A 41,898-nucleotide genomic window follows, 5' to 3' on the forward strand; every position below is an offset into this window, starting at 1 on the left:
ATTACAGTTAAGCGCTATCTGTTGCCCAAGGCAGTAAGAGCAGCGAATAACTAATGCGATACTAGCTCAGTTGGTAGAGCGCAACCTTGCCAAGGTTGAGGTCATCGGTTCGAACCCGATGTATCGCTCCAAATTCTCTCTTTTTAGAGAACAGAGTCATTAACTTAAATAATGCATTCGGACGCGGGATGGAGCAGTTTGGTAGCTCGTCGGGCTCATAACCCGAAGGTCGTCGGTTCAAATCCGGCTCCCGCAACCACATTACAGTTAAGCGCTATCTGTTGCCCAAGGCAGTATGAGCAGCGAATAACTAATGCGATACTAGCTCAGTTGGTAGAGCGCAACCTTGCCAAGGTTGAGGTCATCGGTTCGAACCCGATGTATCGCTCCACTTTCTTTTCGAAGAGAGAGGGAAGAATCATCAACTTAATTGATGCATCCGGACGCGGGATGGAGCAGTTTGGTAGCTCGTCGGGCTCATAACCCGAAGGTCGTCGGTTCAAATCCGGCTCCCGCAACCACATTACAGTTAAGCGCTATCTATTGCCCAAGGCAGTAAGAGCAGCGACTAACTAATGCGATACTAGCTCAGTTGGTAGAGCGCAACCTTGCCAAGGTTGAGGTCATCGGTTCGAACCCGATGTATCGCTCCAAATTCTCTCTCACGCTTTATGCTGAAGATGAAAATGGTTTAGTCTCATTGTCTTAAACAATGCATCCGGACGCGGGATGGAGCAGTTTGGTAGCTCGTCGGGCTCATAACCCGAAGGTCGTCGGTTCAAATCCGGCTCCCGCAACCACATTACAGTTAGGCGCTATCTGTTGCCCAAGGCAGTAAGAGCAGCGATTAACTAATGCGATACTAGCTCAGTTGGTAGAGCGCAACCTTGCCAAGGTTGAGGTCATCGGTTCGAACCCGATGTATCGCTCCAAATTCTCTCTCACGCTTTATGCTGAAGATGAAAATGGTTTAGTCTCATTGTCTTAAACAATGCATTCGGACGCGGGATGGAGCAGTTTGGTAGCTCGTCGGGCTCATAACCCGAAGGTCGTCGGTTCAAATCCGGCTCCCGCAACCACATTACAGTTAAACGCGATAGCGGTTAACTAATGCGATACTAGCTCAGTTGGTAGAGCGCAACCTTGCCAAGGTTGAGGTCATCGGTTCGAACCCGATGTATCGCTCCAGCTTTCTTCTAAAAAAGCTATTAAGACTCTTTAAACCACCGTGTTTTTCTTTAGATCACAGAGTTTAAAGGCGACCACAAAGGTCACGCTCTTTCTTTAATGCTGCGAAGCATAATCCCCCAAAAAAGCAAATAATCCTCCATCATGGTGGATATTTTTTTGTCTTAAATTTTTCTTAGCAACTGAAATGCTAGTAAATATCAGGTCTCTGAAGCAGACACTTGAGGTTTTTCACATCTATAAACAGACTTATCCACAAAATGTTAGGTGTGGATAACTTGGTTGATAAAGTTGTTTCAGGCTTAATTCTTTACCTATCCCTAAAAGATCTTTCTTGTTTTCAATATATTAGATGAATTGCAGCGATCGTAACTTGTTGTTTTTTATCAAGTTGGATGCCTATCTTGGATTTAATAAAAGATCGTTAACTTGTTGTTTTTTGATCTTAATCATTTATCGGTACTGTGTTTAACTTTGCTCGGGTGTCGGAAGTTTACGAGAGTTCTGAATTTTTTCCACATTGTTAGAATTGAGAACAAGGTCAAACATTGTTCTAAAATTATGTGCAACGAGTTGTCTTAAATATTGGACTATCGATGTGGGTGTCGCTGTCAATCGTTGATACCAAAAGGGCTAGGCGTCTCTTGGTAGTCCTTTCTCTACTATACGTATCAGTCTGTGCTTTTTGGTGGAGATTTTGCTGTTACTTTTTTGCACACAGCTATTTTTCTGCGTAGAGCTATCTTCTTGCACACTGCTAGCGTTGGGTAACTGCTGTAGTTGTTTATTCAAAGCCCACTCAATATGCACATCAAGCATTTCGTTTTTGCCTTGATGAGACTCCAGGGTTTCAATAATGCGTTGTTGAAATGGTGCATTGCCCATCGCAACAAAGATATTGCGTAACCACTGGGTGTGGCCGATACGTCTGATTGCTGAGCCTTCCATTTTCTTTAGGAAGGTTGCTTCTTCCCAACTTGAAAGTGAAACCAGATCGGCTTCTTGGAAATCTTCTCTGCGGTGAAAGTCTGTTTGCTCTGTGAGTTCGGCATGACGATTCCACGGGCAAACTAACTGACAATCATCGCAACCGTAGATACGGTTACCAATGGCATCTCTATACTCTTCAGGGATCACACCATCATATTCAATGGTTAAGTACGAAATACATTTGCGCGCATCAACCACGCCATCAGCAATAATGGCACCCGTTGGGCAAGAAGTGATACATGCGGTGCATTTGCCGCACTCATCAACACTGGGTTCATCCGTGGGAAGAGGGATGTTAACTAACAGCTCCCCTAGAAAGAACCAAGAGCCAGCGTCTTTATCAAGAATTAATGAGTGTTTACCTGTCCAGCCCAACCCTGCTTTTTGAGCGAGTGGTCTTTCCAAAATGGGCGCTGAATCGACGAAAGGGCGTGAGTCTAAACCCTCGACCTCTTTTTCAATTCTTTGTCCTAGCTTTTTCAACTGGTTACGGAACAATTTGTGATAGTCGCGGCCTAAAGAATAGCGGCTGATGTAGCCTTGAGTGGTATCGCTTAGGTTAGAGGCGAACTGAGCTTCTGGTGGTAGGTAGTTCATTCGAGCGCTGATCACTCGAATTGTGCCTGGGTGAAGTTCATCAGGACGTGCACGCATCATCCCATGTCGAGCCATCCAATCCATTTCGCCGTGGTTGCCAGCATCTAGCCATGCTTGAAGAGGGGCTTCGTGTTCACTTAAATCAACATCGCAGATGCCAACTTTTTGAAAGCCCAGCTCTTTTCCCCAGATTTTAATTTTTTCAGCAAGATGGTCTAGATTCATGGCTTATTTCTTATTTTCTCTGTTTTACAATTAGAGATAAGGCTAATTAAAATTAGGTTCGGCAAAAATGGGGGCGGATCTTAACGGATCTTAGTGGTGTTGACCAGAACAGACGCGTTTTGATCAGTATTTTTCATAGAACTTACACTTGAGTGCTTGTCTCCCAAAAGCATCACGGTTTACTATTCTTGTTCTTTTGATTTTTATATAGTCAACGATCGATTTTTAGAGAACGTATTCATGAGCACGAAACAATTTACTTTGAAAGATGAACAAGCAACGATTCAATTAGGAACGGAGCTTTCTAATCTTTGCTCACAGCAGACGACTATTTATCTGCATGGTGATCTTGGCGCAGGTAAAACGACTTTCAGTCGTGGCTTTGTAAAAGCACTTGGCCATCAAGGAAATGTAAAAAGCCCAACGTATACTCTAGTTGAACCTTATCAACTTGCAGATTGGCAGGTGTACCACTTTGACCTTTATCGCCTAGCAGATCCTGAAGAGTTAGAGTTTATGGGAATTCGTGACTATTTTACGCCGGATGCTATCTGTTTGGTTGAGTGGCCTGAGAAAGGTTATGGGATGCTACCAGAAGCCGATTTGGATATTGATATTCGTTACCAAGACGATCACCGTGTTGTTTCTTTAACCGCTAATAGTGAATACGGACAGCGCTTACTTAGTCAGTTGGAGTTATGTTGATTTCTAAACGCCTTATTTCAACAGTGGCCATGATGGCTGCTGTTTTTTCTATACTGTTTTCTTCACTTGTTTCTGCAAACTCACTGAAAAGTTTAAGGGTTTGGCCTTCTCCAGAAGAAACTCGTGTGGTTATCGACTTAAAATCAGAAGCGGACTTTAGCTATTTCACCCTGAGTAGCCCGAGTCGCTTAGTGGTTGATTTAAAAAATACCAGTCTTGCGACTAAGTTACCGGTCGAGGTGAAAGACAGCCCTGTTCTATCTAAGATTCGTAAGAGCTCACCGCCAGACAAAAACACCTATCGCTTGGTTTTTGAGTTAAAGAAGTCGTCTAAAGCAGAATTATTCAAACTGAGCCCGACCCCAGGTGGTCAGTATGGACACCGTTTGGTGATCGACTTACCTCATGGTGCGGCAAGTAAAGCGACATCGACACCGAGTAAGCCAACGGTAAGTAAGAACATTAATCAGGTTAAGCGCCAGAAAGATATTCTAATTGTGATTGATCCTGGCCACGGTGGTGAAGACCCAGGTTCGATTGGTCCTACGCGTAAATACGAAAAAAACGCGACTCTGAGTATTTCTAAGAAGTTAGCAGCTCAACTGAATGCGGTCCCGGGGATCAAAACTCGTATGACTCGTAATGCTGATTACTTTGTGAACCTGAATCGACGTGTTGCGATTGCTCGAGAGAATGAAGCTCACCTGTTGATCTCTATTCACGCCGACGCCTTTACGACGCCTCAACCAAGAGGTGGTTCAGTGTTTGTATTGAACACTCGACGTGCAAATACAGAGATCTCTCGTTGGATTGAGAATAAAGAGAAACAGTCTGAATTGCTTGGTGGTAGCGGTGCAGCGTTCACAAGCAATATTGATGATAAGAACGTAAACCAAACCCTGCTTGATTTGCAGTTTAGCCACTCTCAAAAAGAGGGCTACAAACTGGCAACGGCAATTCTGTCTGAAATGGGTAAGGTTGCGAAACTGCACAATAGCAAGCCGATTAACACCAGCTTAGCAGTATTACGTTCACCACAGATCCCATCAGTACTGGTAGAGACAGGTTTTATTTCGAATCCGACGGAAGAGAAGCTTCTTTTCCAACGTTCGCACCAAGATAAATTGGCACGAGCAGTGACTAAAGCGGTGGTTAAGTATTTGAAGGCTAACCCGCCTGAAGGGATTATCTTGTCTAACGCAACGTCATCAACGGGCAGCGTGAGCCAACATAAAGTCTCTCGTGGTGAGTCTTTGTCTGTGATTGCGAGCAAGTATGGTACGTCGACACAGACGTTGATGAAGTTCAACAATCTGAAATCGAGCAGCCTAGCAATTGGTCAAGTACTTAAGATTCCAGGCAGTGCTTCAACTTCATCATCAAGCAGTGCGGTTCAAACTAAGACCATCACTCACACGGTTAAGTCTGGAGAGTACCTAGGTAAGATCGCCAGCCGCTATAAAGTGTCGGTGGCTGATATTAAACGTGAGAACCGTTTGAAATCAGAGACGGTGAGAGTAGGCCAAAAGTTACGTATTACGGTTGAAGTTAAAGATGTTCCTCTGCGCAAACACAAAGTTGCAAGAGGTGATTACCTTGGCAAGATAGCTTCGAAATACGGCGTGAGCGTCAACAGCATTCGCCAAGCGAATAAGCTAAGATCTGACAGTCTAGCTATCGGCCAAGTGTTGATTATTCCTCACAAGTAGTCTTGGGAATGCTAAACAGCTTCAGGTATATCAATGATAAAAAATAAGAACTAGTGCAAACGTAGCAGCGTTTCCATCAATGGCAGTAAGGTAGCTATAAATATGACGATCAAAATACTGCCAGCTCGGTTAGCTAACCAAATAGCAGCGGGTGAGGTGGTAGAAAGACCCGCTTCTGTTGTAAAAGAGTTGGTTGAGAACAGTTTGGATTCTGGTGCGACACGTATCGATATTGATATCGAGAAAGGTGGCGCCAAGATGATCCGCGTTCGTGACAATGGTAAAGGCATCGTAAAAGATGAGCTTGCCTTGGCACTGAGTCGTCATGCTACCTCCAAAATCCACACTCTTGATGACCTAGAGGCGATCGTCAGCCTCGGTTTCCGTGGTGAAGCGCTGGCGAGTATTAGCTCGGTTGCGCGCTTGACCATGACTTCACGCCCTGCCACTCAAGATCAAGCTTGGGCAGCACACAGTGAAGGTCGTGATATGCAGGTAAAACTGCAGCCAGCAGCACACCCAATTGGTACTTCGGTTGAGGTGTTGGATCTGTTCTTCAATACACCAGCGCGCCGCAAATTCTTACGCACCGAGAAGACTGAATTCACCCATATTGATGAGTTGCTCAAGCGTATTGCATTAAGTCGCTTTGATGTGACGATCAACCTTCGTCATAACGGCAAGATGATTCGTCAGTACCGCGCTGCCAAGACAGAAGTTCAAGCAGAAAAGCGCATCGCTGCGGTATGTGGCAATCCTTTTGTTCGCCATATGCTTAAGATCGAACTTGAGCACCAAGGCTTAAAACTTCATGGCTGGATCACCACACCTGAAGGGGCCAGACAGCAAAGCGACCTGCAATACTGCTATGTGAATGGTCGTATGATGCGTGACAAGCTGATCAACCATGCGATTCGTCAAAGCTACGAAACCAGCCTGCGTCCAGACCAATTCGCGACGTATGTGTTGTTCATTGAACTCGACCCACATCAGGTGGACGTGAATGTCCACCCTGCAAAACATGAAGTGCGTTTTCATCAAGCGCGCCTTGTGCATGACTTTATTTACCAAGCATTGAGTGATGGTTTAGCACAGAGCAAGCAGATCGATGCTGCACCAATCAATCAGTCGGCTTTTCATCAGTCAGAAGTGATTCATCATCAGCAAGATAGTACGAGCTCTGCAGTTGATGGTGTTGCAAGTTTCGCTGAGCCAGAAAGCGTAATGCCTAGCAGTTCGGATCAAACCCAAGTTTCGGATAGGGTGCGACACGCTATTGAGCAAACGCCTGCCTACCCGAGAAAAGCAGAATCAGAGCACGCTTTTGATAAGCCTCAACACAGCGTTAATGATGGTGGGCGACATTATGTTTCATCAATTAGCCCAAGCTCATCAACCAGTCCAAGTTCATTAGCTGGCCGAAGCTCGGCTACTAGTGACAGCAGTTTTACCGGTTCCTCTCGCCAAGAGTGGATAGAGTCTCGACCTGTTCCGAGAAAAGAGAAAGAGCCACACCAACATCATGGTGAACCCGCGCCATCTAAGCGAGAAGTGAAAGCCTATAAAGAGCTTCTGAAAACGCCAGATTTTGATGAGCAAGTTGTACAGCCTTCACTTTCTCAAGAGCATGTGGCACCAGTAGAAACCAGAGACAACTTAGAAAATAAAGAAAATAAAGAAAATAAAGAAGCTAAGCCTGCTCAACAGAATCCTGTTCATTCAAAGCCAAGAGTACCTGTGACGGACTTAGGCAAAGCGGTCTCGGTTGTTGAACGTCAATATCTCGTGATGGGCAACAAGAATGGCTGTGTTTTGGTTTCCTTAGCTAAGGCTGAGTTATTGCGTGTTGTTGGTCAGCTTGATACTCGAGGTGGTGCGTTAAAAAGCCAACCACTATTGGTGCCTTTATCGATTAAGCTGGGTAGTGAACTTGTCGAAGTTGCTAAGGCGCTGAGTCCAACATTGGCATTACTGGGGATTGAGCTTAAGGCGCGAAACAGCGAGGCGGTAATGGTGATGGGCGTGCCTTCTCCTTTAAGGCAGCAAAACTTACAAATTTTGATCCCAGATCTGTTATCTTACGCGGCTTCAATAAATGCCCAGGGTGCAGTGAAGCAACCTAATGACATGTTGTCAGCTTTGGTTAACTGGATCGGGATTCAAACCGCACAAGTAAAAAGCGACTACACTTTATCTGAAGCGGTTCAACTAGTTGGGGAACTAGAACAACTTTGGCATGGTCTACTTCCATTAGATGATCCAGAGTTTGTTAATCCTATCGACTTTTCAGCGACTATAGCCGCGTTTACGGTTTAATTTTTTCGCGACGACCTTTGTCTTTTTAGCTGAATACGTCGCGACACAAAGCCCTTTGCTAAAAAGCGCTAAAACAGAGAAGCAAATACAAAATATCATGACTGAAAAATTACCTTTAGCGTTGTTTTTAATGGGCCCAACGGCGTCAGGAAAAACAGATTTAGCTATCCGCTTACGTCAGAAATACCCTGTAGAGATCATCAGCGTCGATTCGGCATTGATCTACAAAGACATGGATATTGGTACCGCTAAACCGGATGCGGAAGAGCTTGAGCTCGCGCCTCATCGCTTGATTGATATTTTGGATCCAAGCGAAGCGTATTCTGCGGCAGATTTTCGTCGTGATGCGATCAATGAAATGAATAAGATTGTAGCGGAAGGCAAAATCCCGTTACTTGTTGGTGGCACAATGCTGTACTACAAAGCATTGTTGGAAGGTTTATCGCCATTACCAGCCGCGGATCAAGAGATTCGTAAGCAGATTGAAGCGGAATCTATCGAACAAGGTTGGCAGGCATTGCACGATCAATTAAGAGAGATAGATCCCGTATCCGCTGAAAGAATACACCCAAATGATCCACAAAGGCTTTCAAGGGCATTGGAAGTTTACCGAATTTCGGGTAAAACATTAACAGAGCTAACTCAAACGAAAGGCGATAGCCTGCCATTTCGTGTAAAACAATTTGCAATAGCTCCCAAGGAAAGGACTGAACTCCATCGCCGCATTGAGCTGCGTTTCGAGAAGATGATAGAAGCTGGGTTTGAAGATGAAATGAAGGCGTTGTACGCCAGAGAAGATCTTCACCCTGAACTGCCATCGATCCGATGCGTTGGTTATAGGCAGATGTGGGATTATTTAGACGGTAATTGTGATTTAGACGAAGCGGTTTTCCGTGGTGTCTGTGCAACCCGTCAGTTGGCCAAGCGACAAATCACCTGGTTGCGCAGTTGGGATGATTTAACTTGGTTAGATAGCGAAAACATTGATCAAGCGTTAGAAACTCTTTCAGATGCAATAGCATCTGATTAGTATTGCTGTGTATAATGTGATCGCTTTTGCGTGAATATACTCTGGAAAGGATCCGTTATTGAGGCTTTTAAAAATCACAGTCTTTCAATAACAACGGAGTTTTTTTATTCATTTAGCTCAGATGCAAAGGCCGCACCTTTTTGTGCACCACTAGCTAAATAATTACAACAAAATACAAATAAGGAAAATAAAATGGCTAAGGGGCAATCGCTACAAGACCCATTCCTAAATGCACTCCGTCGTGAGCGCATTCCAGTCTCTATCTATCTTGTTAACGGCATTAAGCTGCAAGGTCAGATCGAGTCTTTCGATCAATTCGTGATCTTATTGAAGAACACAGTAAACCAAATGGTTTACAAGCATGCGATTTCTACTGTGGTACCTGCTCGCGCAGTTAGTCACCACAGCGGCGAGCAACGCACGCCATCTGATCGTCCAGAGAAGACTGAAGATTAATCGTTCAATTTGTACAGCTTGCGCTGTAATAAGGAGTTGGTTGCTTGTTTGACCGTTATGAATCCGGCGAGCGAGCCGTACTTGTTCATATCAACTTCACGCAAGAGGGAGAATGGGAAGATCTAAGCGAATGTGAAATGCTGGTCTCCTCAGCGGGGGTAGAAACGCTACAAGTGATTACTGGTAGCCGACAATCCCCACTCCCTAAATACTACGTTGGAGAAGGTAAAGCCCTAGAAATCGCACAAGCTGTTCAGCTGACCGGTGCTGAAATTGTGATTTTTAACCACTCCCTCTCTCCTGCCCAAGAGCGCAACCTCGAGCAATTGTGTAAATGTCGTGTGATTGATCGCACGGGTTTGATCTTAGATATTTTTGCACAACGTGCGCGAACTCATGAAGGTAAGCTACAAGTTGAGCTCGCTCAGCTTCGTCATATCTCTACCCGATTGATTCGTGGTTGGACTCACCTTGAAAGGCAGAAAGGTGGTATTGGTCTTCGTGGTCCAGGTGAAACTCAACTGGAAACCGATCGACGTTTGTTGCGTGACCGTATAAAGGCAATACTACGTCGTTTAGCGAAAGTTGCTAAACAGCGTGAACAAGGACGACGTGCTCGTAATCGAGCTGAAATCCCAACAATTTCTTTGGTTGGTTATACCAACGCAGGGAAATCAACACTTTTCAATCGCATCACAAGTGCTGGTGTTTATGCGGCAGACCAACTGTTTGCAACCCTAGACCCAACACTACGTAAGATTGATTTGGCAGATGTCGGGCCTGCAATTCTCGCAGATACCGTAGGTTTTATCCGTCATCTACCACACGACTTGGTCGCTGCGTTCAAGGCAACATTACAAGAGACGCAGGAAGCTGACATTTTGTTACATGTTGTTGATGCCAGTGATGACCGTTTTCGTGAGAACATTCAGGCTGTTCATGAAGTATTAGAAGAAATCGATGCTCATGAAGTGCCAACCCTTGTAGTCATGAACAAAATTGACTGCATGGAAGACCAAAAACCTCGAATTGAAAGAGATGAAGAGGGCGCACCTCGCGCTGTTTGGGTTTCTGCAATGGAAGGAGAAGGTATTGAGCTACTGTTTGAAGCTTTAACTGAGCGTTTAGCTAGCCAGATGGTTCAATTCCGGTTGTGTATTCCACATCAACATCAGGGTCGCATTCGCAGCTTATTCTTCGAGATGAAATGTATTCAACAGGAAGAGTATGATGAAAATGGTAACTTGTTGATAGATATCCGAATGCAACAAATAGATTGGTCTAAACTTGAAAAAAGAGAAGGGGCGCTCTTAGGTGACTTTATCGTTACCAAAGAGACTGCTACAGTATAACGTCATATCAAATGATGGAGCTTTCTAATGGCGTGGAATGAGCCTGGAAATAACAACAACGGCGATAATAACGGCCGCGATAATGACCCTTGGGGTAATAAAAATAATCGCGGCGGCCGAGATCAAGGACCGCCAGATCTAGACGAAGTGTTTAGTAAACTAAGTCAAAAGTTAGGTGGCAAGTTTGGTAAAAAAGGTGGCAACGGCAACGGACCATCTATTGGTGGTGGCGGTGCAATTGGCTTTGGTGTCATTGCCGTTATTGCTATTGCTATCTGGTTCTTCGCTGGTTTCTACACTGTTGGCGAAGCAGAAAGAGCAGTAGTACTTCGACTGGGTCAGTTCGACCGTATCGAAGAACCTGGTCTTAACTGGCACCCACGCTTCATCGATGAAATCAGTGATGAGCAACTAGTAAACGTTCAAGCGATTCGTTCTCTACGTGCTGCTGGCACGATGCTAACGAAAGATGAAAACGTTGTGACCGTTGAAATGGGTGTTCAATACCGTGTTTCTGACCCATACAAGTACTTGTATCGTGTAACGAATGCAGACGACAGTTTACGCCAAGCAACCGATTCTGCGCTTCGTGCGGTAATTGGTGACTCACTAATGGATAGTATCCTGACAAGTGGTCGTCAGCAGATTCGTCAAAGCACTCAAGAAACGTTGAACCGTATTATTGATAGCTACGACATGGGTATTCTGATTGTTGACGTGAACTTCCAGTCAGCACGTCCACCTGAGCAAGTGAAAGATGCATTTGATGATGCTATCGCGGCTCGTGAGGATGAAGAGCGTTTTGAACGTGAAGCTGAAGCTTACCGAAATGACATTCTTCCAAAAGCAACAGGTCGTGCTGAGCGTTTGAAGAAAGAAGCGGTGGGTTACTCAGAGCGCACAGTTAATGGTGCTCTAGGTCAAGTTGCTCAATTCGAGAAACTGCTACCTGAATACCAAGCTGCTCCTGAAGTAACACGTAACCGTATGTACCTAGATACAATGGAAAAAGTGTACTCAAGCACATCGAAAGTCCTGATTGATTCTGAATCAAGCGGTAACTTGCTATACCTACCAATTGATAAGCTAGGCGCACAAGGTGGTTCTCAGTCGGGCTCTCGCCCTGCAAAAGCATCATCAACTTACGATCAAATTGAGTTAGAAACTCAAGCGGATCCAAAGCCTAGCACTCAAACTCGTTCAGACAGTTCACGCCAAGGGAGATACTAATAATGCGTAAATTAATGATCCCTGTATTAGTTGTGACGATTGCCCTTCTATTGATGTCAGTGTTTGTGATTCAAGAAGGTGAGCGTGGCATGGTAATTCGTTTTGGTCGAGTTCTCGATGACAACGGCGTATCACGAATCTATGAACCAGGTCTGCACTTTAAACTACCGATGTTTGATCGCGTAAAAGTACTTGATGCTCGTATTCAAACGATGGATGGCCGTTCTGACCGTTTCGTAACATCAGAGAAAAAAGACGTTCTAATTGATACTTACGCAAAATGGCGTATTGCTGATTTTGGACGTTTCTATCTGAGTACCGGTGGCGGTAATATCATGACGGCAGAAGCACTTCTTGAGCGTAAAGTGACAGATGTTCTTCGTTCTGAAATTGGTTCTCGTGAAATTAAGCAGATCGTGTCAGGCCCTCGCAACAAGGACATCCTGCCAGACTCTGCTGATAGCGAAGTCGTCACAACGGTAGCGGCTGCAGAAGCACTAGAAGTTGATGGCGAACGCGATAAGATCATGGAAAACGTTTTGTCTGGAACGGCAGAAAGTGCGATGGCTGATTTAGGTGTTGAAGTTGTTGATTTTCGTATGAAGAAGATTAACCTTCCTGACGAAATCAGTGAATCTATCTACCGCCGTATGCGTGCAGAACGTGAATCGGTTGCTCGTAGACACCGTTCTCAAGGTCGTGAGAAAGCGGAAGTTATCCGTGCTCAAGCTGAGCTAGAAGTGGCAACAGTTCTTGCTGAAGCTGACCGTACAGCTCGAATCACTCGTGGTGATGCGGATGCAGAAGCAGCGAAGATCTACTCTGATGCGTTCAGCAAAGATCCTGAGTTCTACGGCTTCATGCGTTCATTGCAAGCTTATGAGACATCATTTAGCGATAAGAGCGACATTCTAGTACTGGATCCGAAGACTGACTTCTTCCAATACATGAATCAAGCAAGCGGCGCTCCAGCAAAATAAGCTGATGCGTTAGCGAATGCTTAGCTTAATAAGCAAAATACGTTAAAACTTAAAAGGCTCCCATTGTGGGAGCCTTTTTGTTTTCTATGACTTCTTTCAGGAGGAGACATGCTTGTGGATTCACTATTGGGGCGCGAGGGAAGGCGCTTAACAGAGTGGTACTTATAAACAGATTAGTACTTATAGAAACCTAGCGGTAGGTCATGAAAGCGATAACCGCTCCAGCCACCACAAGACAGCCTCCAATGCGGCGCAGTTGCGTGTCTGGTTGCTCGCTCAGTTGCGCGACCATGTTTCTCCAGCCATTGGGTGCAATCAAGGGGCCGAGCCCTTCCACAATAAGTACGAGCCCAATAGCGAGCCAAATTGATTGAGACATGGTTCTGCCTTTTGTCTGTAAAAAAGCAATGATATCAGTATCTTTACACATCTGCCCCCAGTTATGGCTGGTTTATTTTTGTACAGCGTTAACGTTTATGAACAAAAAGTGACTGCAAGAAGTGTGATTCAGTGCTAGAATCCATTTTTAATTAGCAACAGAAATTGGAAAGATGGGAAATAACGTAGTCGTTCTAGGCACCCAATGGGGTGATGAAGGTAAAGGTAAAATCGTTGACCTTTTAACTGAAGATGCAAAATACGTGGTTCGCTACCAAGGCGGTCACAATGCAGGTCACACACTTGTAATTGACGGTGAAAAAACCGTTCTTCACTTAATTCCATCAGGCATCCTACGTAATAACGTTAAATGTGTTATTGGTAACGGTGTAGTATTATCGCCTGACGCACTTCTAAAAGAAATGAAGCCTCTTGAAGATCGCGGTATTCCAGTACGTGAACGTCTTTTCATCTCTGAAGCTTGTCCTCTAATTCTTCCGTACCACATTGCAATCGACAACGCGCGTGAAATCGCTCGTGGCGCTAAAGCTATCGGTACAACGGGTCGTGGTATCGGTCCTGCTTACGAAGATAAAGTTGCTCGTCGCGGTCTACGCGTTGGCGACCTTTTCGATAAAGAAGCATTTGCTGAGAAGCTAAAAGAAGTGATGGAATTCCACAACTTCCAACTAGAGCACTTCTACAAAGCTGAAACAGTAAGCTACGAAGAAGTTCTTGAGCAAGCGATGAGCTACGCAGACATGTTAACTGCGATGGTTATCGACGTAACTGACGAACTAGACGCAGCACGTAAGCGCGGCGACAAGATCATGTTCGAAGGTGCTCAAGGTACGCTACTAGATATCGACCACGGTACTTACCCATACGTAACGTCTTCTAACACGACTGCTGGTGGTGTTGCTGCAGGTTCTGGTTTCGGTCCTCGTCACATCGGTTACATCCTTGGTATTACTAAGGCTTACTGTACTCGTGTTGGTTCAGGTCCATTCCCTACTGAGCTATACGATGGCCTTGAGAAGCAAGACCCAGTTGGTAAACACCTCGGCGATGTTGGTCACGAGTTTGGCGCAACAACTGGTCGTCTACGTCGTACTGGTTGGTTCGATGCTGTTGCTATGCGTCGTGCAATCCAAATCAACTCTCTATCTGGTATGTGTCTAACTAAACTAGACGTTCTAGATGGCCTAGAAGAACTAAAAATCTGTACTGGTTACAAGATGAAAGATGGTTCTATCCTAGAAGTTTCTCCAATGGCTGCTGAGTCATTCGAAGAAGCGACGCCAATCTACGAAACAATGCCTGGTTGGTCTGAAAACACATTTGGCGCTAAATCTATCGACGCGCTTCCACAAGCTGCTCTAGATTACATCAAGCGTATCGAAGACCTAACTGGCGTTCCAATTGATATCGTATCAACTGGCCCAGATCGTAACGAAACTATCATCAAGGTTCACCCATACGGCGCATAATGCCTGCTGAGTGATTACCAGGCACGAACAGTGCTTTGATAATAAAATAGTTTTCTAAAAGCCGACTTTATTAAGTCGGCTTTTTAATACCTGCAATTTAGCCGTTCACTCTTTGATTGTGATCTTTTAAGCGTCATCAGGCAAAATATTGCCCATTAGCGGCAAGTTTTGTCTAAAGCCGTCGGGGTTATTGCCGATACAGATATCATGGAAAGTGAAGTTCACCCTGTTTTGTGCGTGTAGAAATCCTCTGCATTCCTCAATAGATAACTTTAGCGACAGATAATAGAGTGCAGGTATGAAGCTACGAATTGTGGCAGCTTCATTAATAATGGCGCTGAGCTCACCCTTGAGTCATGCTAATTTGGCTGATGTGGGAGAGCCCGTTCCAATATATACAGAAGCTGAACTGATTAATTTAATCGAAAATAATCAACATCTAGAGCGAGTGAAAGCTGATAAGTGCCAGTTAGTTGAAGATATCGTTGCTCGTGCAACGCGTATTAGCTTGCCTTCTTATGAGTTTTTATACGGTGATATGTTGGCTTGGGGTGTGTGTGTTCCACAAGATGTCGAGCTTGGCCTTTACTATATGGAGAACGCGGCACATCAAGGTTTACCCGCTGCATTAGAGCAGTTAGGTCGTTATTACTCTCGTGGTACTTTGGTACAACAAGATCAAGAGCGTGCGATTCCGTATCTACGTGAAGCAGCCTCGATGGGTAACTTAAGTGCGAGCATTCACTTAGCGGAACTCTTGTTACGTGACTACGGTAGCCCATTGGATTATGAAGATGCTTACCGTTGGTTGTATAATTCGGTAACCGCAGACCAAAGACAACACAGACGTATCACTGTGCTTCGTAGCGGCCTGGAACAGAGAATGCCAGACAATATTATTGCTCGAGCAAAGCGTCGAGACGTGTTCTGGTAAGACAGATTATTGAATGAGCAATGATGATTAATGACTGCACTCGTTAATCATCTAAAAAACTCGTATTAAAAAGGCCTCGCTGAGATTCATCAGCGAGGCCTTTTTTGATCTGAACGGAAAACCATTTATCTAATTCGGTAGCGTTATTGAACCACCTCACCAGACTCAATCACCGTTTCACGAACAACCTTGGTGAAATCGAGTGCTTCTTGACGAATCTTATCTTCGTCTACCGTTAGCATGTCGCGATCTTGCATGATGATCTTGCCATCAACGATGGAATGACGAACATTGCCTGAGTTAGCTGAGTACACCAGTGCTGAGTATGGGTTGTAGACCGGAACCATATTTGGCGCCTTAGTATCGATCACTATGATGTCAGCCAGTTTACCTGCTTCAAGAGAGCCGATCTTATCTTCCATGTGCAGCGCTTTTGCTGCGCCCATGGTCGCCATGTCGATCACTTTGATCGGCGGCATCGCAGCACGATCTTTGTTAACTAACTTGTGAACCTTAGCGACTTGGTTGAACTCATCAATGGTGCTCAGTGTGTTACCAGACATTGGGCCGTCAGTACCTAAACCGATACGCACGTTCTCGTCATACATCTTAAGGGCAGGTGATACACCTTTTGCTGACTTGATGTTAGCACTCATGTTATGAGCTACACCCATATCCGATTTCTTCACCAGTTCGATATCATGATCGTCAACAAGGATCATGTGTGCACCCACCAAGTTCTTGTTGAGTGCGCCAATGCTGTCCATGTATTGAACCGGGGACAATCCATCAGAACGCTCTGCGATTTTCTCTTCTTCACGGTGTGATTCTGCAAGGTGAATCATTACTGGAACATCTAACTCTAGGGAGAGTTTAGATATTTTCTGAAGGATCTCTGTGGTGTTGGTGTAAGGCGCATGCGGGGCAAACGCTGGTGTGATGCGTGGGTGATCTTTGTATTCTTCAATGAAGTTCAACGCGTACTTAATGCCTTCTTCGGCGTTGGCCGCATCGGCGACTGGGAACTTAATCACCGTTTCACCTAGGATGGCACGCATACCGATCTTATCGACGGTTTTTGCGACTTCATCTTCGAAGTAGTACATGTCGGCGTAAGTGGTCACACCGCCTTTCACCATTTCAACGTTACCTAGGTTGGCACCAATGCGTACCATGTCTCGCGATACTAGCTTCTTCTCTAGCGGGAAGATGTAGCGGTGTAGGCGATCTGGCACATCATCGGCCAACGAACGAAAAACTGTCATTGATACATGAGTATGGGTATTGATGAGACCTGGCATAACGATATCGCCATCAACGTCTAACACTTGCTTAGCTTGGTACTGCTTCTCTAGTGAAGCATCACCAACCGCAATGATTTTGTTGTCTTTGACGACAACAGTACCGCTTTCATAAACCGTTTTGTCTTGGTTCATGGTTAGAACCATCGCATCGGTAATCATCAGGTCAGCCTTTTCCATTGCCGAACTTGCGAATGGGAACAGCGCTAGGCTCGCCATAGCTGAAGCCAATAAAGTGCGTTTTAGTTTCATATCATACCCAGAACAGGAGTTGGTAAAGTGCGTGGATAATAGTGTATTTCATTCATGGCGCAAACGTTTGTTTTATCGTTTGCTTGAAATTTTGATGATAATCCACGTCTATGAAGCGATGTTTCACAAAGTGAAGATATGTATCAATCTGAGGTTATTTGAGTGTTTTCTAAAGCATATCTGTAGCTTACCCCTAGCATCAGATATACTAGGGGTATATACCTTCCTTGCTTAAGCAGGCCCGCCTATGTCAAAAAACACACCAACGTCAGAAAACACGACAGCGACAACCACTGTTGATCCTTTTGCCGACCGAGAGTCGAAAAATTACGATAACCCAGTACCAAGCCGAGAGTTCATTATTTCGTTTTTAACAGACGCGAATATTCCGATGAACCGCAACGATCTATTCGAAGCTTTGGGTCTTGCTGGAGAGGAACAATATGAAGGGCTGCGTCGTCGTTTACGTGCAATGGAGCGTGATGGACAGCTTATCTTTACTCGTCGTCAGTGCTACGCATTGCCTGAGAAGATGGAACTGATCAAAGGCTATGTGATTGGTCATAAAGACGGTCATGGTTGGGTTCGCCCAGACGGCAGTGTGGGTAAAGACAATGATATCGTGCTGCCGCATCATCAGATGAAAACCATCATGCACGGTGATTACGTATTGGTTCAGCCTACTGACAACAGTAAGCGTGGCCGTCGTGAAGGTCGCTTGGTTCGTGTGCTTGAAGAGCGTAAAACGCCACTTGTTGGTCGCTTCTTCCTAGAGTACGGCCATTCTTACGTTGTTGCTGATGATTCGCGTATTAGTCACGACATCCAGATCCCTACTGAGCATAAAGGCGGTGCTCGAATGGGTAATGTGGTTGTGATTGAAATTACGGATCGCGGTGGTCGTTCTCGTAACATGATGGGGAAAGTAACCGAAGTTCTTGGTGAAAACATGGCGCCGGGTATGGAAACGCAGATTGCGATCCGTACTCACCAGATCCCACAAGAGTGGCCTGAAGCGGTAGATAAGCAAATCGAAAACCTAGGTGAACATGTTCCTGAAGAAGCAAAAGAAGGACGTGTAGACCTGCGTAAACTGCCATTGGTTACCATTGATGGTGAAGATGCGCGTGACTTCGATGATGCGGTTTACTGTGAAGCGAAGAAAGGCGGCGGCTGGCGTCTATGGGTAGCGATTGCTGACGTAAGTTACTACGTTCGCCCAGATACAGCGCTAGACAAAGAAGCGATTAACCGTGGTAACTCGGTATACTTCCCGTCACAAGTCGTGCCAATGCTGCCAGAAGTGCTTTCAAATGGTTTGTGTTCATTGAACCCTCAGGTAGACCGTTTATGTATGGTGTGTGAGATGACTATCTCAGACAAAGGTAAACTGTCAGGCTACAAGCACTACGAAGCGGTAATGAATTCTCATGCTCGTCTTACTTATAACAAAGTAGGCGCGATCTTAGATGGCAATGAAGAATTACGTGAGCGTTACGAACCTGAAGTACCACATCTTGAAGAGCTTCATAAGATGTATAAGGTGCTTAAGAAAACGCGTGACGAACGTGGTGCGATTGAATTTGAAACGGTAGAAACTAAGTTTATCTTCAATGCGGATCGTAAGATTGACCGTATTGAGCCAGTAATTCGTAACGATGCACACAAGATCATCGAAGAATGTATGATTCTTGCGAATATCGCATCGGCATCTTACGTAGAAAAAGCGAAAGAGCCTGCGCTGTACCGTGTTCACGAAACTCCGGGCGAAGAGCGCTTAATGGGCTTCAAGAGCTTTTTAAGTGAATTAGGTTTAACACTGGAAGGTGGTCTGTCGCCATCACCAGTAGACTATGCACAACTGATGCAACAGATTAATGAACGTGAAGATCGTGAATTAATCCAAACTATGCTGCTACGCTCAATGAAGCAAGCGGTATACAACGCGGATAACGCGGGTCACTTTGGTTTAGCTCTTAAACGCTATGCTCACTTTACCTCGCCAATTCGTCGTTACCCAGATTTGCTATTGCACCGTGCGATTAAGTACCTTATTGCGAAAGAAGAAGGTCGTAACAGCGAACGTTGGACGCCAACTGGTGGTTACCACTACACTTTCGATGATATGGACTTCTACGGCGAGCAGTGTTCAATGACTGAACGTCGTGCTGATGACGCAACGCGTGAAGTAAACGACTGGTTGAAGTGTGAATACATGCAAGACCATGTCGGTGAGGTGATGGATGGTGTGATTGCCAACGTGACTGGTTTTGGCTTCTTTGTTCGTCTAACTGAACTGCACATTGATGGCTTGGTACACATCTCAGCGCTAGCGAATGATTACTACCAATTTGATGCTGTTGGTCAGCGTCTAGTGGGTGAAAGCTCAGGTAATATCTACCGCTTGGGTGATTCGGTTAAAGTGAAGGTTTCTGCGGTTAATTTAGAAACTCGCCAAATCGACTTTGACTTAGAAGACACTGATCGTCAGCCGCGTGGCAAAGGCAAAACAGCCAAGAAGCGTGCAGCAGAAGCGATAAAAAAGGCGAAAAGCAAGAAGCGCTCAGCAGTGAAGAGTAATAAGCCAGGTGTATCAGCGAAGCCTATGGTTGAGCCAACTAAGCGACCTGACGGAAGCAGCGAAGGCCCTGCTAAGAAGAAAAAGCCAGCGAATAAAACCGGTGCTGCTAAAGCTCGCGCTAAGAAAAAGCGTGCAGCAAGCCGTAAGCCAAAGGCTGATAACTCTTAAGACTGATAAATCTTAAGGCTAATAAGGCGCTCTGCTAATCAGGTTTAGCGCCTACTGATTTAGTGTGAAATGACTTTAATGCGAGAGTATCAGGCACAAGACGCATACTCTCGAAATGAACAACACAGAGAGGGATGCATCGGCATTGATGTCATTCATCTCTGAGCAATAAGAGTAAGTTGAGACAATGAGTAACGAATTTATTTACGGTATTCACGCGGTGAAAGCCGTACTAGAAAAAGATCCTGCACGTTTTATCGAAGCGTATGTATTGAAAGGTCGCCAAGACGAGCGTCTTCTTCCATTACTGAACCAACTGCAACAGTTTGGTGTGTCGATTCAACAGATGGGTCGTAAGCCGTTGGATGAAAAAGCACAAGGTGCGAATCACCAAGGTCTTATTGCTAAGGTGAAGCCTGCTAAGCAGCTTAATGAAACTCACCTAGACGATATCCTAGCGCAGCACGAACAGCCTTTGCTGTTAGTTCTAGACGGCGTAACAGACCCTCATAACCTAGGCGCTTGTCTACGTAACGCGGATGCCGCAGGTGTCGCTGCTGTTATCGTACCTAAAGATCGCTCTTCGCCGTTAACAGCAACGGTAAGCAAGGTTGCATGTGGCGCAGCTGAAACGGTTCCTCTCGTGCGCGTAACCAACCTAGCTCGCACAATGCGTGCACTGCAAGAGCAGGGCGTATGGTTTGTGGGTACGGCAGGTGAAGCAACGCATGATATCTATCAAGCGAAGCTAACGGGTCCTCTTGCGGTAGTTATGGGTGCAGAAGGTGACGGTATGCGTCGTTTAACTCGTGAAACTTGCGATGATCTGATTAAGATTCCAATGGCAGGTAGCGTATCGAGCTTAAATGTTTCTGTGGCGTCGGGTATTTGCCTGTTCGAAGCGGTAAGACAGCGTTTAGCTCAGTAATGCGTTAACGCTGCTTTAAGTCTATGAATTTATTAGCGCTCACCACTTGCTGGTGGGCGTTTCTTTTTAGGCTGTTATAGCAAAATCCATCGGTTTGTCGGATGGCTAGATGGCGACAGAAAAACTGTTTCATTATTCACCAAATAGCGCTTGCCAATACCGGGTTCTTTCTATAACATTTGCCGTCCTTAAAACTCGGTCATTTATCTTTAGTTCCTTGCTTCCTCTGGACGACCGGGCCACTCGTGGAAGCTAATAATCCGTAAGGAGCAACCAAATGCGTCATTACGAAATCGTATTCATGGTTCACCCTGATCAAAGCGAGCAAGTTGCTGGCATGATCGAGCGTTACACTGGTTCTATCACTGAAGCTGGCGGTACTATCCACCGTCTAGAAGACTGGGGTCGTCGTCAAATGGCTTACCCAATCAACAAGCTTCACAAAGCTCACTACGTTCTTATGAACGTTGAAGCTGGTCAAGAAGTGATTGACGAGCTAGAAACTGCTTTCCGTTTCAACGATGCAGTTCTACGTAACATGATCATGCGCACTAAAGGCGCTGTGACTGAGCAATCTATTATGCTTAAGCAAAAAGAAGAGCGTGCAGAGCGTGCTCCTCGTCGCGAAGAGCGTACAGAAGCTAAACCAGAAGCAGCTGCTGAGTAATTCTTTTTTGGCTTAACGCCTTAAAAAATTCTCAACTTGTTTTAGGTCATTGATAGTTATTTCGATAATTGTGAAAGACCGCTTTACTAAATTTAAGATCAGGAGATAGCCCATGGCTCGTTTCTTCCGTCGTCGTAAATTCTGCCGTTTCACTGCAGAAGGCGTACAAGAGATTGACTACAAAGACGTAGCAACTCTTAAAAACTACATCACTGAAGCTGGTAAAATCGTACCTAGCCGTATCACTGGTACAAGCGCTAAGTACCAGCGTCAACTAGCTCGCGCTATCAAGCGTTCTCGTTACCTAGCTCTACTACCGTACACTGACAAGCATCAGTAATCGGTAATAGTTAATAATAGTTTAAGAGGACTAAGATAATGCAAGTTATTCTACTTGATAAGATCGGTAACCTAGGTGGCCTTGGCGACCAAGTAAACGTTAAATCTGGTTACGCTCGTAACTTCCTTATCCCACAGGGTAAAGCAGTTATGGCAACTAAAGACAACGTTGCTATGTTCGAAACTCGTCGTGCTGAACTAGAAGCTAAAGTTGCTGAGCAACTAGCTGCTGCTGAAGCTCGTGCAGAGAGCGTTAACACTCTAGAAGGCGTTACAATCGCTTCTAAAGCTGGTGACGAAGGTAAACTATTCGGTTCTATCGGTACTCGTGACATCGCTGACGCTATTACAGCGGCAGGTGTTGCAGTAGCTAAGAGCGAAGTACGCCTACCTGAAGGCGCTCTACGTAACATCGGCGAATTCGAAGTAAGCATCCAACTTCACTCTGAAGTTTTTGCTACTGCGAAAATCGCTATCGTTGCAGCTGAGTAATTTCAGTACCAAGACGAATTCTTTCTTTTGAAAGTTTTAAACACCAGCTTCGGCTGGTGTTTTTTTATGTCTGGAATATAGGAAAGTACAAGGAAGGGCTACAGTAGGTAAAAAGCTTACGGTGATCCATAAGCTGTTATTGCTGAACAAGTTGTTCTCAAGGTTAGAGGTGGCCTAAGATTAGAACTGGAAGAGCAAGTTGATCGATAGAACAGAGTCTTGTTTGCTTAAGCCTTCAGGCACTTTATCGTGGTACTGGCGAGAGTGAGCGATCTTCAGCGCGATATTGTCAGTAATATCGTTGATGGCTTCTAACTCAGTATCAAACTTTAGGTTACTGTGACCAGAGACAAGCGTCACGTCTGCCTTGAGCTGCAAATTCTTCAACACCTGCCATGACGTATTCACGTTGCCACGGAAAATTGCCTCTTCAACAATCTCTGGGAAGATGATGTCATCATCATCAATCTCATCAAGGTTCGGTTCTTGGTAACGAAAACCTGGTCCCACTTCGACTTCCAACACAAACTCTTCGGTATTCGAAAACTGGTAACCCAGACCACTCGAAATTGTGTAGTCCTTAAAGTAAGCACTGTATCTCGAGTCGACTCCTTTGAAACTGCCGTAAAGGTAGGTTTTAGGGCTTAACTTGTAGTCACTCTGAGCTGAGTAAGTCGATTGCCTTTTATCTTCTTCGCCATCTTTGTAGAGGTTGTAGTATTTCCATTCACCACTGGTTCTATGACGGCCAGCCGTGTACTCACCGTTAAGGCGTGCGTTAAGCGCTCGTGAATCAGAGTTACCAGTATGCGACTGATATCCAAATTCGACTTCCGTTTTTAGCGGGCTCGGCAGTTCTGTATCACTTGTATCACTCGGTGCGATATCCATATCTTTTTCTTCAGGTGTCGGTGCAACGACGATCGGCTCAGCAGTAGGTTCTGAAACTACTATAGAGTCGAGGATTGCATCAACAGAGTCTTTAGCATCATCAGCTAAGGCCATCGGAGCGCTCAGGAGACCAGTGCTTAGAAGACCAGTGCTCAGAGCCAATAATTTGGACACGCATACCTCTAGTTATACAGTGAGTGAATGGCAGGATCGTAATGCTACCCTTGGTTAATTCCGTCAGCAATAGGTAAATTCTTCCTGAAGAATAAAACAAACTCATAGGATCGGATTACAAACGGATGTTCTTGGGTATAATGAACGATCATTATTAGTTATTGAGTGTAGTCATAGTGGATACCAAAAGTCAGAAATCAGCCAACGATCAGGTGGACGCCATCAAGGTCCCGCCACATTCATTAGAAGCTGAGCAATCTGTTATTGGCGGTTTGTTATTAGATAACGAACGCTGGGATACAGTTGCCGAAAAGGTTGTGGCCAAAGACTTTTATAGCCGTCCTCACCGTCTGATCTTTGAAGCGGTAAAGGATATCCTTGAAGAAAGTTCTCCTCTGGATCTTATTACACTCTCTGAACATTTAGAGCTGCGTGAGCAACTTGAAGAAGTGGGTGGCTTTGCTTACCTTGCTGACTTAGCGAAAAACACACCAAGTGCCGCAAACATCAATGCGTATGCGGATATCGTAGCGCAACGTGCACTTGTTCGTAGCCTGATTGGTGTCGCGAATGAGATTGCTGATTCTGGTTATGACCCTCAAGGTCGTACATCGGAAGAGCTGGTTGATCTTGCTGAAAGTAAAGTCTTCGCGATTGCCGAAGGCCGTGCAAGTGAAAACGAAGGTCCACAAAACGTTGATAGCATTCTAGAGAAGACGCTAGAACGTATCGAGATCCTATACAAAACGCCGCAAGATGGTGTGACAGGTGTCGATACTGGCTTCAACGACCTCAACAAGAAAACAGCAGGTCTACAAGGCTCTGACTTAATTATTGTTGCTGCTCGTCCATCGATGGGTAAAACCACATTTGCGATGAACTTGTGTGAAAACGCGGCGATGAAGCAAGACAAACCGGTTTTAATCTTCTCGCTAGAGATGCCAGCCGAACAGCTGATGATGCGTATGCTTGCGTCACTTTCTCGCGTAGACCAAACCAAGATTCGTACTGGTCAGCTAGATGATGAAGATTGGGCTCGTATCTCGTCGAGTATGGGTATTCTGATGGATAAGAAGAATATGTATATCGATGACAGCTCGGGTCTAACGCCAACAGAAGTGCGTTCTCGTGCTCGACGTATCGCTCGTGAACACGATGGTATCTCTATGATCATGATAGATTACCTTCAATTAATGCGTGTACCTTCGTTATCTGATAACCGTACTCTTGAAATCGCCGAGATTTCTCGCTCATTGAAAGCGTTAGCAAAAGAGCTCAACGTTCCGGTTGTGGCACTTTCTCAGCTTAACCGTTCCCTAGAGCAACGTGCTGATAAGCGCCCAGTAAACTCGGATTTGCGTGAATCAGGTTCGATTGAGCAAGATGCCGATTTGATCATGTTCATCTATCGTGATGAGGTTTATAACCCAGATAGTTCCTTGAAAGGCATTGCTGAGATCATCCTTGGTAAGCAACGTAACGGTCCGATCGGTTCTGTTCGTCTTACGTTCCAAGGCCAACACTCCCGATTTGATAACTATGCAGGCCCTGCATTTGATGATGAGTAATCGCTAATGACTTACATGAAAGCGGCGACGGCGAGCATTGACTTAAACGCGCTCGAACATAACCTGAACCAGATAAAGTCGAAGGCTCCTCAGTGCAAGGTCATGTCTGTTGTGAAAGCCAATGGCTACGGACACGGCTTACTGCATATAGCCAAGCATTCAAAAAGCTCTGATGCTTTTGGTGTGGCGCGTATTGAAGAAGCGTTACAACTTCGTGCTGGTGGCATTGTTAAACCTATTTTGTTGCTGGAAGGATTTTACTCTTCGTGCGATTTGCCAATCTTGGTGACCAATAACATTCAAACGGTGGTGCATTGTGAAGAGCAATTAAGCGCGCTAGAGAATACGGATTTGGAAACACCCGTTGTGGTATGGCTAAAAGTCGACAGTGGTATGCACCGATTAGGTGTTCGCCCTGAGCAATACCAAAACTTTGTTGAGCGTTTGCATCAATGTGCGAATGTTGCCAAACCTCTACGTTACATGAGCCACTTCGGTTGTGCTGATGAACTGGATAGAGCAACCACCGTTGAACAGACAGAGCTTTTCTTGTCGCTTACTGAAGGTTGTGAAGGGGAGCGTTCACTTGCTGCCTCTGCGGGTTTACTCGCTTGGCCAGACAGCCACCTTGATTGGGTTCGTCCGGGAATCATATCTTACGGTGTCTCTCCGTTTGTTGATAAATCAGCGCAAGAGCTTGGATTTTTGCCTGTGATGACCCTGACCTCACACCTAATTGCCGTTCGCGATGTGAAAGCCGGTGAAAGTGTGGGTTATGGCGGAAACTGGACCAGTGAACGTGATACCAAGGTTGGTGTTATCGCGATTGGTTACGGTGATGGTTATCCTCGTACTGCACCTAACGGTACTCCAGTGTTCGTTAACGGTCGAAAAGTACCGATCGCAGGACGTGTGTCAATGGACATGCTAACGGTTGATCTAGGCCCTGATGCGGCAGATAAAGTGGGTGATGAAGCGACTCTGTGGGGTAAAGATTTACCTTCAGAAGAAGTGGCTGAACATATCGGCACTATCGCTTACGAGTTAGTCACTAAGCTGACTTCGCGTGTTGCGATGGAATATGTGAAGTAATCATGGATCTTGATAAGTAAATTATGTTCAAGCGAACGACTCGAAACTGGCTAATGTCTGCAATGACATTACTCGGTGTCAGCTTTTCTTCTTCCGCTGCGAGTGAAGAAAAAGATTCAGCTTTTGTCCCTTTCTACTTCAGCACCGAAACCATGGGTAACACCTTTGGGGTTGCGGGTGTCGCAAAGGGTGTTTGGCAACCTCAAGCCGCTCTGTTTGGTATGGCACTCTATTCAGACAAAGACAGTTACGTCGGTTTTCTATCGGCTTTTAACTATGCCTTGTCTGAGAACGTATTGTTTAGCACTCAGATGTATCAAGCGCGCTTCAACGACAACCCGTATTACATTGGTTCTCAAGGCGATAATGATTCATCTATCGATGACAAAACCATTGCTGATGGCTTAGAGCAAAACTATCAGTTTGAGTTTAAGTATTTGCTACCTTGGGGCAACGTTGCAGAACACGGTTTACTCGGTGCTTTTCAGCCAATCAAAGATGTGAGCTTTGCTTCGCCAATCGAATCGGGTGTCAGTTCGATTCTATTTACGCCTTTTTATACTGCTCGTGAGTTGGAAGGTTTAAATAATACCGAGGAGGCAACAGGCTTTAGTTTGGCGTTTGATTGGGATAACCGTGATAGCACACGCAACCCGACCAGAGGTTCTCACACTAACCTTGAGTTCACCACTGGCGCAGAGAGTTGGTCTAACGATGACTTGTGGCTTAAGTGGACCTTCCAAAATAGCCAGTACTTTGCTTTAGGTCCTTTAGGGGACTTATTCGATCAACAAGTTGTGGCACTCGATTTCTATACTGCTGATACACCAACCTGGGATAACTGTTCTGGGCAGGATTGTGCTCGTCCACCGGAAACAGAACAAGCTCGACTTGGTGGCTTGTATCGTTTACGAGGTTATACCGGAGGTCGTTATCACGGTCGCTCTGCAGTTCATTATTCTGCTGAGTACCGAGTACTTCCTGACTGGCAACCACTTGGCGATATCCCACTGATAAACTACTACGATTTGCCTTGGTGGCAATGGGTAGCGTTTGCTGAATTAGGGCGCGTTGCCGATGAGTACGACATCAAAACACTGCACTCGGACATGAAATGGAGCTTAGGTGGCGCGGTGCGTTTCCAAGTGGAAGGCATTGTTGTACGTGCTGAGTTGGCGCGAGGTGGTGACGAAGGGGCCTTTAGGGTTATGATAAACCAGCCCTTCTAAACCTTTCGGCCTACAGTAGGCCAAATACTATTTTTATAAGAGTGGTCGTGGAAACACACCACTCTTTTTTATTAACAAGATATTGTTTTTATTAAGGAGATCTTGTTTTCAAGCAGTCTACTCACCTTGCATCGTAGCAATCACAGTTCGGCTTCCACCACAATCTCGGTGCTCTCCTAAGTAAATGCCCTGCCATGTACCTAAAGCTAAACGACCATTGCTAATTGGTATTGTCACACTGGTGCCAAGTGTCGATGCTTTAATGTGGGCAGGCATGTCATCATCACCTTCATAGGTGTGTCTGTAATAAGCGGCTCGCTCGGGTACGAACTTATTGAAGTGTGATTCCATGTCGCGGCGAACCGTCGGATCGGCGTTCTCATTGAGTGTGAGGCTGGCAGAAGTATGTTGAAGAAAAAGATGTAATAAACCAACAGATAGAGAATTGATATCGTTTATCTGTTGTTCAATTTCATCAGTAATGAGATGAAATCCACGCTTTCGTGCATTTAGGTGTATAGTCTTCTGAATCCACATACGCCATCCTTTATAATGTATTTGGAAAAAAAGTGGTTTAACGCTATCTTTTGAACTTGAATTTATCAGGTATCGCTCACATTTAATTATGTTAGAGCTAGAGTCTGTACCGATTATTCTGTCAGGAAATCTAATCCTGATTTATCTCAAGGTACAGCTCTTCATATGCGGCATAATACGTCGTGAAAAAAAATTACAAAGAATCTTTCAGTGGTGACGCGGTTTGGTCATCACAGAAAAATATAAACTTTCGCCTAATCGGGGGTTCTATTCATCACCCAGGTGACGTTTAGAATAAAACCTACAGTAACATCGGGATAGATACCATGTTGAAAAATATCAACCCAACGCAAACACAAGCGTGGAAAGCTCTAACGGCACATTTTGAGTCTGCTCAAGATATGGATATGAAAGAGCTGTTTGCTCAAGATGCAAAGCGTTTCGAGAACTTTTCTACTCGTTTCGGTTCTGACATCTTAGTGGATTACTCTAAGAACCTTATCGATGCTGAAACTATGCAGCACCTATTTGCTCTTGCGAACGAGACTGAAGTTAAGTCTGCAATCGAAGCAATGTTCGGTGGTGATGCAATCAACAAGACTGAAGGTCGTTCAGTACTTCACACTGCTCTACGTAACCGTAGCGACAAGCCAGTAATGGTTGACGGCAAAGACGTAATGCCAGCAGTTAACGCTGTACTAGCAAAAATGGAACTGTTCACACACCGCATCGTTTCTGGTGAGTGGAAAGGTTACACAGGTAAAGAGATCACTGATGTAGTTAACATCGGTATCGGCGGTTCGGATCTTGGTCCATACATGGTGACTGAAGCACTAACGCCATACAAAACTCGCCTAAACATGCACTTCGTTTCTAACGTAGATGGCACTCACATCGTTGAGACACTTAAGCCTCTTAACCCAGAAACAACGCTATTCTTAGTGGCATCTAAAACATTCACGACTCAAGAAACAATGACTAACGCGCACTCTGCACGTGATTGGTTCTTGGCTGAAGCGGGTGACAACGCACACGTAGCTAAACACTTCGCAGCACTATCAACTAACGCAACTGCGGTCGCTGAGTTTGGTATTGATACTGACAACATGTTCGAATTCTGGGACTGGGTTGGTGGTCGTTACTCACTATGGTCTGCAATCGGTCTTTCTATCTCACTATCTGTTGGCTTCGATAACTTCGTTGAGCTACTAGAAGGTGCTCACGAGATGGATAACCACTTTGCTTCAACTGAGTTTGAAAGCAACATTCCAGTAATCCTTGCGCTTATCGGTATTTGGTATAACAACTTCCACGGCGCTGAGTCAGAAGCAATTCTACCTTACGACCAGTACATGCACCGTTTTGCAGCTTACTTCCAGCAAGGCAACATGGAATCAAACGGTAAGTTTGTAGACCGTGACGGCAATCCAGTAGAATACCAAACTGGTCCTATCATCTGGGGTGAACCAGGTACAAACGGTCAGCACGCTTTCTACCAACTGATTCACCAAGGCACTAAGCTGATCCCATCAGACTTTATTGCTCCTGCTATCAGCCACAACCCAGCATCTGATCACCACCAGAAGCTAATGTCTAACTTCTTTGCTCAAACTGAAGCGCTTGCTTTCGGTAAGACAAAAGAGACAGTGGAAGCTGAATTCCTAGCGGCTGGCAAAACAGCTGAAGAAGTGGCTGAGCTTGTACCTTTCAAAGTATTTGAAGGTAACCGTCCAACGAACTCTATTCTTGTTAAGCAAATCAACCCTCGCTCTTTAGGTAACCTAATCGCGATGTACGAGCACAAGATCTTCGTTCAAGGCGTTATCTGGAACATCTTCAGCTTCGACCAGTGGGGTGTAGAACTTGGTAAGCAACTAGCAAACCAAATTCTTCCAGAGCTTGCTGACGATGCTCAAGTAACGTCTCACGACAGCTCAACTAACGGTCTAATCAACGCATTTAAAGCGCTTAAAGCTTAATTGAGTTGATAGCACCAAAAAAACGCCAACCTTCGGGTTGGCGCTTTTGTATCTGTATAGCAAGCATTGGTTAAATCGCAGGTAATAAAAAAGGCTGGCATGATGCCAACCTTCTTTGAGTTGATACTCAGTACTGCTAGAAATAAACAGCTGTTATTCGAAACAGATCTCGATGAAAGCATTACCCCATTGAGATGAGAAAGGCATGATGATGATTGCCCCATCACACTTGTGACGAATCGTATGACCTTTACCGGAAACCACGATTGGTGTTGCCATATCGAAGTCAAAACCGCTTTCCGCAAGAATACGTTTCGCACCGCCAGTCACCATGTTAGTGATTTCACCCACCATATCGGTCACTTCTTCGTTGAGGCCGTTTGGTCGTTCACCAAGCATGTTTTCCATGATTTCGAGAGCGAGACCTTCATCAAAGGTGATCGACATAGAGCCACGAGATTGTGTACCCACCATACCAATTAGGCCGGATACATCACCACGAGCGATTTCATCTTTCTTAACTCTCGGTTTTTGTGGCTTCAATTCTAGAGAAGCCATCGTTTTTAATACGTTCATCAAAGAAGCTAAAAACGGGTTTACAAATTCAGCGCGCATAATGTTCTTCTATAATCTTATTCTTTCATCTCGGAGGAGCAAGATTGGCAAATGCCATGCGATTCAATGACATGATTCGTCAATTGAAAGCCATGCTTCTCAGCGTTACTGGCGAGTAGGGTGACAAGCGCATCGTCCTGCAGTTCTATCACAGTGCCACATTTATCGCAGATCAGTAGTTGGGAGAAATGTTTGTTGGCATTGCAAGAGCAGCAGCATATGAAGCTATTGGTTGACTCAACTCTGTGAATGAAACCTTGCTCCAACAAGAAATCCAAAGCGCGATATACTGTAGGTGGCTTGGCTTGCGGTTCACTGACTTTCAACTGCTCTAATAATTCATAAGCACTGGAGGCTTTTTTATTAGAGAGGATGAGCTCAAACACTCGCTTTCTTTGAGGTGTTAATCTAACGCCTCGCGATGCGCATATCCCTTCAACTTGCTCTATTAATGTGTGGTCCAAATTTTTCACCATTCAATCGGACATCCCTATTTAAACCCTATTTCTAGGTTACTACGTTTTGGGAGCCAATGATTTCTATTAAAGTCAGGTACAGAGCGTATTGTGACCCACGACTTTGAATAAGACAAGGTAACTCAAAATGACAGTGTGACTCAAGGCATAACTGATTAATGAGGCTGAATTAGAGAACTGGTGAATAGGTTTATAAAAAAGTATGAGGTAAAGTTCATATAGCACAAACAGGGCATAGCATTTACAATAGCCGACCTTGCTTTTGCTGGGTATTCCAGCATATTTTTTTGACTCGCTACCAGGGTACTTTACCATGACACATTCATGTAGATTGTCTGTCGCTCCAATGCTCGATAGTAGCGAATTTTAACTAACCTAATGAATTACAAATATTTAATTATTGGTTTGTGCCCACTGAGTGCCCATAGTTAACTTTTCATATCATAAATCTGCTAGTCAAAGTCGAAACACGTAAAAACATCCTGCTATTTTGCCAAACTTTTCAAATCATTGTTCATAGTATAACCAGTAGATAACTGGAGATCGAGGCTATGAAAAGAATCTCAACTTTTGATTTGCTTCTAAAGCAACATGGAAAGGTCCTTATCCCGCTCTCAGAGCTTTGTGAAGAGTACTTAGGAGTTACCTATAGAGTTGCAAGGCGTCATTACCTTTCGGGAAGTTTGCTCATTCCTGTCGTGGCTATGGGGGAAGGGCAAAAGGCAAAGTTGGTGGTTCATCTGGAAGATCTGGCTAAGTTCGTAGACTCAAAACGCAGGTAGCTGCGCTAATCCCTCTTTTTCACTAATCTGCTTCTTTCTTACTGTTGTGAATTAGCAAATTTGGCCACAAAGTTAGAACTCTAAGCATTAGGAAAAGTAAACCAAAACTCAGATAATTGAAATTAGGTTCAATCTCACTCCGGCTCACTTCGGGGCATTTCTGAGTTTGCCGAGCTACTCTGAGCCAGCTTTGTCCAGTGATTGAAAGTACATATTATCAATTTTACCGTTCGTAATTGTACACACCGTGATACCCTCCAGTATCTCGCTGCCTTGAACAACAATCTCACCTTCACTGTCCCAGACGCTACATTTTCCAGCCGTGTCCCAACCTCCTGTCTTTCCAACGAAGTTTGACAGCAAGACAGGTACATCAAGCTTCTTTGCAATACTAGATAGCAGCTCACTATCTAGTGAGAAACCTTTTTTTGAAATCAGTGCACTTACTAGGTATATATCGACATTTGCAGCCTTGGCATCGCTGTAATGCATTGGCTCTGTAAAATCGGCACAAACAGCGAGTCCAACCTTCACATTATTAACGCTAAAAAAGTAATTATCATCGCCAGCAACGCAGTAATTGTTTTCTCCTTCATGAAGGTATTGCTTTTGGTAGTAATTTACCTCTCCGCTAGCATGTAAAACAACAGCCCCTATATAAGGAGTTGAGTGCTCACTTCTTAAAGGACATCCAACAATAATCGTCAAACCATTTGATACCGCAGTACTAGAAAGCTCTTCAATCAATGGTGATGAGCGATTTATTGCTAATTCTGATAATAATTCGGGTTCATAGCCTGTTAACGACAGCTCAGGGAATGTGATTATATTCGCACCTAAATGCGCTGCTTGCACACATAGCTCTTTGTGAGATTCCATGTTCACTGCAATATTTCTGCTTTTAACTCTGTATTGAGCCAAAGCAACCCTAACAACACCTTCCATATCACTGCCCTATAAGCACTATATAACAACAGCTTACAATAACATCTAGTAGCCCCCATTCATAAGAAAAAGTATGCTGAACGACTAGGTAGTCAAGTGGGAATCAAATCAAACGTAACACCGAATGGGGCAGAATCTTCTTAGAGAAATCTGTTTGGTTAGGAAAATACGAATAACTTTTAGTGCCGAAAAGCCCTTTTGAAGGGTTCAGTCTGAATGGTATATATCTTCAACGCGGCGTGGTGGTCACAAGTACAAGAGAGTGGAATTAAGCCATTGAAAGAGTTCGCACGAAAACTGAGTCCTTATCTTCACGGCATTATCGCATCGGCAAGTTATCCGCTCAACACCTGCACATTGGAAAGGATAAACAACAAGATAAAGCTAATCAAGCGAATGGGGTATGGGTATGGGTATGGGTATCGAGATACCGACTACTTCTTCTTGAAGATAAAAGCGGCTTTCCCCGGAAAGCCGCGATGAACCAAAAGAAAGCCTAACCGATACACTTAAACATCGATCGTTGAGGTATGAATTAGGCTATTAGTAATACCTTAAAGCGCTTTCGAAACGAAAAGCTCTTGCAAGATTTAGAACATTAAGAAATTATCTTTTTCCAACACAAGATCGAACTGGAACTTATTGTTGGTATCCGCTTGCATCGTCGATGGGTTCAAATCACCAATAAAACCAGACGCCTTTTGTCCACTCTCTGTCAAAACAATGCTATCACCCGATTCAAAATCAAGCCCTGAGTGATGCTGAACAATCTCCAGTTTGTACTCAACCTTATTACCTTTCGTTTCAAAGCTGCCATTTAGCATCATGCCGTAGCCATTAATACTCGCAAACGCTTGATTAATTTCACCACGAGACAAACCTTCCGGGCGCTCAATACGCAATTTAAACAGCGTTTCAACGCCTTGAGACTTAATCACACCAGAGTAACTGTCAGAAATAGCCGGCATATTATATTGCGTGCGATTCATACCTGGTAAGTTAGAAGAAAAACTCTTCAAGTGACCAGCACTAGCTTGCAAGTAACTTTCCCAAAACGCAGCTAAGTGAGCATTACGCACACCCGTTGAATCAATCCCGTGGAAATACACCGTCGCATTATTAAAGTTAGCATTGTGCTTGCCCGCTAGAACAATACCCGCTTCTTTTGCTGCATCGCTATCACTTAAGTCCGTTAATGAAACATCTGAGCTATTTTGAATGCCATCAGAATAAACTACCAAACGAATTGGCGTTGAGTTCAAACGGATATCATTAGTCACTTGAAACAAACTACGCGCTAAATCCTTTTCAGGCACAGCACGGTCATAATCCGGTTGTGCTGTATGAGGACTCGCCTGCATCGCTTCACCTAATCCACGTTGCATTAAACGCGTCAACTTTGGCATATCATCACGGATAACGCGTTCAGGAGCCGCTCGCAATAAACCGCCGCTTTCTAATGCATTCACATTAGGAAAACAAGTCGTAAAGGCATGAGACATATCGCCATTTGGAGAAAGATAATAGATACCAATCTCTTCACTTGGCAAATATGACGGCGGTAGAGTTTGCATAATATCTTGCGCCCAACTGGCACTATTGTTTGGAATGGACGTCGTATCAATCACCAAATAAGTTTGACGAGGCGCCCCCTCACTAAGACAGTACTTAGCAGCATCAAAGCCACCCGTATTAATCATCCCAGAAGCAAAAGCTTGTGGCGCACACAGCGCAGTCAGTAGCGCGGCAGATTTAATTTTATTCATCATATTTTTCATGGAATTACGCAACCATATTCATTAATTGGTCTTTACTAATCGCAATATCATGCTTGTAGTAAGTATCTAAACTCTTCATCTCCGCACCAATTTTCACTTCCTCAAGCTGCTTAGCACGAAGCTGCATCACTAGATTATTGTGGTAAGTACGTAAGTTGCGGTTAACCTCTTTATGCACCTGACCAAGAATACCATCAGCATGATTGGCCAACTCTTCTTGCAAACGCTCAATCTTTTTCAATTCCATCAATTCAGCTTCTTGCGCATTCGCTAGCTCAGCGATCTGCTTAGAAAATTTCGCTTCAACCTGGTTTAACTCTTTATTCAAACCCTTATCCAAACGGTTAAAACGCTCACGAGCACTGGTGAAATCTTTTTGCGCTTCCTGGTAAGATGGTTTGGCATCATTTAACACATAGGCACAGAACATACTGATAAACCAAGGTGCAATAGAGAAAATGATGAATGGGAATAACAGCATCATTGCCGACTCTTGAGATGCCGATGCATCGCCCCACATACCCATATCAACCGCGGCTAATTCACGAGCAATCGCTTGATAACGAACCATTAAGATACCGACCGTAATCGAAATTAACGCCAACCAAGCAAAAGCCTGCATTCGATAGTGTTGTCGCTTTTCACGAGATTCAACATCCGGTCCCATCAGCTCTAAACGTTGTTTTAAGAACTTGCCATGAAAGTGAGCCGCTGCCGCAGTAACAATGGCACTCACAAACGCTAACGCTAAAGCAAACAGAGGAATATTCAGCAGTTCACCTAACGTTTCATAGTTCATCCAAAACTCTGGCACACTAGGAATAAGCAGACCCAGCGAGTAAATCAGCGGGTTCACTTTTCTCGGCGGCTTACCACCGGCAGAATTAAACATTTTATCGTAACGCGTTTTGGTTTTTTCTAACTCATCTTTCGCATCTTGATAGCCACTTTCCTGAACATAGCTGGTTTTTTTCGCCGCTAAAGCATCGGCTTTCGTGTTACAAACTTGCTGATACTCAGTATCTTTCTTCATGTATGCTGACTCATCAGCATGTTTACGTAAACGAGTTTGCAATTGAGAAAAATCAGAGAACCAACGCCCCAAATGCTCAAGAGGATCGCGAATAACAGATAGCATTCCATTGGTGTGTGAATTATGGTCGGTAACAACCAAGTTCGTTTGCTCTGCAGCTTCCACTTCCTCACGAACCTTACGCTGAATATCCTGACTAAGGTCCTTGGCTATAACCGCACTTTCAAGCGGTCGCTGCACCATAAATTTTTCAATATCCGTTTTCACCTGTTGCATGTATATTTCTCGCCCTAACGTATCAAAATGATTAAATATTAAAGTAGTAAAATCTTCTAATTCTATTTACTAATATATTTTTTTATATCGAACTCTCGGTATATAAACACCGAAAATGGTGCCTTTCTAAAGGTTCTTCTTACTTGTGGCCCCGTACGTTCTTTTGCCAATAGCTCCAAATCAGAACGAAGCTCACTAAAAGACTCAAAGTCACGTAGATCACTACTCACTTTCTTATCACGGGAATAAGCCCATACTTCCATAGAACGAGCATTACATGATTGCCCGGCGCAGCGATAATGACGGTATAAGTGAGAAGCAAACTGCTCATTTTCAGTCATCAAGATCTCCACACGGCGATTGCGGGCCTTATTACTTTGACTGTTATTTTTTGCGATAGGATAATCAGGACCACCCGCGATCAAAACGAGTGAATTATGTAGCACTCCTTGCTGCTCTAGGTAACGAGCGGTTGACAGTGCTCGCCTTAGCGATAAATCAATATTATGAGCCCATGAGCCAGACGCATCAGTATGACCAGTAATCACTAAAAGCTGATTATCACGCGCCGCTTGCCTTTCATGATAAGTCACCGCAACCTCGGCTAGCTGAGCTTTTATGTCACTATTCAACTTATCGCTATTAACGGCAAAGCCAGAGCTGGCCGATAAATTACGTAAAATCGCAATCCCATCTCCCAGTTCATTAAGCGGCTCCCCTGCCTGCTGGCTTGGGTAGAAATGCACATAGCCCCCCGCCTTCTCAACAGGAAAGTACAGCTCATCATCACCCACTTCAGCCACCCAAGAAAAGTCCTTTTCTACCTCAGAAAGCGCCTCTTCTTTGCGAGTTAAAGCGGTCTCTTGCATACCCTCGACTGATTGGTTTTCTTTATCTATATAATCCACACGCTCAGGAGAAGAGCAGCCTGATAGTGCCAATATTAAAAGTAAATAATAAAAATATTGCTTATTCATGCCCAATAACTATCTATACTAAGAGCCAAAATTACGAAACCTAGATAAATCCTTCTACCTTGGTTTTGCCTATGATGTAACGAAGTGTCGTTTAACCACGCGTTGGCGGCAGCGACAAAGAACGATAACGAATGTTTTTTTCAGACTGGGTACGCTCTTGCTGTAACTCTTCAGCTTCAAAACTGCGAACTTCTTCTGGCTCTTTCGCCACACGAATTGTTTTCAGTTCGGTTGGAATGTGACGAGAGTTCGTCGTGACCTTGCCATCACGTGCATAACCAACAGCCTGAAGCTCTCTGGATTCACAGCCATTAGAGAAGCAAGGTGCTGAACGATAGTAATCACTAATGAAATTCACATCATGAGTAATAAAGAACTCCACACGACGGTTCTTCGCTTTATTTTCTACACTATCGTTTTTAGCAATCGGGTAATCAGGCCCTGCTGCCATACGTAATAACGCTTCATTCGGAACGCCTTGTGCCATTAAGTAGCGCGCCGCTGAGTCGGCACGATCTCGTGATAACTGCTTATTGTATTGCCACGAACCTGAGGAGTCGGTATGACCAGTAATAATGATGAACAATCTTTCATCATTATATTTTGAATGGCTATAATATAAATTTTTAATCGAGTTTAACGCCAGAGTAGTATTCGGGTTCAAAGTTGAACTACTGACCATAAATCCAGCTGTATCAATAGCGTTATAAGCACCAACATACCCGTAATCGCTGGCTAAGCGAGTCTGTTCAATAAGCTTAGTTAACTCGAGACTTGAGTCATCAATATTCTTACTATCAAAAATATAGTAAGTATTATCACCGCTGTCTTTGGCGAAATAACGACCGGTTTCAATATGATCTAACTGCTCATTAATAGAGACTTCATTAATTAGTAACACTTTGTTGTTCACATCAGGATTATTATTCCCAGACTGATGAACTATGTCGTAACTATTGGCTTGATCAATAACCTGAGTATGCTGCTGGTGACTGGAGCATCCCGATAGGGTCATTAAAAAAACAAATGAAAACGTTACTTTATTATTCATAGCTATATTTTCTAATTAGAATAGTGCATAAAACAGACGATCTGTGTAAAGAATCATACTGCAAGTTATTGAAATTTACCTTATAAGTCTCCGTAAATACTGTATATATAGCAATTAATTAACTCTCTAATTTGTAAGGAAATATTACAGTTCAATCTATTTAAAAGTAAGCGCACTATTAACCCCAGGGCGCGAGCACACTTTGTTCAATTTATAACCCAAAGAAGACTCGTGCCCGATAATCATCGTTCCAAGCAGCCTTCTTCAACTTCACTTTTTGGCTTGGTGCACCACATTCGCATTGCTTCAGCATGTTCATCACAAAGCGTCTAAACAACGCTATATTTTCTACAGCACCATCTAGCGTGATCCGTGAGTAATCCTCTTTAAAAACAACATCTAATACGTAATTCTGGCTGTTTTCAATACGCCAATGCTGACGAATGTAGTGGCCTAGCATTTTGTGATTCGGCGACATAGAGCTTATGTAATATGAGGTGTCTACACTTCCTTTTCCGTTGATCACTCGATGCCGCTCCACCGCAATGATGCTTCGTACTGTCGGCCATTTCTCCGCAAGCTCTTTAGGTAACTTAGCCTTTAACTGAAATACATATCTTTCTTCACTGCGGCCATGGTGCTTCTCTTTGATTTCGGTAACTATTTTCTCTTTACCTGCTTCAAAGACAGCTTGAAATTGCTCCACAATAGCCACTCTCAATTTGGGCTGGTTGTTCTTCACTTGAACAACAACGTGAGCCTTTTTCTCTGCAATTTTCTCGAGCGTATCGCGCTGACAATGCAGGGCATCAATGGTGATGACACTGCCTTTTACGTTAATAACATCAAGCATTTGGCGTACAACGTTGATCTCGCCATTTTTGCTCTCAGTCGGCTTTTGACTCAAAACGAGGCCACGTTCAGTGTCGTAGGTGGTAACCAATTGTAACGCTGTTTTTTTGTCATTTCGGTATGAGCCACGCAGCACTTTTCCATCGAATGCGATTATCGGCTTGTGTTGACTAGTGCGTTGCTCGTTAATCCACAGGGCTAATGCCTCTAGCAAAGATTCTGCGACAACTGAACGTAAAATACGGGCTATTGTATGCCGACGTGGAATACCATGTTCAAATGTTCTGTATTTTCTCAGCCAATCTAGTTTGTCTTTCCCAAACAATTCAATATCTTGCCATCCTTCACATCCAGATGCGATGGCGCTAATTACAAGGAACATGACATCGATAAGATCATGCTTCTGATTAATGTCTGACCGAGTGTCTTGGACGACTGATAAGTGTTCGATTAAGTTCAAAATGGCTGTGTGATTGTGGATTTAGCACTATTAGATCATATTTGTTAACAAAGTGCGATCCCGCCCTGCAATAGCTATGGGTTTAGGCCAAATCGCAGTACGGCTGACGCCGTCAGTCAGTGTTTCAAATGTTTGGCTCTAAAGCGATCAGCGAAATGGATTCTTGAGGGAGATATTAAGGCTTGCTTCGACAAAATCGGGCATCAATGGCTTATCGACAATATCACGGTTGATAAACGTATGTTAGAGCAATGGTTAAAGTCTGGCTATGTGGATAAGGGTCTGTTCTATGATACCGATGAGGGCACACCTCAAGGTGGGATAATATCTCCAACCTTGATGCTAATGACTCTCGTGGGAATAGAGCAACGAATAAAATCTACAGCTCTGAAAATGGGTGCTAGGGCCAACTTTATTGGTTATGCGGATGATTTCGTGGTCACCTGCTCTTCAAAGGAAGTGCTAGTGAACGATATCAAACCGTTGATTGCTGACTTTCTGGCAGAAAGAGGGTTAACCCTCTCCGAAGAGAAAACGAAGGTCACTCATATTGATGATGGCTTTGACTTTCTGGGTTTCAATCACAGGAAGTACAAAGGGAAATTGCTCATTAAACCGAGCAAATCTAACACGCTGTTATTTCTCAGAAATCTACGTGAACTTATTAAAAAGCACGCAACCATCCCTGTTAACGATCTTATCAAGTTGATAAATCCGAAACTTAGAGGGTGGGCGAATTACTATCGCCACTGTGTTGCTAAACAAGTATTCGGGTATGTCGGCCACAAACTATTCCAAGCGTTATGGCACTGGGCAGTTAGACGTCATCCAACCAAGTCCAAAGACTGGGTTGTTCATAAGTATTTTCTCAATCGTAAAGGCCAGTGGCAATTTCACGGTTGGCAGAAAATCATGGACATGGACTGTCACTTCAATCTGTTCCAAATAGCTAAAGTGCCCATCGAGCGACACGTAAAAATCAGGAATGCAGCGACCCCTTTTGACCCTCAATACCAATAATATTTGGTGAAGAGAAAATCTAAAAGGCTAGCTCGTAACTCTTGGAAAGAGCCTGTCCCGACTGCGTTATAAGTTGCTGGGTATCAATGATGCCTTAGTGGAGGCTTGAGCCGTATGCAGTGAAAGTTGCACGTACGGTTCTTAGAGGGGCGGCACTTGGTAACAAGTGTCGTCTACTCGACAGTTCCGTGCTGAAAGGGTAGATCATCTTATGTGATCACCGCTAGCGCGCTTGTGCTCCAAAGCCTAGCTAGGGCAGCAGCTCTACATGCATTGATGTCTACTTCTTTTCCTTACCCTCTCCTGTTTAATTAAAGCAGAACAAAAGCCAGATCTGTGACAAAAAATAGACACAATGACACACCCATTAACACTATAACCTATGAAAATAACTATATGATATGTTAGGGTTTACGGCCATTTACATCACACCTTCTATTTATGAAAAAACTACTTATTGCTGCAACTATTACTGCAGCCAGTTTTGCGTCTTACGCAAATGCTAACGGATGTGTCGGCTCTTACGTGGGACCTTTAGTGATTGACGCAGAGCGAGGCCATTCTGGTATGGTCGAAACCACGGTAAGGACAAGGGGTCAGGTCACGGTTGTTCTTGTGGGCAATGACAAAGTTGTTGATTGGCACCTTGAAAGCTCCTCATCGAATATGCGAGCCGAGTTGTCTCAAGATGGTAAGTCACTCATCATGGCGCTAGGCAGCTTTACTACCGGCTTTACCGCCAGCATTCAGACACAATTGGGAAGGCTTCATATGGTGAACGTGTATACCGATGATAAGACTGAAGGCATCCCGTATGGCTCAAAAATTCTGTTTGAGAATTGATAATGAGACATTGGACCGCCCCTTTTTTTCTCAGTCTTGCTATGTTATTGGGCTGCTCTGACGATGATAAAGAGCAACCTGTCGACACGCCATGGTCACCGAGCCAGCAAGAGATTCAAGAGATCATCGAGTTTCGCAATGGGGTATCGACAGCCGATTACACCCTGAACAAAGCCACTGTCCGTTGGCGTACCGATGAGCTAATTCCACTGTACTTCGTGTCTGAAAGTGAAACCGCACCACCAGAGGCTATCATCGAGGCGATAGAGCTGGTGCACGGTGCGATTGGGTATCCGGTTATCGACGAAGCAAAATCGTTTTACCATCCTCTATACGAGTATAAAGACGAGGTTCTCAACATCAGCAACGGTCAGTTTAACGACGCTGCTTTTTATCAGCTCCATGAGATTGACCGCGGGATCATCATTGGTCACAACACGCATTTTTCCATGCTGAGTAAGGGGACCAACAGTTACTGTATAAGTACTGCTAACGCACCGTTTTCGACGCAATTGCTGACTCACTTTGATCCAGACACTCACTACTATCATGAGCAACAGAAGATTTGGTTTAACTATAGCCATCCTCGCTGTGAGACCAGCAGTCTTACTAAAGAAGCGATCGCTACCGAGTTGGTACGCGCTTTAGGTTTACAAAGGGAATTTTTGGTAGGGCAATGGTGGTCAGACACGTTTTCGAAAGACGCTCAAACACTCATTCGCACACTCTACAGCCATTCTTCAGGTACACCGTTTAATAAACTCAATTGATTGAAATTAATAGTAATGTTCGGTAAAGCCCACACTATTTCACAACGTGATGAGCTAATCGTTCTGATTTATCGCCACTTTTGCACAATCGTCTAAGATGACGACAGTATCTGCCGCCGTCCTAGGTTATATGCTCCAGTTATACTGGACATTCGCGTAAACGACTTTTTTATTCGTTTAATAATTCATGCTTTGCTAAATTAGCGAAGATGTAACTCGGAGTTGTCCGTGCGACCTGAAGT

At 44.4% G+C, this 41,898-nt stretch carries 35 protein-coding genes, 9 tRNA genes and 2 pseudogenes; 33 read left to right on the plus strand and 13 right to left on the minus strand.

Annotation, left to right across the window (positions count from 1 at the left end):
- Positions 1 to 55: 55 nt before the first annotated feature.
- From AB4249_RS09430 to AB4249_RS09470, 9 genes are all read left to right on the plus strand, one after another.
- A tRNA-Gly gene (locus AB4249_RS09430) sits at positions 56 to 131 on the plus strand.
- Between the two features lie 51 nt (positions 132 to 182).
- Positions 183 to 259, plus strand: a tRNA-Met gene (locus AB4249_RS09435).
- Positions 260 to 315: 56 nt separating this feature from the next.
- Positions 316 to 391: transfer RNA gene (locus AB4249_RS09440), tRNA-Gly, on the plus strand.
- 53 nt (positions 392 to 444) lie between these two features.
- Positions 445 to 521, plus strand: a tRNA-Met gene (locus tag AB4249_RS09445).
- Positions 522 to 577: 56 nt separating this feature from the next.
- Positions 578 to 653, plus strand: a tRNA-Gly gene (locus tag AB4249_RS09450).
- A gap of 70 nt (positions 654 to 723) precedes the next feature.
- A tRNA-Met gene (locus tag AB4249_RS09455) sits at positions 724 to 800 on the plus strand.
- A gap of 56 nt (positions 801 to 856) precedes the next feature.
- Positions 857 to 932, plus strand: a tRNA-Gly gene (locus AB4249_RS09460).
- Positions 933 to 1,002: 70 nt separating this feature from the next.
- Positions 1,003 to 1,079, plus strand: a tRNA-Met gene (locus AB4249_RS09465).
- Positions 1,080 to 1,112: 33 nt separating this feature from the next.
- A tRNA-Gly gene (locus AB4249_RS09470) sits at positions 1,113 to 1,188 on the plus strand.
- A 633-nt stretch (positions 1,189 to 1,821) separates the two neighbouring features.
- Here the strand turns inward: AB4249_RS09470 and queG are convergent.
- Positions 1,822 to 3,000, minus strand: coding sequence for a tRNA epoxyqueuosine(34) reductase QueG (gene queG / locus AB4249_RS09475; RefSeq protein WP_372102897.1), 1,179 nt, complete (start codon positions 2,998 to 3,000; stop codon positions 1,822 to 1,824).
- A 240-nt stretch (positions 3,001 to 3,240) separates the two neighbouring features.
- On the opposite strand from queG, the gene tsaE reads away from it, so the two are divergent.
- The 8 genes from tsaE (at position 3,241) to hflC (ending at position 12,778) form a co-directional block, all read left to right on the plus strand.
- On the plus strand, positions 3,241 to 3,705 hold the full coding sequence (gene tsaE, locus AB4249_RS09480) for a tRNA (adenosine(37)-N6)-threonylcarbamoyltransferase complex ATPase subunit type 1 TsaE (protein ID WP_017059923.1): 465 nt from the start codon (positions 3,241 to 3,243) through the stop codon (positions 3,703 to 3,705).
- Positions 3,699 to 5,414, plus strand: a complete 1,716-nt coding sequence (locus AB4249_RS09485; protein ID WP_065584737.1) for an N-acetylmuramoyl-L-alanine amidase — start codon at positions 3,699 to 3,701, stop codon at positions 5,412 to 5,414. Before tsaE ends, AB4249_RS09485 begins: the two co-directional genes overlap by 7 nt.
- A 102-nt stretch (positions 5,415 to 5,516) precedes the next feature.
- Positions 5,517 to 7,730 (plus strand): DNA mismatch repair endonuclease MutL, encoded by a 2,214-nt coding sequence (gene mutL / locus AB4249_RS09490; protein ID WP_372102899.1) that lies wholly within the window; start codon positions 5,517 to 5,519, stop codon positions 7,728 to 7,730.
- A 97-nt stretch (positions 7,731 to 7,827) separates the two neighbouring features.
- Positions 7,828 to 8,760 (plus strand): tRNA (adenosine(37)-N6)-dimethylallyltransferase MiaA, encoded by a 933-nt coding sequence (miaA, locus tag AB4249_RS09495; protein WP_017059926.1) that lies wholly within the window; start codon positions 7,828 to 7,830, stop codon positions 8,758 to 8,760.
- A 192-nt stretch (positions 8,761 to 8,952) separates the two neighbouring features.
- A complete protein-coding gene (gene hfq, locus AB4249_RS09500) occupies positions 8,953 to 9,216 on the plus strand; it encodes an RNA chaperone Hfq (protein ID WP_017059927.1) in 264 nt (87 codons plus the stop codon).
- Positions 9,217 to 9,260: 44 nt separating this feature from the next.
- The gene (gene hflX, locus AB4249_RS09505; RefSeq protein ID WP_017059928.1) at positions 9,261 to 10,568 is read left to right on the plus strand and encodes a ribosome rescue GTPase HflX; all 1,308 of its coding nucleotides are present in this window, start codon (positions 9,261 to 9,263) and stop codon (positions 10,566 to 10,568) included.
- Positions 10,569 to 10,595: 27 nt separating this feature from the next.
- Positions 10,596 to 11,798 (plus strand): FtsH protease activity modulator HflK, encoded by a 1,203-nt coding sequence (gene hflK, locus AB4249_RS09510; protein ID WP_017067930.1) that lies wholly within the window; start codon positions 10,596 to 10,598, stop codon positions 11,796 to 11,798.
- Positions 11,799 to 11,800: 2 nt separating this feature from the next.
- Complete coding sequence (hflC, locus tag AB4249_RS09515) at positions 11,801 to 12,778, plus strand: protease modulator HflC (protein ID WP_017059930.1); 978 nt, start codon at positions 11,801 to 11,803, stop codon at positions 12,776 to 12,778.
- Between the two features lie 190 nt (positions 12,779 to 12,968).
- Here hflC and AB4249_RS09520 read toward each other — a convergent pair whose 3' ends face one another.
- Positions 12,969 to 13,157: a DUF2065 domain-containing protein gene (locus AB4249_RS09520; protein ID WP_010434105.1), complete on the minus strand. Its 189-nt coding sequence runs from the start codon at positions 13,155 to 13,157 to the stop codon at positions 12,969 to 12,971.
- A 172-nt stretch (positions 13,158 to 13,329) separates the two neighbouring features.
- Here AB4249_RS09520 and AB4249_RS09525 point away from each other — a divergent pair, with 172 nt between their 5' ends.
- Together AB4249_RS09525 and motX are read left to right on the plus strand one after the other, a co-directional pair.
- Positions 13,330 to 14,646, plus strand: coding sequence for an adenylosuccinate synthase (locus tag AB4249_RS09525; protein ID WP_010434108.1), 1,317 nt, complete (start codon positions 13,330 to 13,332; stop codon positions 14,644 to 14,646).
- A 298-nt stretch (positions 14,647 to 14,944) separates the two neighbouring features.
- Positions 14,945 to 15,580, plus strand: coding sequence for a flagellar protein MotX (motX, locus tag AB4249_RS09530; protein ID WP_017063177.1), 636 nt, complete (start codon positions 14,945 to 14,947; stop codon positions 15,578 to 15,580).
- 143 nt (positions 15,581 to 15,723) lie between these two features.
- Here motX and AB4249_RS09535 read toward each other — a convergent pair whose 3' ends face one another.
- On the minus strand, positions 15,724 to 17,133 hold the full coding sequence (locus AB4249_RS09535; RefSeq protein WP_017063178.1) for an amidohydrolase: 1,410 nt from the start codon (positions 17,131 to 17,133) through the stop codon (positions 15,724 to 15,726).
- 247 nt (positions 17,134 to 17,380) lie between these two features.
- Here AB4249_RS09535 and rnr point away from each other — a divergent pair, with 247 nt between their 5' ends.
- From rnr to rplI, 5 genes are all read left to right on the plus strand, one after another.
- Positions 17,381 to 19,882 carry a ribonuclease R gene (gene rnr, locus AB4249_RS09540; protein ID WP_372101212.1) on the plus strand — a complete coding sequence of 834 codons (2,502 nt, stop codon included), beginning with the start codon at positions 17,381 to 17,383 and terminating at the stop codon, positions 19,880 to 19,882.
- Positions 19,883 to 20,069: 187 nt separating this feature from the next.
- A complete protein-coding gene (gene rlmB, locus AB4249_RS09545; RefSeq protein WP_017063180.1) occupies positions 20,070 to 20,810 on the plus strand; it encodes a 23S rRNA (guanosine(2251)-2'-O)-methyltransferase RlmB in 741 nt (246 codons plus the stop codon).
- Between the two features lie 277 nt (positions 20,811 to 21,087).
- Positions 21,088 to 21,477 (plus strand): 30S ribosomal protein S6, encoded by a 390-nt coding sequence (rpsF, locus tag AB4249_RS09550; protein ID WP_004741278.1) that lies wholly within the window; start codon positions 21,088 to 21,090, stop codon positions 21,475 to 21,477.
- A gap of 112 nt (positions 21,478 to 21,589) precedes the next feature.
- Positions 21,590 to 21,817 (plus strand): 30S ribosomal protein S18, encoded by a 228-nt coding sequence (gene rpsR / locus AB4249_RS09555; protein ID WP_000090472.1) that lies wholly within the window; start codon positions 21,590 to 21,592, stop codon positions 21,815 to 21,817.
- Positions 21,818 to 21,855: 38 nt separating this feature from the next.
- Positions 21,856 to 22,308 carry a 50S ribosomal protein L9 gene (rplI, locus tag AB4249_RS09560; RefSeq protein ID WP_010434182.1) on the plus strand — a complete coding sequence of 151 codons (453 nt, stop codon included), beginning with the start codon at positions 21,856 to 21,858 and terminating at the stop codon, positions 22,306 to 22,308.
- Between the two features lie 180 nt (positions 22,309 to 22,488).
- Here the strand turns inward: rplI and AB4249_RS09565 are convergent, their stop codons facing one another.
- On the minus strand, positions 22,489 to 23,373 hold the full coding sequence (locus AB4249_RS09565; protein ID WP_017059935.1) for a DUF481 domain-containing protein: 885 nt from the start codon (positions 23,371 to 23,373) through the stop codon (positions 22,489 to 22,491).
- A 176-nt stretch (positions 23,374 to 23,549) separates the two neighbouring features.
- Here AB4249_RS09565 and AB4249_RS09570 point away from each other — a divergent pair, with 176 nt between their 5' ends.
- The 3 genes from AB4249_RS09570 to AB4249_RS09580 are packed head-to-tail and all read left to right on the plus strand — an operon-like array spanning position 23,550 to position 27,262.
- Positions 23,550 to 24,941 (plus strand): replicative DNA helicase, encoded by a 1,392-nt coding sequence (locus tag AB4249_RS09570; protein ID WP_016767560.1) that lies wholly within the window; start codon positions 23,550 to 23,552, stop codon positions 24,939 to 24,941.
- Positions 24,942 to 24,947: 6 nt separating this feature from the next.
- The gene (gene alr / locus AB4249_RS09575) at positions 24,948 to 26,033 is read left to right on the plus strand and encodes an alanine racemase (RefSeq protein WP_065584772.1); all 1,086 of its coding nucleotides are present in this window, start codon (positions 24,948 to 24,950) and stop codon (positions 26,031 to 26,033) included.
- A 23-nt stretch (positions 26,034 to 26,056) separates the two neighbouring features.
- Positions 26,057 to 27,262 (plus strand): BamA/TamA family outer membrane protein, encoded by a 1,206-nt coding sequence (locus AB4249_RS09580; RefSeq protein ID WP_065584773.1) that lies wholly within the window; start codon positions 26,057 to 26,059, stop codon positions 27,260 to 27,262.
- Between the two features lie 117 nt (positions 27,263 to 27,379).
- On the opposite strand, the gene AB4249_RS09585 is transcribed toward AB4249_RS09580, so the two are convergent.
- Positions 27,380 to 27,799 carry a secondary thiamine-phosphate synthase enzyme YjbQ gene (locus AB4249_RS09585; RefSeq protein WP_065584774.1) on the minus strand — a complete coding sequence of 140 codons (420 nt, stop codon included), beginning with the start codon at positions 27,797 to 27,799 and terminating at the stop codon, positions 27,380 to 27,382.
- A gap of 326 nt (positions 27,800 to 28,125) precedes the next feature.
- On the opposite strand from AB4249_RS09585, the gene pgi reads away from it, so the two are divergent.
- Positions 28,126 to 29,778, plus strand: coding sequence for a glucose-6-phosphate isomerase (gene pgi, locus AB4249_RS09590; protein ID WP_372101207.1), 1,653 nt, complete (start codon positions 28,126 to 28,128; stop codon positions 29,776 to 29,778).
- A 153-nt stretch (positions 29,779 to 29,931) separates the two neighbouring features.
- Here the strand turns inward: pgi and AB4249_RS09595 are convergent, their stop codons facing one another.
- Together AB4249_RS09595 and zur are read right to left on the minus strand one after the other, a co-directional pair.
- Positions 29,932 to 30,393, minus strand: coding sequence for a chemotaxis protein CheX (locus tag AB4249_RS09595; RefSeq protein WP_017059940.1), 462 nt, complete (start codon positions 30,391 to 30,393; stop codon positions 29,932 to 29,934).
- A gap of 17 nt (positions 30,394 to 30,410) precedes the next feature.
- Positions 30,411 to 30,869, minus strand: coding sequence for a zinc uptake transcriptional repressor Zur (gene zur, locus AB4249_RS09600; RefSeq protein ID WP_017059941.1), 459 nt, complete (start codon positions 30,867 to 30,869; stop codon positions 30,411 to 30,413).
- A gap of 551 nt (positions 30,870 to 31,420) precedes the next feature.
- Here zur and AB4249_RS09605 point away from each other — a divergent pair.
- Entirely contained in the window at positions 31,421 to 31,651 is a 231-nt protein-coding gene (locus tag AB4249_RS09605; protein WP_102319813.1) for a pyocin activator PrtN family protein, read from the plus strand.
- 174 nt (positions 31,652 to 31,825) lie between these two features.
- Here the strand turns inward: AB4249_RS09605 and AB4249_RS09610 are convergent, their stop codons facing one another.
- Entirely contained in the window at positions 31,826 to 32,596 is a 771-nt protein-coding gene (locus AB4249_RS09610; protein ID WP_372102902.1) for a carbon-nitrogen hydrolase family protein, read from the minus strand.
- A gap of 237 nt (positions 32,597 to 32,833) precedes the next feature.
- Between AB4249_RS09610 and AB4249_RS09615 the strand changes: the two are divergent.
- Positions 32,834 to 33,079, plus strand: a pseudogene (locus AB4249_RS09615) (transposase); the annotation flags it as partial.
- Between the two features lie 107 nt (positions 33,080 to 33,186).
- On the opposite strand, the gene AB4249_RS09620 reads toward AB4249_RS09615, so the two are convergent.
- The 5 genes from AB4249_RS09620 to AB4249_RS09640 form a co-directional block, all read right to left on the minus strand.
- A complete protein-coding gene (locus tag AB4249_RS09620) occupies positions 33,187 to 34,365 on the minus strand; it encodes a hypothetical protein (RefSeq protein ID WP_372102904.1) in 1,179 nt (392 codons plus the stop codon).
- 13 nt (positions 34,366 to 34,378) lie between these two features.
- On the minus strand, positions 34,379 to 35,683 hold the full coding sequence (locus AB4249_RS09625; protein ID WP_372102906.1) for a hypothetical protein: 1,305 nt from the start codon (positions 35,681 to 35,683) through the stop codon (positions 34,379 to 34,381).
- 62 nt (positions 35,684 to 35,745) lie between these two features.
- Positions 35,746 to 36,660 (minus strand): OmpA family protein, encoded by a 915-nt coding sequence (locus AB4249_RS09630; RefSeq protein ID WP_372102908.1) that lies wholly within the window; start codon positions 36,658 to 36,660, stop codon positions 35,746 to 35,748.
- Between the two features lie 91 nt (positions 36,661 to 36,751).
- A complete protein-coding gene (locus AB4249_RS09635) occupies positions 36,752 to 37,711 on the minus strand; it encodes an OmpA family protein (RefSeq protein ID WP_372102910.1) in 960 nt (319 codons plus the stop codon).
- A gap of 211 nt (positions 37,712 to 37,922) precedes the next feature.
- The gene (locus AB4249_RS09640; RefSeq protein ID WP_372102912.1) at positions 37,923 to 39,023 is read right to left on the minus strand and encodes an ISAs1 family transposase; all 1,101 of its coding nucleotides are present in this window, start codon (positions 39,021 to 39,023) and stop codon (positions 37,923 to 37,925) included.
- Between the two features lie 69 nt (positions 39,024 to 39,092).
- Between AB4249_RS09640 and AB4249_RS09645 the strand changes: the two are divergent.
- From AB4249_RS09645 to AB4249_RS09655, 3 genes and pseudogenes are all read left to right on the plus strand, one after another.
- Positions 39,093 to 40,115, plus strand: a pseudogene (locus tag AB4249_RS09645) (reverse transcriptase domain-containing protein); the annotation flags it as partial.
- Between the two features lie 369 nt (positions 40,116 to 40,484).
- Positions 40,485 to 40,886, plus strand: coding sequence for a hypothetical protein (locus AB4249_RS09650; RefSeq protein WP_372102914.1), 402 nt, complete (start codon positions 40,485 to 40,487; stop codon positions 40,884 to 40,886).
- A gap of 2 nt (positions 40,887 to 40,888) precedes the next feature.
- Positions 40,889 to 41,656 (plus strand): hypothetical protein, encoded by a 768-nt coding sequence (locus AB4249_RS09655; protein ID WP_372102916.1) that lies wholly within the window; start codon positions 40,889 to 40,891, stop codon positions 41,654 to 41,656.
- Positions 41,657 to 41,898: the final 242 nt, after the last annotated feature.

This window comes from Vibrio sp. 10N.261.55.F4 (assembly GCF_041470465.1).
Taxonomy (GTDB): Bacteria; Pseudomonadota; Gammaproteobacteria; order Enterobacterales; family Vibrionaceae; genus Vibrio; species Vibrio crassostreae_C.

Bases quoted from the DNA above. Each gene is read 5' to 3' on its own strand.
- queG (WP_372102897.1), bottom strand. From the start codon at position 3,000: ATGAATCTAGACCATCTTGCTGAAAAAATTAAAATCTGGGGAAAAGAG.
- tsaE (WP_017059923.1), top strand. From the start codon at position 3,241: ATGAGCACGAAACAATTTACTTTGAAAGATGAACAAGCAACGATTCAA.
- AB4249_RS09485 (WP_065584737.1), top strand. From the start codon at position 3,699: ATGTTGATTTCTAAACGCCTTATTTCAACAGTGGCCATGATGGCTGCT.
- mutL (WP_372102899.1), top strand. From the start codon at position 5,517: ATGACGATCAAAATACTGCCAGCTCGGTTAGCTAACCAAATAGCAGCG.
- miaA (WP_017059926.1), top strand. From the start codon at position 7,828: ATGACTGAAAAATTACCTTTAGCGTTGTTTTTAATGGGCCCAACGGCG.
- hfq (WP_017059927.1), top strand. From the start codon at position 8,953: ATGGCTAAGGGGCAATCGCTACAAGACCCATTCCTAAATGCACTCCGT.
- hflK (WP_017067930.1), top strand. From the start codon at position 10,596: ATGGCGTGGAATGAGCCTGGAAATAACAACAACGGCGATAATAACGGC.
- hflC (WP_017059930.1), top strand. From the start codon at position 11,801: ATGCGTAAATTAATGATCCCTGTATTAGTTGTGACGATTGCCCTTCTA.
- AB4249_RS09520 (WP_010434105.1), bottom strand. From the start codon at position 13,157: ATGTCTCAATCAATTTGGCTCGCTATTGGGCTCGTACTTATTGTGGAA.
- AB4249_RS09525 (WP_010434108.1), top strand. From the start codon at position 13,330: ATGGGAAATAACGTAGTCGTTCTAGGCACCCAATGGGGTGATGAAGGT.
- motX (WP_017063177.1), top strand. From the start codon at position 14,945: ATGAAGCTACGAATTGTGGCAGCTTCATTAATAATGGCGCTGAGCTCA.
- AB4249_RS09535 (WP_017063178.1), bottom strand. From the start codon at position 17,133: ATGAAACTAAAACGCACTTTATTGGCTTCAGCTATGGCGAGCCTAGCG.
- rnr (WP_372101212.1), top strand. From the start codon at position 17,381: ATGTCAAAAAACACACCAACGTCAGAAAACACGACAGCGACAACCACT.
- rlmB (WP_017063180.1), top strand. From the start codon at position 20,070: ATGAGTAACGAATTTATTTACGGTATTCACGCGGTGAAAGCCGTACTA.
- rpsF (WP_004741278.1), top strand. From the start codon at position 21,088: ATGCGTCATTACGAAATCGTATTCATGGTTCACCCTGATCAAAGCGAG.
- rpsR (WP_000090472.1), top strand. From the start codon at position 21,590: ATGGCTCGTTTCTTCCGTCGTCGTAAATTCTGCCGTTTCACTGCAGAA.
- rplI (WP_010434182.1), top strand. From the start codon at position 21,856: ATGCAAGTTATTCTACTTGATAAGATCGGTAACCTAGGTGGCCTTGGC.
- alr (WP_065584772.1), top strand. From the start codon at position 24,948: ATGACTTACATGAAAGCGGCGACGGCGAGCATTGACTTAAACGCGCTC.
- AB4249_RS09580 (WP_065584773.1), top strand. From the start codon at position 26,057: ATGTTCAAGCGAACGACTCGAAACTGGCTAATGTCTGCAATGACATTA.
- AB4249_RS09585 (WP_065584774.1), bottom strand. From the start codon at position 27,799: ATGTGGATTCAGAAGACTATACACCTAAATGCACGAAAGCGTGGATTT.
- pgi (WP_372101207.1), top strand. From the start codon at position 28,126: ATGTTGAAAAATATCAACCCAACGCAAACACAAGCGTGGAAAGCTCTA.
- AB4249_RS09595 (WP_017059940.1), bottom strand. From the start codon at position 30,393: ATGCGCGCTGAATTTGTAAACCCGTTTTTAGCTTCTTTGATGAACGTA.
- zur (WP_017059941.1), bottom strand. From the start codon at position 30,869: ATGGTGAAAAATTTGGACCACACATTAATAGAGCAAGTTGAAGGGATA.
- AB4249_RS09605 (WP_102319813.1), top strand. From the start codon at position 31,421: ATGAAAAGAATCTCAACTTTTGATTTGCTTCTAAAGCAACATGGAAAG.
- AB4249_RS09610 (WP_372102902.1), bottom strand. From the start codon at position 32,596: ATGGAAGGTGTTGTTAGGGTTGCTTTGGCTCAATACAGAGTTAAAAGC.
- AB4249_RS09620 (WP_372102904.1), bottom strand. From the start codon at position 34,365: ATGATGAATAAAATTAAATCTGCCGCGCTACTGACTGCGCTGTGTGCG.
- AB4249_RS09625 (WP_372102906.1), bottom strand. From the start codon at position 35,683: ATGCAACAGGTGAAAACGGATATTGAAAAATTTATGGTGCAGCGACCG.
- AB4249_RS09630 (WP_372102908.1), bottom strand. From the start codon at position 36,660: ATGAATAAGCAATATTTTTATTATTTACTTTTAATATTGGCACTATCA.
- AB4249_RS09635 (WP_372102910.1), bottom strand. From the start codon at position 37,711: ATGAATAATAAAGTAACGTTTTCATTTGTTTTTTTAATGACCCTATCG.
- AB4249_RS09650 (WP_372102914.1), top strand. From the start codon at position 40,485: ATGAAAAAACTACTTATTGCTGCAACTATTACTGCAGCCAGTTTTGCG.
- AB4249_RS09655 (WP_372102916.1), top strand. From the start codon at position 40,889: ATGAGACATTGGACCGCCCCTTTTTTTCTCAGTCTTGCTATGTTATTG.